The following is a 50,300-nucleotide window of genomic DNA, read 5'->3' on the forward strand; positions in this document are numbered from 1 at the left end:
GCCGGACGGCCGCCGCCCCGGCGGGCGAGGGCGCCCCGGACTCCGCGTGGGCCGCCCGCCTCGCCGGGCACCCGGAGCCCGAACGGCAGCGCCTGGTCCTCGACCTCGTCCGCACCGAGGCGGCCGCCGCGCTCGGCTACGCGGGCGCCGAGGCCGTCGAACCCGCCCGCGCCTTCCGCGAGCTGGGCTTCGACTCGCTCACCGCGGTCGAGCTGCGCAACCGGCTCACCGCCGCCACCGACGTCCCGCTGCCCGCGACGGCCGTCTTCGACCACCCCTCGCCCGAGGCCCTCGCCCGCCACCTGCTGGCGGAGGCCACCGGCGCCCCGGCCGCGACGGCCGCCCCGGCCCCGGCGGCGGCCCCCGCCGACGTCGCCGACGACCCCGTCGCCATCGTCTCCATGAGCTGCCGCTTCCCCGGCGGCGCCGCCACCCCCGAAGCACTGTGGCAGCTCCTGGCCGACGGCACCGACGCCGTGTCCGTCTTCCCCACCGACCGCGGCTGGGACCTCGACGGCGCCGCCCGCTACCAGCCCGAGGGCGGCTTCGTCCACGACGCCACCCGCTTCGACGCCGGCCTCTTCGGCATCTCCCCGCGCGAGGCCCTCGCCATGGACCCGCAGCAGCGGCTCCTCCTGGAGACCTCCTGGGAGCTGTTCGAACGCATCGGCATCGCCCCCAAGTCCCTGCGGTCCACGTCGACCGGCGTGTTCATCGGCTCCGGCTACCAGGGGTACGCCTCCGGGCTCGACAGCGTGCCCGACGGCGTCGAGGGACACCTGATGACCGGCACGTCCGGCAGCGTCATCTCCGGCCGCCTCGCCTACTCCTTCGGCCTGGAGGGCCCGGCGGTCACCGTCGACACGGCCTGCTCGTCGTCCCTGGTGGCCCTGCACCTGGCCGCGCAGGCGCTGCGCCAGGGCGAGTGCGACCTGGCCCTCGCGGGCGGTGTCACCGTGATGGCGACCGCGGGCGCCTTCGACGAGTTCAGCCGCCAGGGCGGCCTCGCGGGCGACGGCCGCTGCAAGCCGTACGCGGACGCCGCCGACGGCACCGGCTGGGGCGAGGGCGCGGGGCTGCTGCTCCTTGAGCGCCTGTCGGACGCCCGCCGCAACGGCCACGAAGTCCTGGCCGTGATCCGAGGCTCCGCCGTCAACCAGGACGGCGCCAGCAACGGCCTGACCGCCCCCAACGGGCCTTCCCAGCAGCGCGTGATCACCCAGGCCCTCGCCAACGCGCGCCTCGCCCCCGAGCAGATCGACGCCGTCGAGGGCCACGGCACCGGGACCGCGCTCGGCGACCCCATCGAGGCCCAGGCCCTCCTCGCCACCTACGGCCAGGACCGGCCCGCCGACCGGCCGCTGCTGCTCGGCTCGGTCAAGTCCAACATCGGCCACACCCAGGCCGCCGCCGGTGTCGCCGGGGTCATCAAGATGGTCCTCGCCATGCGCCACGGCGTCCTGCCCAAGACCCTGCACATCGACCGGCCCAGCACCCACGTGGACTGGTCCGCCGGGGCCGTCGAACTGCTCACCGAGACCCGCGCGTGGCCCGACCGGGACGGCGCGCCGCGCCGCGCCGGCGTCTCCTCCTTCGGCGTCAGCGGCACCAACGCGCACGTCGTCGTGGAACAGGCCCCGCGCCGCACCAAGGCCACCGCCCCCGCCGAGGAGGCGGCCGGCCCCGGGGCCGCCCCGGCGGCCGCCGTGGCGTGGCAGGTGTGCGCCCGCGGCGCCGACGCCCTGCACGCCCAGGCCGCCCGGCTGCGCGAGCGGCTGCTCGCCGACCCCGCCCTGGCCGCCGACGCCGCCGGTCTCGCCGACGTGGGCTGGTCCCTGGCCACCGGCCGCTCGCTCCTGGAACACCGGGCCGTCGTCCTCGGCCGCGACCGCGAGGCCTTCCTCGCCGGGCTCGACGCGGTCGCGTCCGGCGGCCCGGGCGCGGTGACCGGCACGGTCGTCGAGGGCCGCCTCGCCGCCGTGTTCACCGGCCAGGGCAGCCAGCGCCCCGGCATGGGCCGCGAACTGTACGAGGCGTTCCCCGTGTTCGCGGACGCGCTGGACGAGGTCTGCGCCCATGTCGACGGGTGGATGGAACGTTCGCTCCAGAGCGTGATGTTCGGTACGGACGCCGAGCTGCTCGCCCAGACCTCGTACGCGCAGCCTGCCCTGTTCGCCATGGAAGTCGCGCTGTTCCGCCTCGCGGAGTCCTTCGGCGTCCGGCCCGAGATCGTCGGCGGGCACTCCGTCGGTGAGCTGACCGCCGCGTACGTGGCCGGGCTGTGGTCCCTGGAGGACGCGGTCCGACTCGTCGTGGCGCGCGGCCGGCTGATGCAGGCCCTGCCCGAGGGCGGCGCCATGCTCGCCGTGCGGGCCACGGAGGCCGACGTCCTGCCGCTGCTCACCGACCTCGCGGACCGGGTGGACGTCGCCGCCGTCAACGGCCCCGCGCAGGTCGTGCTGTCCGGCGACCGCGCCGCCCTCGAAGGCCTGGAAGCGACGCTGCGCGGCCAGGAGCGCAAGACGCGCCGGCTGAAGGTGTCGCACGCCTTCCACTCGCCGCTCATGGACCCGGTCCTGGACGAGTTCCGCGCGGTCGCGGAGAGCCTGACGTACCAGGAGCCGCTGCTGCCCGTCGTGTCGAACCTGACCGGAGGGCTCGCGGCCCCGGGCGACCTCACCGACCCCGGCTACTGGGTGCGGCACGTCCGTGCGGCCGTCCGCTTCCACGACGGCCTGCGCACCCTCGCCGACCAGGGCGCGTCGACCGTCCTCGAACTGGGCCCCGACGCGGTCCTGACCGCGATGGCACACGACACCCTCACCGACCCCGCAGCGCAGGCCGGGCTGATCGCCGCCGTCCGCAAGGGCCGCCCCGAGCCCGACGCCTTCCTCACCGCCCTCGCCGCGGCCCAGGTGCGGGGCGCCGACGTCGACTGGACGCCGCTGTACGCGCCCGTCGCCGCCCGGCGCCGCGTCGACCTGCCGACGTACGCCTTCCAGCACGAGCACTACTGGCTGGAGGCCGCCGCGGACCAGGCGGGGACGGGCCCCGGCACGGCCGACGAGGTGGAGTCGCGGTTCTGGGAGACCGTGGAGAGCGAGGACCTGGCCGAACTCGCCAAGACCCTGTCCGTGCCCGACGACGCGCCGCTCACCGAGGTGCTGCCCGCGCTCTCGGCCTGGCACAGGCAGCGGCGCGAGAGCTCCGCGCTCGACCGGTGGCTCTACCGCGAGTCGTGGACGCCCCTCGCCGAGACGGACACCGGGGAGCCGTCGGGCACCTGGCTCGTCCTCGTCCCCGAAGGCGAGGACACCCCGTGGAGCACGGCCGTCGCCACGCTCCTCGCCGAGCGCGGCGCGGGCCACGTCACCGTACGGGTACCCGCGCACACCACCGGCCGGGACGCCTTCGCCGACGTGCTGCGCGCGGCGGTGGCCGACACGGCGAACGACATCACCGGAGTCCTCTCCCTGCTCGCCGCCGACGCCCCGGCCCGGACCGGGGACGACGGCACCGCCCCGGTGGACGCCGTCCCGGAGGAGGTCACTCTCACCCTGGCGCTGATCCAGGCCCTGGGCGACACCGGCGTCGACGCGCCCCTGTGGTGCGCCACCCGCGACGCCGTCACCGTCGGCCACGAGGGGCCGGCCGCCCCCGGCCGGACGGCCCTGTGGGGCCTCGGCCGCGTCGCCGCCCTGGAGCACCCCGAGCGCTGGGGCGGCCTCGTCGACCTGCCCGCCGCCGCGGACACGGCGGCCGTCACCCGCCTCGCCCGCCTCCTCGGCGGCGCCTGGACCGGCGAGGACCAGGTCGCCGTCCGCGGCTCCGGCGCCTTCGGACGCCGTGTCGTACGGGCCCCCCTCAACCACGGCGACGACGGCGGCGGCGCCAACGGCGGCGGCGACGGCGCCCTGGCGTGGACGCCGCGCGGCACCGTCCTGGTCACCGGCGGCACCGGCGCCCTCGGCACCCACCTGGCGCGCTGGCTGGCCCGCGAGGGCGCCGAGCACCTGGTGCTCACCAGCCGCCGCGGCCCCGACGCCCCCGGCGCGGCGGAGCTGCGCACCGAACTGGAGGAGTACGGCGTCCGCGTCACCGTGGCGGCCTGCGACGCGGCCGACCGCGACGCCCTGGCGCGCGTCCTCGGCGCGGTCCCCGACGACGCGCCGCTGACCGCGGTGTTCCACGCCGCGGGCGTCCTCGACGACGGCGTCCTCGACGCGCTGACGGCCGACCGGCTCGCCACCGTCTTCCGCGCGAAGGCCCTCGCGGCCCGCAACCTCGACGAGCTGACGGCCGGGCACGAGCTGTCGGCGTTCGTGCTCTTCTCGTCCTTCGCGGGCGTCGCGGGCGGCGCCGGACAGGGCAGCTACGCCGCCGCCAACGCCTACCTCGACGGCCTCGCGCACGCCCGCAGGGCCCGGGGCCTGACCGCCACCTCCGTGGCCTGGGGCCCCTGGGCGGGCAGCGGCATGGCCGCCGAGGGGGCCGCCGCCGAGCGACTGCGCGGCGGCATGCTCCCGCCGCTCGCGCCGGACCAGGCGATCGCCGCCCTCCAGCGGCTCCTCGCCCACGACCGCACCGCCGCCCTCGTCGCCGACATCGACTGGCCGCAGTACGCGCCCGCGTTCACCACGGTCCGCCCGAGCCGCCTGTACGCCGAACTGCCGGAGGTACGGGCCCTGGCCGCCCCCGACGGCGGCCCCGCCGGGGGGCCCGGCACCGGGCAGGGCCCCGCCCTGACCGAGCGGCTCGCGTCCCTGGCGCGGCCCGAGCAGGAGCGGCTGCTGCTCGACCTCGTCCGCGAACAGGTCGCCGCCGTCCTCGGCTACAGCGGCGCGGCGGCCGTCGAACCCGCCCGCGCCTTCCGCGAGCTGGGCTTCGACTCCCTCACCGCGGTCGAACTGCGCAACCGCGTCAATTCCCTCACCGGCCTGGTCCTGCCCGCCACCGTGGTCTTCGACCACCCGACGCCCACGGCCCTCGCCGACTGCCTGCGCACCGAACTCGCCCCCGACGCCGCCGACCCGGCCACGCTGCTGCTCGGCGACCTGGACCGGCTCGAAGGCAGCCTCGCCGCCGCCGGCACGGCCGACGAGATCACCCGTACGAAGGTGGCGGTACGGCTCCAGGCCGCGCTCGACCGCTGGAAGAACGGCGACTCCCGACAGCCCGGAGGCGCCGCACCGGACGGCGACGGCGACACCGGCGACGTCCGCGACCGGCTCGCCGCCGCGGACGACGACGAGATGCTCGCCTTCATCAAGAAGCAGCTCGGCCGGGAGTGAGGGAACAAGAAGTGAGGGAACAAGAAGTGAGGGAACAAGAAATGGACAACTGACATACGTCAGCGGTAATTAATTGACCCGGCAGCCCCTGTCCACCCCTTTTCACACGCACCCGCCCCGGCCGTATTCCACGGAAATCCGGTAGGGGCGGGTAGGGGGAGGGTAGGGGTTGTTGGTCTTATAGCGCCCTCATAGCGTCATCGAGAAAACGGCTGCGGACAGGCCCGTTGTATGCCAGCAGGTGCGGCACACGTCCTGAACAGGTGACATTTGATGGCGAATGAAGAGACGCTGCGCGACTATCTCAAGTGGGTTTCGGCGGACCTGCATCAGACGCAGCAACGTCTGAAGGACGTCGAGGCCGCCGCGCAGGAGCCCATCGCGATCACGGCGATGAGCTGCCGCTTCCCCGGCGGCGTGAGCGGCCCCGAAGACCTGTGGCGGCTGCTCGCGGAGGGCCGCGACGCCATGACGGGGCTCCCCACCGACCGCAACTGGGACCTGGAGTCGCTCTACGACCCCGACGCCGCCGGAAAGCAGGGCACCAGCTCCACGGCCCACGGCGGATTCCTCGACGAGGTCGCCGAATTCGACGCGGCTTTCTTCGGTATCTCCCCCCGTGAGGCCCTGGCGATGGACCCGCAGCAGCGGCTCCTCCTGGAGACCGCCTGGGAGGCCTTCGAACGCGCGGGCATCGACCCCGCGACGGTACGCGGCAGCCGCACCGGCGTGTTCGTCGGCACCAACGGCCAGGACTACGCCCCGCTCCTCTTCGAGGCCGAGGAGGACGTCGAGGGCTACGTCAGCACGGGCAACGCGGCCGCGGTCGAGTCCGGCCGCATCGCCTACACCCTCGGCCTCGAAGGCCCCGCCCTCACCGTCGACACGGCCTGCTCCTCGTCCCTGGTCGCCCTGCACCTCGCCGTGCAGGCGCTGCGCCAGGGCGAGTGCGGCATGGCTCTCGTCGCGGGCGTCACCGTCATCTCCACGCCCGGCGTCTTCACCGAGTTCAGCCGCCAGCAGGGCCTCGCCGCCGACGGCCGCTGCAAGGCCTTCGCCGCCGCCGCGGACGGCACCGGCTGGGGCGAGGGCGTCGGCATGCTCCTCGTGGAGCGCCTGTCCGACGCGCGCCGCAACGGCCACCCGGTCCTCGCGGTGGTCCGCGGCTCGGCCGTCAACCAGGACGGCGCCAGCAACGGCCTGACCGCCCCCAACGGCCCCTCCCAGCAGCGCGTCATCATGCAGGCCCTCGCCAACGCCCGCCTGACCGCCGCCGACGTCGACGCCGTCGAGGCCCACGGCACCGGCACGACCCTCGGCGACCCCATCGAGGCGCAGGCGCTCATCGCCACGTACGGCCAGGAGCGCCCCGAGTCCGGCGAGCCCCTGTGGCTGGGCTCCATCAAGTCCAACATCGGCCACACCCAGGCGGCGGCGGGCGTCGCGGGCCTCATGAAGATGGTCCTCGCGATGCGCCACGGGCTGCTGCCCCGCACGCTGCACGTGGACGAGCCGACGCCCGAGGTCAACTGGTCGGCCGGCGCCGTCGAGCTGCTCACCGAGGCCCGGGAGTGGGCCGAGCGGGACGGCGGCGTGCCGCGCCGCGCGGGCATCTCCTCCTTCGGCGTGAGCGGCACCAACGCCCACGTCATCGTGGAAGAGGCCCCGGCGCCCGAGGAGGCCACCGCCCCCGAGGCCGGCACGGAAGGCCCCGACCGCGTCGTGACGGGCGCGGTCCCGCTGGCCCTCTCGGCCAGGACCCCCGAGGCCCTGCGCGACCAGGCGGACCGCCTCCGGACCCACCTGCTGACCCGCCCCGAGCTGGGCGTCGGCGACGTGGCCTGGTCGCTGGCGGTGGCGCGGTCGCGGTTCGAGCACCGGGGTGTCGTCCTCGGCCGCGACCGGGAGGAGCTTCTCGCGGGTCTTGAGCGGCTGGCCGAGGGCGACGGCGCGGCGGCGGCCGGTGGCGTGGTCACCGGGCGTGCGGTGGGTGGTGCCGGTCGCGCGGTGTTCGTGTTCCCGGGGCAGGGGTCGCAGTGGGCCGGAATGGCGGTTCAACTGCTGGATGCGTCACCGGTGTTCGCGGCTCGTATGCGGGAGTGCGCGGATGCGTTGAGTGCGTTCGTGGACTGGGATCTGTTCGAGGAGTTGAGCGGGGAGCGGTTCGACCGGGTGGATGTGGTCCAGCCGGTGTTGTTCGCGGTGATGGTGTCGTTGGCTGCGGTGTGGCAGGCGGCGGGGGTGAAGCCTGCGGCTGTGGTGGGTCACAGCCAGGGGGAGATCGCTGCCGCATGCGTGGCAGGCGCGCTGTCGCTGGAGGACGCGGCCCGGGTCGTGGCCCTGCGCAGCCTGGCCATCCGGGAGCTGTCGGGTAAGGGCGGCATGGTGTCGGTGCCGCTGCCTGAGGGCGAGGTCCGTGAGCTGGTCTCCGGCTGGGAGGGCCGGATCGAGGTCGCGGCCGTCAACGGCCCGGCCCAGGTGGTCGTGTCCGGTGAGCCGGAGGCGCTGGAGGAGCTGGTGGCGCAGTGCTCCGCCGAGGACATCCGTGCCCGCACGATCCCGGTGGACTACGCCTCGCACTCCTCGTACGTCGAGCAGATCGAGGCGCGGATTCTCGACGCGCTGGCGGAGGTGCGGCCGGGGCAGGCCGAGGTGCCGCTGTACTCGACGCTGACCGGGGCCTGGCTGGACGTGCCGATGGACGCCGGGTACTGGTACCGCAACCTGCGCCGGACGGTGCTGTTCGAGCACGCCACGCGCGGGCTTCTGGCCGAGGGCCACGGGCTTTTCGTGGAGATGAGCCCGCACCCGGTGCTCACCGTCCCGGTGCAGGCCACCATCGACGCCACCGACAGCCCCGCTGCCACCCTGGGCTCGCTGCGGCGCGACGAGGGCGGCGCCGACCGGCTGCTCGCCTCGCTCGCGGAAGCCCACGCCCACGGCGCCGAGCTGGACTGGAAGGCCCTCTTCCCCGGCGCCCGTACCACCGTCGACCTGCCCACCTACCCCTTCCAGCGCGAGCGCTACTGGCCGAAGGCCGTGCCCGCGGGCGCCGGGGACGTGGTGTTCGCGGGGCTTCGTGCCGCCGGGCACCCGCTGCTCGGGGCCGCCGTGGCCCTCGCGGACGCGGACGGCTACCTCTTCACCGGGCGGCTCGCGACCCAGACCCACCCCTGGCTCGCCGACCACGCCGTGGACGGCGCGATCCTGCTGCCCGGCACGGCGTACGTCGAACTCGCCCTGCGCGCGGGCGACGAGGTCGGCTGCGGCTTCCTCGAAGAGCTGACCCTGGAGGCCCCGCTCGTCGTCCCCGAGCAGGGCGCCGTCCAGCTCCAGATCTCCGTGAGCGGGCCCGACGGCTCCGGGCGGCGCGAGCTGAGCCTCTTCGCGCGCCCGCAGGACGACACCGACGACACCCCCTGGACGCGGCACTTCACCGGCAGCCTGCTGCCCGCGGACCCGGCCGGGCGGCAGGCAGACACCGGCGCCCTGGCCGCGTGGCCGCCCGCGCGCGCCGAGCGGATCGACGTGTCCGACCTGTACGAGCGCCTCACCGCCAACGGCCACGGCTACGGCCCGCTCTTCCAGGGCCTGCGCGCCGCCTGGCGGCAGGGCGACGACGTCTACGCGGAGATCGAACTCCCGCAGGAGGCGCACGCCGACACGGACGCCTTCGGCCTGCACCCGGCGCTCTTCGACGCCGCGCTCCACGCCATCGGCCTCGGCGGCTTCATCGCCCGCACGGACCGCGCGCACCTGCCGTTCGCCTGGTCCGACGTCACCCTGCACGCCACCGGGGCCACCACGCTCCGGGTCCGTGTCACCGCCGCGGGCCCGGACACCGTCTCGGTGCTGGCCGCCGACGCCGACGGGCAGCCCGTCGTCTCCGTCGGCTCCCTCGCGCTGCGCCCCCTGGCCGAGGAGCACCTGACCGGGGCACCGCGGCTCGACGCGCTGTTCCAGGTGGAGTGGACACCGGTCGACGCCCCGGCGACGACGGACGCGGGCCTCGCCTCCGCGGCGCTCCTCGATGCCGACGCACCCGGCACCCTGGCCCCCGTCCTCGCCTCCGTCCGGCGGACGTACGCGGACCTGGAGGCCCTCACCACCGCGCTGGACGCGGGCGCCGACCTGCCCGCGACCGTGCTCCTGCCGCTCGTGACGCCCGAACCCTCCTCCCCAAGCGCGGCATCGCCCCGGCCGGTCGACCTCGACGCCGTACGGCCGCTGCTGGAGCGGGCCCTGGACGCGGTGCAGGGCTGGCTCGGCGACGAGCGGTTCGAGGCGTCCCGCCTCGCCGTGGTGACGCGCGGCGCGGTCGCGGCAGGCGGCACCACCGCCCCCGACCCGGTGGCCGCCGCTGTCCGTGGCCTGCTGCGCTCGGCGCAGTCCGAGCACCCGGACCGCTTCGTCCTCCTGGACCTGGACCCGGCCGACGCCGACGCCGATGCTGATGCCGAGGTCGCCTCCGCCTCCGGCGAAGCCACCGCCTCCCTGGTCGCCGCCGCCCTCGCCACCGACGAGCCTGAACTCGCCCTCTGCGACGGCGGACTGCGGGCCCCGCGCCTGACCCGCGTACCGCACCCGGCGCCAAACGCCGACGGGACGCCGGACGTCGACGGCACGCCGGACGCCGACGGGACGCCGCACGCTGGAGAGGTGCCCGGCTCCTGGGGTGACGGCACCGTCCTCATCACCGGCGGTACCGGCACCCTCGGCGGCCTGGTGGCCCGCCACCTGGTGGACCGGCACGGCGTCCGGGACCTGCTCCTCGTGTCGCGCCGCGGCGACGCCGCCGCCGGGGCCGCCGGCCTCCGCGCGGACCTGGAGGAGGCGGGTGCCCGCGTACGGCTCGCCGCCTGCGACACCGCCGACCGCACCGCGCTCGCCGCCCTCCTGGACGGCGTCCGCGCCGAACTGTCCGCGGTCGTGCACGTGGCCGGGGCCCTCGACGACGGCGTGGTCACCGCGCTGACCCCCGAGCGCCTGGACACGGTGCTGCGCCCCAAGGCGGACGCCGCGCTCCACCTGCACGAGCTGACGGCGGACCTGGACCTCTCCGCGTTCGTGCTGTTCTCCTCGGCCGCCGGTGTGTTCGGCACCCCCGGCCAGGCCAACTACGCGGCCGCCAACGCCTTCCTCGACGCCCTCGCCGAGCACCGCCGCGCCCAGGGTCTCCCGGCGGCCTCCCTCGCGTGGGGCCTGTGGGCCCAGGCCAGCGAGATGACCGCCCACCTCGGCGCCGGTGACCTCGACCGCCGCGCCCGCGCCGGCGCCGCCCCGCTCACCAGCGACGAGGGCCTGGCCCTCTTCGACGCCGCCCACGCCGCGGGCCGGGCCGTGACCGTGCCGGTCCGCCTCGACCTCGGCGGCCTGCGCGCCCGGGCCGCCACCGACGGCGTCCCGCCGCTGCTGCGCACCCTGGTCCGCGTACCGCAGCGGCGCACCGCTGCCACCGGGGACCGGCAGGAGGGCTCCGCCCTCGCCCGGCGTGTCGCCGCGCTGCCCGAGGAGGACCGCGAGCAGGAGGTCCTCACGCTGGTACGGGGCCACGCCGCCGCCGTCCTCGGCTACCCGTCGGCCGACGCCGTCGCGCCCGACCGGGCCTTCCGCGAGATCGGCTTCGACTCGCTCACCGCCGTCGAACTGCGCAACCGGCTCACCGCCGCGACCGGCCTGCGGCTGCCCGCGACGCTCGCCTTCGACTACCCGGCCGCCACCGTCCTCGCCCGGCACCTCCTCGACGAGCTCCTCGGCACCGACGCGGCCGCCTCGCCGGCGCCCCGGACGACGGCGGGCCCCGGCCCCGAGGACGACGACCCCGTCGTCATCGTGTCGATGAGCTGCCGCTACCCCGGCGGCGTCACCACCCCCGAGGACCTGTGGCGCCTCACCGCCGACGGCGTCGACGCCATCGGCGACCTGCCCGGCGACCGCGGCTGGGACGTCGACGCCCTGTACGACCCCGACCCGGACAGCCCCGGCTCGTTCTACACGCGCGAGGGCGGCTTCCTCTACGACGCCGCCGAGTTCGACCCGGCGTTCTTCGGCATCTCCCCGCGCGAGGGCCTGTCCATCGACCCCCAGCAGCGGCTCCTCCTGGAGACCACCTGGGAGGCGTTCGAGCGGGCGGGCATCGATCCGGCGACCGCGCGTTCCAGCTCCACCGGCGTGTTCGTCGGCATCATGTACAACGACTACGCGACCCACCTCCTGAGCGCCCCCGGCGGCCTCGACGACCTGGAGGGCTACGTCGGCAACGGCAGCGCGGCGAGCGTCGCCTCCGGCCGCATCTCCTACACCTTCGGCCTCGAAGGCCCCGCCGTCACCGTCGACACGGCCTGCTCGTCGTCGCTGGTGGCCCTGCACCTGGCCGCGCAGGCGCTGCGCCAGGGCGAGTGCGACATGGCTCTCGCGGGCGGCGTCGCCGTCATGTCGACCCCTGGTACGTTCATCGAGTTCAGCCGCCAGCGCGGTCTGGCCGCCGACGGCCGCTGCAAGTCCTTCGCGGCCGCCGCGGACGGCACCGGCTGGGGCGAGGGCGTCGGCCTGCTCCTCCTCGAGCGCCTGTCGGACGCCCGTCGCAAGGGCCACCGCGTCCTCGCGGTCCTCCGTGGCTCGGCCGTCAACCAGGACGGCGCCAGCAACGGCCTGACCGCCCCGAACGGCCCCTCCCAGCAGCGCGTCATCCGCGCCGCCCTCGCCAACGCCGGGCTGTCCGCCGCCGAGGTGGACGCCGTCGAGGCCCACGGCACGGGTACGACCTTGGGTGACCCCATCGAGGCGCAGGCGCTCATCGCCACGTACGGCAAGGAGCGCCCGGCCGAGCGACCCCTGTGGCTGGGCTCCCTGAAGTCGAACATCGGCCACACGCAGGCCGCCGCCGGTGTCGCGGGCGTCATCAAGATGGTCATGGCCATGCGCGCGGGTGTCCTGCCGCCGACCCTGCACGTGGACGAGCCGACGCCGCAGGTGGACTGGACCGCGGGCGCGGTCGAACTCCTCACCCAGGCCCGGGAGTGGGCCGAGCGGGAGGACGGCGGGCCGCGCCGCGCGGGCGTCTCGTCCTTCGGTGTCAGCGGCACCAACGCCCACGTCATCGTGGAACAGGCCCCGGCCGACGAGCCCGCGCGCACGGACCGTGCCGCCGACAGCGCCGCGCCGCTCATGCCCGTCGTGCCTTTGGCGCTCTCGGCGAAGACACCCGAGGCCCTGCGCGGCCAGGCGGCCCGGCTCCGCGACGCACTGCGCGCGGACACGGACCTCGGCCTGCGCGACGTGGCCTGGACGCTGGCCGTCGCGCGGTCGCGGTTCGAGCACCGGGGCGTCGCCCTCGGCCGGGACCGGGACGAGCTGGTCGCCGCCCTCGGCCGCCTGGCGGAAGGGGACACGACCGCCACCACCGCGGTCACCGGGCGTGCGGTGAGCGGCGCCGGTCGCGCGGTGTTCGTGTTCCCGGGGCAGGGGTCGCAGTGGGCCGGGATGGCGGTCCGACTGCTGGACGAGTCGCCGGTGTTCGCGGGCCGTATGCGGGAGTGTGCGGATGCGTTGAGTGCGTTCGTGGACTGGGATCTGTTCGAGGAGTTGACCGGGGAGCGGTTCGACCGGGTGGATGTGGTCCAGCCGGTGCTCTTCGCGGTGATGGTGTCCCTTGCCGCTGTGTGGCAGGCGGCGGGTGTGCGGCCTGCAGCGGTCGTCGGTCACAGCCAGGGGGAGATCGCTGCCGCGTGCGTGGCGGGTGTGCTGTCGCTGGAGGACGCGGCCCGGGTCGTGGCCTTGCGCAGCCTCGCGATCCGCGAACTGTCCGGTGAGGGCGGCATGGTCTCCGTGCCGCTGCCCGAGGCGGAGGTCCGTGAGCTGGTCGCCGCTTGGGAGGGCCGGATCGAGGTCGCGGCCGTCAACGGCCCGGCCCAGTTGGTGGTCTCCGGCGAGCCGGAGGCCCTGCAAGAGCTGGTCGCCCAGTGTGTGGCGCAGGACATCCGTGCCCGTACGATCCCCGTCGACTACGCCTCGCACTCGTCGTACGTCGAGCAGATCGAGGCGCGGATCCTGGACGCCCTGGCGGACGTGTCGCCGCAGCAGGCCGAGGTACCGCTGTACTCGACCCTCACGGGCACCTGGCTGGACGTTCCGATGGACGCCCGGTACTGGTACCGCAACCTCCGCCGGACCGTCCTGTTCGAGCACGCCACGCGCGGGCTTCTGGCCGAGAGCCACGGCCTGTTCGTGGAGATGAGCCCGCACCCGGTGCTCACCGTCCCGGTGCAGGCCACCATCGACGCCACCGACAGCCCCGCCGCCGCCCTGGGCTCCCTGCGCCGCGACGAGGGCGGCGCCGACCGGCTCGCGGCGTCGCTCGCCGAGGCCCACGCCCACGGGGTCGAACTGGACTGGAAGGCGTTGTTCCCCGGCGCCCGTGTGGTCGCTGACCTGCCCACGTACGCCTTCCAGCGTCAGCACTACTGGCCCGACTTCGCGGCCCCGGAAGACGCGGCGCCGCTCGGCGCGGACGAGGTGGAGTCGCGGTTCTGGGAGGCCGTGGAGCGCGAGGACCTGGAGCAGTTGTCCGCCACGCTCGTGGACGTCGACGAGAGCACGCTGGAAGCGGTCCTGCCGGGTCTCGCGTCCTGGAGGCGACAGCGGCGCGAGCAGTCGGCCCTCGACGGCTGGCGCTACCAGGTGTCCTGGAAGCCGCTGCCGACCAACGCCCTTCCGACGACCGGCCTCACCGGCCGGTGGCTGGTGGTGGTGCCGGAGGGCGCGGGGGAGCACCCGTGGGCTTCCGGTGTCGTGGAGTCCTTGGCCCGTGCGGGCGCTGAGGGCGTTGAACTCGCCGTAGCAACGGCCGACTTGACGCGGGAGGCGTTGGCGGTCCGGCTGCGGGAGGCGCTCGGCGGTGCGGGTGCGGTCTCCGGTGTGGTGTCGCTGCTCGGGTTCGAGGAGTCGGCGCACGCGGAGTTCGCGGGTGTGCCCGTGGCCGTCGCGGGGACCGTGGCGCTGGTGCAGGCCCTGGGTGACACGGGGATCGGCGCGCGGCTGTGGGTGGTGACGCGGGGCGCTGTCTCGACGGGGCGCAGCGACCGGGTGGAGAGCCCGGTGCAGGCGCAGCTCTGGGGCCTGGGGCGCGTCGCCGCGCTGGAGTTCCCCGACCGGTGGGGCGGCCTCATCGACCTCCCGTCGTCGTACGACACCCGTACGGGCGCGCGCTTCACGGCCGCCCTCGCGGGCGTCGCGGACGAGGACCAGCTCGCCGTGCGCGGCTCCGGTGTCGTCGTGCGCCGCCTCGTACGATCCGCGGTGCCCGGCCGGGCCGCACGGTGGACGCCGCGGGGTACGGCGCTGGTCACCGGTGGTACGGGTGCCATCGGCGGGCACGTGGCGCGCTGGCTGGCGCGGGAAGGTGCCGAGCACCTGGTGCTGACCAGCCGGCGTGGCCTGGACGCGCCGGGCGCCGTGGAGCTCACGGCCGAGCTGGAGGAGTTGGGCGCCGAGGTCACCGTGGCCGCCTGTGACGTGGCCGACCGGGACGCGGTCGTCCGCCTTCTCGACGGGCTGCGGGCGGACGGGCACACCCTGCGAGCCGTCTTCCACGCGGCGGGCGTCGGACAGACGCAGCCGCTGGATGGGATGTCCGTGGCCGACATCGCCCAGGTGTACGGCGCCAAGACGGCCGGTGCCGCGCATCTCGACGCGCTCCTCGACAGCGAGGAGCTGGACGCCTTCGTGCTCTTCTCGTCGAACTCCGGTGTGTGGGGCGGCGGTGGTCAAGGCGCCTACGCGGCCGCCAACGCCTATCTCGACGCGCTCGCCGAGCACCGCCGCGCCCGCGGCCTCACGGCGACCTCCGTCGCCTGGGGCCTGTGGGACGGCGGCGGCATGGCCGGGGACGAGGGCACGGAACACCTGCGGCGCCGCGGTCTCGCGGCGATGGCCCCGGAGCGCGCGGTCGCCGCCCTGGCCCAGGCGGTGGCGCACGACGAGACGTTCGTGGCCGTCGCCGACGTGGACTGGGAGCGGTTCGCACCCGCCTTCACGTCGGTGCGGCCCAGCGCTCTCCTCGGGGACCTGCCCGAGGTGCGGCGCGCCCTCGCGGACGGCGAAGAGACCGGCACCGGGAAGCAGACTGCCCCTGGCTCCGCGTGGGCCGAGCGGCTCGCGGGCCTCCCGGCGGCCGAGCAGGAGCGGCAGTTCCTGGAGCTGGTGCGCGGGCAGGCCGCAGCGGTCCTCGGCTACGCGGGCGCGGAGGCCGTGGAGCCGACGCGCGCCTTCCGCGAGCTGGGCTTCGACTCGCTGACCGCCGTCGAGGTCCGCAACCGCCTGGCCACCGCCACCGGCCTGAAGCTGCCCACCACCCTCGTCTTCGACTACCCCACCTCCGCCGTGCTCGCGGGTCACCTGCGGGCGCAGTTGGTGGGCGACGGCGGGCACGCGACGGCGGCGGGCGAGGCGGCGGCTCCGGTCCGCGCCACGGGCCGGGCCGACGACGACCCCATCGCCATCGTGTCGATGAGCTGCCGCTACCCCGGCGGCGCCACCAGCCCCGAAGCCCTGTGGCGGCTCCTCGCCGAGGGCGCGGACGCCATGTCCGCGTTCCCGGGCGGCCGCGGCTGGGACCTCGACGCCCTCTACGACGCGGACCCCGAACAGCGCGGCACCAGCTACGCCCGCCAGGGCGGCTTCCTCTACGACGCCGACCAGTTCGACCCCGTCTTCTTCGGCATCTCGCCGCGCGAGGCCCTGGCCATGGACCCGCAGCAGCGGCTGCTCCTGGAGACCTCCTGGGAGCTGTTCGAGCGCGCGGGCATCGACCCGGCGACCCTGCACGGCAGCCAGGCCGGCGTGTTCGTGGGCGCGTCGTCGCAGGGCTACGGCTCCGGCCTGCGGGAGACCCCCGAGGGCGTCGAGGGCTATCTGCTGGCGGGCGGCGCGACCAGCGTCATCTCCGGTCGCCTCGCCTACTCCTTCGGCCTCGAAGGCCCGGCGGTGACGGTGGACACGGCCTGCTCGTCGTCCCTGGTCGCCCTGCACCTGGCGGCGCAGGCGCTGCGCCAGGGCGAGTGCGACCTGGCCCTCGCGGGCGGCGTCACCGTCATGTCCAACCCCGGCGCCTTCATCGAGTTCAGCCGCCAGCGCGGGCTGGCCGCCGACGGCCGCTGCAAGGCGTTCGCCGAGGCGGCGGACGGCACGGGCTGGGGCGAGGGCGTCGGTCTGCTGCTCCTTGAGCGCCTGTCGGACGCGCGCCGCAACGGGCACGAAGTCCTCGCGGTCGTCCGGGGCTCGGCCGTCAACCAGGACGGTGCCAGCAACGGTCTCACCGCCCCCAACGGCCCCTCCCAGCAGCGCGTCATCCGCGCCGCCCTCGCCGGCGCGCGCCTGACGGCCGCCGAGGTGGACGCGGTGGAGGCCCACGGCACGGGCACCACGCTCGGCGACCCCATCGAGGCCCAGGCGCTGCTCGCCACGTACGGCCAGGAACGCCCGGCCGACCAGCCGCTGTGGCTCGGCTCCGTCAAGTCCAACATCGGCCACACCCAGTCCGCCGCCGGCGTCGCCGGAGTCATCAAGATGGTCATGGCCATGCGTGCGGGCATGCTGCCGCGGACGCTGCACGTGGACCGGCCCAGCACGCACGTGGACTGGTCCGCCGGGGCCGTCGAGCTGCTGACCGAGGCCAGGCAGTGGCCGCAGCGGCAGGACGGCGCACCGCGCCGCGCGGGTGTCTCCTCCTTCGGCGTGAGCGGCACCAACGCCCACGTCATCGTGGAGCAGGCCCCGGCGGCCGACCCCTCGGACGCGGTCACCCCCGTCACTCCGGCGACGGCGGTGCCGTGGCTGGTGTCGGCCCGCAGCGCCGACGCCCTGCAGGACCAGATCGACCGCCTGCGCGAGCACGTGACGGGCGCCGAGCACCTGGACGCCGTCGACGTGGGCTGGTCCCTGCTGACCGGCCGGGCGCGCCACGAGCACCGGGCCGTGGTACTCGGCCGGGACCGGGAGGAGTTCCTGGCGGGGCTCGCGACTCCGTTGAGCGGTTCGGTGGTCGAGGGCCGTCTGGGGGTGGTCTTCACCGGGCAGGGCAGCCAGCGGCTGGGGATGGGCCGGGAGTTGTACGAGGCCTTCCCGGTGTTCGCGGATGCGCTGGACGAGGTGTGTGTCCACTTCGACGGGTGGATAGAACGTTCGCTCCAGAGCGTGATGTTCGGTACGGATGCGGACCTCCTTGAGCAGACCGCCTACGCTCAGCCCGCGTTGTTCGCCTTCGAGGTGGCCCTGTTCCGGCTGGCGGAGTCGTTCGGCGTATGCCCGGAGGTTGTCGGCGGGCACTCGATTGGTGAGCTGGCCGCCGCGTACGTGGCTGGGCTTTGGTCGCTGGAGGATGCGACGCGGCTGGTGGCCGCGCGGGGACGGTTGATGCAGGCGTTGCCCGAGGGTGGCGCGATGCTCGCGGTCCAGGCGGCGGAGGACGAGGTGCTGCCGCTGCTCAGCGACCTGGCCGACCGGGTGGGAGTCGCAGCGGTCAACGGGCCCTCGCAGGTGGTCCTTTCCGGCGAGCGTGCCGCTCTCGAAGGCCTGGAGCAGGTGCTGCGCGAGCAGGGCCGCAAGGTGCGCTGGCTGAAGGTGTCGCACGCCTTCCACTCGCCGCTGATGGAGCCCGCGCTGGAGGAGTTCCGGCGCGTGGCACGGCAGTTGACGTACCAGGAGCCGACACTTCCGGTCGTCTCCAACGTCACGGGCGCCCTGGCCCAGCCCGGCGAGCTGATGGACCCCGAGTACTGGGTGCGCCACATCCGCGAGGCCGTGCGCTTCCACGAGGGCCTGGGCGCGCTGGCCGGCTTCGGTGTCACGACGCTGCTGGAGCTGGGCCCGGACGCGGTCCTGACGGCCATGGCCCACGAGGCGCTCACCGAGCCTTCGGCGCAGGCCGGGCTGGTGGCCGCCGTACGCAAGGACCGTCCCGAGACGGACGCCTTCCTCGCCGCCCTCGGACTCCTGCACGTACGCGGCATCGACGTCGACTGGGCGCCGCTGTACGCGCCCGTCGAGACCCGGCGCCGCGTGGACCTGCCCACGTACGCCTTCCAGCACCAGAGCTACTGGCTCAAGCAGACCGGCGGTGCCGCCGACGTCGAGTCGGCCGGGCTCGTCCCGGCGGGGCATCCGCTGCTCGGCGCGGGGACGCCGCTTGCGGACGCGGACGGCTACCTGTTCACGGGGCGGCTGTCCCTGGCCACGCACCCGTGGCTCGCCGACCACGCCGTGGCCGGGCGGGTGCTGCTGCCGGGTACGGCCTTCGTGGAGCTTGCGGTCCACGCGGGCGGGCAGATCGGGTACGGCGTCCTGGACGAGCTGACCCTGGGCGCGCCGCTCGTGCTGCCCGAACGCGGCAGCATCCAGGTGCAGTTGCGCGTCGAGGCCCCGGACGCCTCGGGGCGCCGCCCCCTCAGCCTGCACTCGCGCCCCGAACCGGGCGACGGTGCCGAGGGCCTGTCGGCCGACGCCTGGACCAGGAACGCCACCGGCACCCTGACCGAGTCCCCGGTGGAGGCGCCCGCCGCCTCCGCCGACCTCACCGCCTGGCCGCCGCGCGACGCGGAGCCGCTCGCGGTCGACGGACTCTACGACGAGCTGTCCGCGGCGGGCTTCGACTACGGCCCCGTGTTCCAGGGGCTGCGGGCCGCCTGGCGGCGCGGCGACGAGGTGTTCGCCGAGGTCGCCCTGGACCAGGACGAGCACACGGACGCCGGTGCCTTCGGCCTGCACCCGGCGCTCCTCGACGCCGCCCTGCACGCCCGTGCCCTCGCCTCCGCCACGCAGGCGGCAACGAGCGCCGAACCCGCGTCCGGAGGACTGCCCTTCGCCTGGACCGGCGTCACGCTGCACGCCGAGGGCGCCGCGGCGGTCCGCGTCCGGCTGGTGCCGCACGGCACCGACGGCGTCACCCTGGAGGTCGCCGACACCACCGGAGCGCCGGTGGCCTCGGTGGACGCGCTCGTCTTCCGGCCCATGTCCAAGGACCTCATCGAGCAGGCGAGCGGTGCGCACCCGCACGCCGACTCCCTCTTCCACGTCGAGTGGCGGGAGCAGTCGGGGGTGTTGGGAGATCCGGTGCCGTGGGTGTCGTTCGAGGAGCGGGGCGCTGGGGATGGGTCTCCGGCGGTTGTGGTGTGGCAGGCGGCTGGTGGTGTCGATGGTGTGGTCGGTCCGGAGGTGGTTGCGGAGCGGGTGGCTCAGGCGCTGGGTGTGGTGCAGGAGTGGCTGGCCGATGAGCGCTTTGCGGACTCTCGTCTGGTGGTGGTGACGCGGGGTGCGGTGGCGGCTGGTGGGGTGGTGCCGGATCCGGTGGGGGCTGCGGTGTGGGGTCTGGTGCGTTCGGCGCGCTCGGAGCACCCGGGCCGTTTCGTCCTCGTCGACGCCGACGCCGACGCTGACACGGCTCTTGATGGTGGGGTGCTGGGTGTTGTGGTCGGCTCGGGTGAGCCGGAGGTGGCACTGCGGGGTGGTGCGGTGTGGGTGCCGCGTCTGGCACGTGTGACTGCTGAGGCCGCTCCGGACACTGCTGCCCCCTGGGGTGAGGGTTCCGTACTGGTGACGGGTGCCTTCGGCGGTCTGGGCCGGGTGGTCGTACGGCATCTGGTCGAGCGGCACGGCGTACGGGATCTGCTGCTGGTCTCCCGGCGTGGCCTGGAGGCTGAGGGTGCGGCCGAACTCCGAACACAGCTCGCGGCTGTGGGTGCCCAGGTGTCGGTGGCCGCGTGTGACGTGGCCGACCGCGAGGCGGTGGCCGCGCTCCTGGACGAGCACGGCGCAGGCCTGTCGGCGGTGGTGCACGTGGCGGGCGTACTGGATGACGGCGTGGTGACTTCGCTGACGCCGGAGCGGCTTGCGACGGTGTTGCGGCCGAAGGTGGATGCGGCGTGGCATCTGCATGAGCTGACGGCGGGTCTGGGTCTGTCGGCGTTCGTGTTGTTCTCCTCGGCGTCGGGTGTCTTCGGTGGTCCGGGTCAGGCGAACTACGCGGCGGCCAACGGCTTCCTGGATGCGTTGGCGCTGGCTCGTCGGGCGCAGGGTCTGTCGGCGACCTCGCTGGCGTGGGGTCTGTGGGCCCAGGCCAGCGACATGACCGGGGACCTCGCCGAGGCCGACCTTCAGCGCATGGCTCGCGGTGGCGTCCTCGCGCTCGACACCGAAGAGGCACTGGCCCTGTTCGACCTCGCCCCGGCGAGCGCGCATCCGGCCCTCGTGCCCCTGCGCATCGACACCGCCGCGCTGCGCACCCAGCAGCCGGAGGCCGTGCCCGCGCTGCTCCGCGGCCTGGTCAGGCCGACCGTCCGGCGGGCGCGGAGCGGCGGCGCGGACACCGCTGCCGCACCCGCCGAGACGCCGGCGGAGCGCCTGGCGGGACTCCGCGGTGCCGACCGCGACCGGGCCCTGCTCGACCTCGTCCGTACGCACGTCGCGGGCGTGCTCGGCTACACGTCGCCGAACGCCGTCGAGCTGGGCCGCGGCTTCCTGGAGCTCGGCTTCGACTCCCTGACGGCCGTCGAACTCCGCAACCGCCTCACCGCGGAGACCGGGCTGCGGCTGCCCAGCACGCTGATCTTCGACTACCCGAACCCGGCGGCGCTGGCCGAGTACCTCTCCGAGGAACTGCCCACCCCGGCCGCCGTACCACTCGGCGGACCGGTCGACCCAGGTGACGTGGACGCCGAGCTCGACCGCCTGGAGAGCGTCCTCAAGGCCGTGGGCGACGACGCCGACGGCACCGAGCGGGACCGCGTCGCGGACAGGCTGCGCTCCCTGCTCACCGCCTGGGACACCCCGCGCGGCACCGCGACGGACACCGCCGCGGACCGGCACACGGAGCTGGAAGACCTCGAGGATGCCACCGCCGACGAACTCTTCGACCTGCTCGACAGCGAGCTCCGCACACCGTCGGACCCCCACATGAACACCCGCTCGGACACCGGTACGCACACCGGCACAGGCAACGGCACACACACCCGCACAGACCCGGGCTCGGACACGGACCGGCCCGACCGCTTCGAGGAGGCGCTGTAAATGGCGGACGAGGGGAAGTACCTCGATTACCTGAAGCGGGCGACGGCTGATCTGCGCGACGCCCGCCGCCGGGTGCGCGAACTGGAGGAGAACCGGCAGGAGCCCGTCGCGATCGTCGGCATGAGCTGCCGCTACCCGGGCGGCGTCAGCACGCCCGAGGACCTGTGGCGGCTCGTGGCCGACGGCACGGACGCCATCTCCGCGTTCCCCACCGACCGCGGCTGGGACACGGACGAGCTGTTCGACCCGGACCCGGACAAGCAGGGCACCAGCTACACCGCCGAGGGCGGCTTCCTCTACGACGCTCCCCAGTTCGACGCCTCCTTCTTCGGCGTCTCGCCGCGCGAGGCCCTGGCGATGGACCCGCAGCAGCGGCTCCTCCTGGAGACCGCCTGGGAGGCGATCGAACGGGCGGGCATCGACCCCGTCTCCCTGCGCCGCAGCCGCACCGGTGTCTTCGCGGGCGTCATGTACTACGACTACGCGACCCGGCTGCGCGCCCTGCCGGAGGGCGTCGAGGGCTACATCGGCACCGGCAACGCGGGCTCGGTCGTCTCCGGCCGCGTCGCCTACACGCTCGGCCTCGAAGGCCCCGCCGTCACCGTCGACACGGCCTGCTCCTCGTCCCTGGTCGCGCTGCACCTGGCGGCGCAGGCCCTGCGTCAGGGCGAGTGCACCCTCGCCCTCGCGGGCGGCGTGACCGTCATGCCCACGGCGGGCACTTTCATCGACTTCAGCCGCCAGCGCGGCCTGTCGACCGACGGCCGCTGCAAGTCCTTCGCGGCGTCGGCGGACGGCACCGGCTGGGGCGAGGGCGCGGGCCTGCTGCTCCTGGAGCGGCTGTCCGACGCCCGCCGCAACGGCCACAAGGTCCTCGCCGTGGTCCGGGGCTCGGCCGTCAACCAGGACGGCGCCAGCAGCGGCCTGACCGCCCCCAACGGCCCGTCCCAGCAGCGCGTCATCCGCGACGCGCTGGCCGGGGCCGGCCTCAAGCCGGGCGACGTCGACGCCGTGGAGGCCCACGGCACGGGTACGACCCTGGGCGACCCCATCGAGGCGCAGGCGCTCATCGCCACGTACGGCAAGGAGCACTCCGGCGACCGCCCGCTGTGGCTGGGCTCCCTGAAGTCGAACATCGGCCACACCCAGGCCGCTGCCGGTGTCGCGGGCGTCATCAAGATGGTCATGGCGATGTGCGCGGGCGTCCTGCCCCGCACGCTGCACGTGGACGAGCCGACGCCCCAGGTGGACTGGTCGGCCGGAACCGTCGAACTCCTCACCGAGGCCCGGGAGTGGGCCGAGCGGGAGGACGGCGGGCCGCGCCGCGCGGGCGTCTCGTCCTTCGGCGTCAGCGGTACCAACGCCCACGTCATCGTGGAGCAGGCCCCGGCGGCCGACGAGTCCGCCCACGGGGACGACGGCGACGGCGCTCAGGAGCCCGAGTCGTCGGTGCTCGCGGGGGTGACCCCGTTCATCCTCTCGGGGCGGACCCCCGAGGCTCTGCGGGCCCAGGCGGACCGGCTGCGCGAACACCTCGCCGCACGCGCCGAGTTGAGCGTCGGTGATGTGGCCTGGTCGCTGGCGGTGGCGAGGTCGCGGTTCGAGCACCGGGGCGTCGCCCTCGGGCGGAACCGGGAGGAGCTTCTCGCCGCCCTGGGCCGCCTGGCCGAAGGAGACACGGCAGCCGGTGGTGTGGTCGTCGGCCGCGCGGTGAGTGGTGCCGGGCGTCCGGTGTTCGTGTTCCCGGGGCAGGGGTCGCAGTGGGCCGGGATGGCACGCGAACTCATTGACGCCTCGCCGGTGTTCGCGGCTCGTATGCGGGAGTGCGCGGATGCGTTGAGTGCGTTCGTGGACTGGGACCTGTTCGAGGAGCTGGGCGGGGAGCGGTTCGACCGGGTGGACGTGGTCCAGCCGGCGCTGTTCGCGGTGATGGTGTCGTTGGCTGCGGTGTGGCAGGCGGCGGGAGTGAAGCCTGCGGCTGTGGTGGGTCACAGCCAGGGGGAGATCGCTGCCGCGTGCGTGGCCGGTGTCCTGTCGCTGGAGGACGCGGCCCGGGTCGTGGCCTTGCGCAGCCTCGCGATCCGCGAACTGTCTGGTAAGGGCGGCATGGTGTCCGTGCCGCTGCCGGAAAGCGGCGTACGTGAGCTGATCACTGGTTGGGAGGGCCGGATCGAGGTCGCGGCCGTCAACGGCCCGGCTCAAGTGGTGGTCTCCGGTGAGCCGGAGGCCCTGGAGGAACTGGTCGCGCAGTGTGTGGCGCAGGACGTCCGTGCCCGCACGATTCCGGTGGACTATGCCTCGCACTCCTCGTACGTCGAGCAGATCGAGGCACAGATTCTCGATGCCCTGGCGGACGTGTCGCCGCAGCAGCCCGAGGTGCCGCTGTACTCGACCCTCACGGGCACCTGGCTGGACATCCCGATGGACGCCGGGTACTGGTACCGCAACCTCCGCCAGACGGTGTTGTTCGAGCACGCCACCCGCGGCCTGCTCGCCGAAGGCCACGGCCTGTTCCTGGAGATGAGCCCGCACCCCGTCCTCACGGTCCCGGTCCAGGCCACCATCGACGCCACCGACAGCCCCGCCGCCACCCTCGGGTCCCTGCGGCGCGACGAAGGCGGCGCCGACCGGCTGCTCGCCTCGCTCGCCGAGGCCTACGCCCACGGTGCCGAGCTGGACTGGAAGGCGTTGTTCCCTGGCGCCCGTACCACCGTCGACCTGCCCACGTACGCCTTCCAGCGCGACCACTACTGGATGCTCGCCCCGGACCAGGACGCGGACGGCGGTGCCGCGCCGACCGGGGACGAGGTGGAGTCGCGGTTCTGGGAGGCCGTGGAGCGCGAGGACCTGGAGCAGTTGTCCGCCACGCTCGTGGACGTCGACGAGAGCACGCTGGGAGCGGTCCTGCCGGGTCTCGCGTCCTGGCGGCGGCAGCGGCGTGAGCGGTCCACCATCGACGGCTGGCGCTACCGCGTGGCGTGGAAGCCGCTGGCGGGCGGTCTGCCCGTACCGGCTCTGTCGGGCCGGTGGCTGGTGGTGGTGCCGGAGGGCGCGGGGGAGCACCCGTGGGCCGCCGGTGTGGTGGAGTCCTTGACCCGTGCGGGTGCTGAGGGCGTTGAAGTTCGGGTGACGGCGGACGAGTTGACGCGGGAGGCGTTGGCCGTTCGGTTGCGGGAGGCGGTCGGCGGTGCGGGTGTGGTCTCCGGTGTGGTGTCGCTGCTCGGGTTCGAGGAGTCGGCGCACGCGGAGTTCGCGGGTGTGCCCGTGGCCGTCGCGGGGACCGTGGCGCTGGTGCAGGCCCTGGGTGACGCCGGGCTCGGCGCGCGGCTGTGGGCGCTGAGCCGGGGCGCTGTCTCGACGGGGCGCAGCGACCGGGTGGAGAGCCCGGTGCAGGCGCAGCTCTGGGGCCTGGGGCGCGTGGCCGCGCTGGAGCACCCGGACCGGTGGGGCGGCCTCATCGACCTGCCGGCCACGTACGACTCCCGGGCCGCGTCCCGGTTCACCGCGATCCTGACCGGCCTCGGCGACGAGGACCAGCTCGCGGTGCGGGACACCGGCGTCTTCGTCCGCCGCTTCGCGCACGCCCCGCTGGAGTCGGCGGGCCAGGGGCCCGCCAGGCAGTGGACGCCGCGCGGTACGGCGCTGGTCACCGGGGGTACGGGTGCCATCGGCGGGCACGTGGCACGCTGGCTGGCGCGGGAAGGTGCCGAGCACCTGGTGCTGACCAGCCGGCGCGGTCTGGACGCGCCGGGCGCCGCGGAGCTCAAGGCCGAGCTGGAGGAGTTGGGCGCCGAGGTCACCGTGGCCGCCTGCGACGTGGCCGACCGGGACGCGGTCGTACGCCTCCTCGACGGGCTGCGGACGGACGGGCACACCGTCCGGTCCGTGTTCCACGCCGCCGGAGTCAGCCCCTCGTACCCGATCGCCGACCTGTCCGTGGCCGCGATCGCCGAGGTGTACGGGGCCAAGACGGCCGGTGCCGCGCATCTCGACGCGCTCCTCGACAGTGAGGACGTGGACGCCTTCGTCCTCTTCTCGTCGAACTCCGGTGTGTGGGGCGGTGGCGGCCAGGGCGCCTACGCGGCCGCCAACGCCTACCTCGACGCGCTCGCCGAGCAGCGCCGCGCCCGCGGCCTGCCCGCGACCTCCGTCGCCTGGGGGGCCTGGGGCGGCAGCGGTATGGCGGCGGCCGAGGAGGCCGAGAGGCACCTGCGGCGCCGTGGTGTGACGGCGATGGCGCCGGAGCGCGCGGTCGCCGCGCTGGCTCAGGCGGTGGCGTACGACGAGACGTTCGTGGCCGTGGCGGACGTGGACTGGGAGCGGTTCGCGCCCGCGTTCACGTCGGTGCGGCCGAGCCCGTTCCTCGGGGACCTGCCCGAGGTGCGGCGTGCGCTCGCCGAGCCCGAGGCCGCCCCGGGCGGCGCCGGGGCCCGGAGCTCCGGTTCCGGTTCCGGCTCCGCGTGGGCCGAGCGGCTGGCGGGGCTCGCCGAGCGCGAGCAGGAGCGGCAGCTTCTGGAGCTGGTGCGCGGGCAGGCCGCAGCGGTCCTCGGCTACGCGGGCGCGGAGGCCGTGGAGCCGACGCGCGCCTTCCGCGAGCTGGGCTTCGACTCGCTGACGGCCGTCGAGGTCCGCAACCGCCTGGCCACCGCCACCGGCCTGAAGCTGCCCACCACCCTCGTCTTCGACTACCCGACCTCGGCGGCCCTCGCGGCCCACCTGCGGACGCGGCTGCTGGGCGACACCGAGCCCGCCACGGCCCCCGCCGGGGCCACCACCCCGGCCCGGCGGGCGGCGGACGTCGAGGACGACCCGATCGCGATCGTGTCCATGAGCTGCCGCTACCCCGGCGGCGCCACCAGCCCCGAAGCCCTGTGGCGGCTGGTCGCCGACGGCACCGACGCCATCTCGGTCTTCCCCACCGACCGCGGCTGGGGCCCCGACGGGCTGTTCCAGCCGGAGCGCACCGGCTCCGCCGACGCGAGCTTCGCCGCGCAGGGCGGATTCCTGTACGACGTGTCCGAGTTCGACGCCGGGCTCTTCGGCATCTCGCCGCGCGAGGCCCTGGCCATGGACCCGCAGCAGCGGCTGCTCCTGGAGACCTCCTGGGAGCTGTTCGAGCGCGCGGGCATCGCACCCTCGGCCCTGCACGGCAGCAGCACCGGCGTGTTCGTCGGCGCCTGCTCGCAAGGGTGGTCGGCGGGGTTGGCCCACGCCCCGGAGGGCGTCGAGGGCTACCTCATGACCGGTGACGCGACGAGCGTGATCTCCGGCCGCCTCTCGTACAGCTTCGGCCTGGAGGGCCCGGCGGTCACCGTCGACACCGCCTGCTCGTCGTCCCTCGTAGCCCTGCACCTGGCCGCGCAGGCGCTGCGCCAGGGCGAGTGCGACCTGGCCCTCGCGGGCGGCGTGACCGTCATGGTCAGCCCCGCCGCCTTCCTGGAGTTCAGCCGCCAGCGCGGTCTGGCCGCCGACGGCCGCTGCAAGCCCTTCGCGGAGGCCGCCGACGGCACGGGCTGGGGCGAGGGCGTCGGCCTGCTCCTCCTGGAGCGCCTGTCGGACGCCCGCCGCAACGGCCACGAAGTCCTCGCGGTCGTACGGGGCTCCGCCGTCAACCAGGACGGCGCCAGCAACGGCCTCACCGCCCCCAACGGCCCCTCCCAGCAGCGCGTCATCCGCGCCGCCCTGGCGAACGCCGGGCTGTCGGCGGCCGAGGTGGACGCGGTGGAGGCCCACGGCACGGGCACCACGCTCGGCGACCCCATCGAGGCCCAGGCGCTGCTCGCCACGTACGGCCAGGAGCGTCCCGAGGACCGGCCGCTCTGGCTCGGCTCCGTCAAGTCCAACATCGGCCACACCCAGTCCGCCGCCGGCGTCGCCGGAGTCATCAAGATGGTCATGGCCATGCGTGAGGGTGTCCTTCCGCAGTCCCTGCACGTGGACCGGCCCAGCACGCACGTGGACTGGTCCGCCGGGGCCGTCGAACTCCTCGCGGAGTCCCAGGAGTGGACCGAGCGCGAGCCCGGCGCACCGCGCCGCGCGGGGGTCTCCTCCTTCGGCGTGAGCGGCACCAACGCCCACGTCATCGTGGAGCAGGCCCCGCTCCCCGAGCCGACGGCCGCCGTCGAGCCCGTCGCCCCCGTTACGGCGGTGCCATGGCTCCTCTCGGGCCGGAGCGCCGACGCGCTGCGCGCCCAGGCGGACCGACTGCGTGAACACGTCCTCACGCACACCTCCCTGGACCCCGTGGACGCTGGCTGGTCCCTCCTGACGGGCCGCTCCCCGCTCGACCACCGGGCCGTCGTGGTCGGCCGCACCCGGGATCAGTTCCTGTCCGGGCTGGAAGCCCTGGCGTCCGGTGGTCCGGGTGTGGTGTCCGGATCGGTGGCCGAGGGCCGTCTGGGTGTGCTGTTCACCGGCCAGGGCAGTCAGCGGCTGGGGATGGGCCGGGAGTTGTACGAAACCTTCCCGGTGTTCGCGGATGCGCTGGACGAGGTGTGTGCGTACTTCGATGGGTGGATAGAACGTTCGCTCCAGAGCGTGATGTTCGGTGCGGATGCCGACCTGTTGGAGCAGACCGGTTACGCGCAGCCTGCGCTGTTCGCCTTTGAGGTGGCGCTGTTCCGCTTGGCCGAGTCCTTGGGCGTGCGCCCGGAGGTTGTCGGCGGGCATTCGATCGGTGAGCTGGCCGCCGCGTACGTGGCTGGGCTTTGGTCGCTGGAGGATGCGACGCGACTGGTGGCCGCGCGGGGCCGGTTGATGCAGGCGCTCCCCGAGGGTGGCGCGATGCTGGCCGTCCAGGCGGCGGAGGACGAGGTGCTGCCGCTGCTGGACAACCTGGCGGACCGGGTGGGAGTCGCAGCGGTCAACGGGCCCTCGCAGGTGGTCCTTTCCGGTGAGCGCGCCGCTCTCGAAGGCCTGGAGCAGACGCTGCGGGGCCAGGGGCGCAAGGTGCGGTGGCTGAAGGTGTCGCACGCCTTCCACTCGCCGTTGATGGAGCCCGCCCTGGACGAGTTCCGGCGCGTGGCACGGCAGTTGACGTACCAGGAGCCGACACTTCCGGTCGTCTCCAATCTGACGGGACAGGTGGCGGATGCCGCCGAATTGATGGACCCCGAGTACTGGGTGCGCCACATCCGTGAAGCGGTCCGTTTCCACGACGGTTTGGGTGCGCTGACCGGCTTCGGTGTCTCCACGCTGCTGGAGCTGGGCCCGGACGCGGTCCTGACGGCCATGGCCCACGACACCCTCACCGAGCCCGCCGCGCAGGCCGGGTTGGTAGCAGCCCTCCGTAAGGACCGTTCCGAGGCGGACACGTTCCTGGCGGCGCTCGCGCAGTTGCACGTACGCGGCATCGACGTCGACTGGGCGCCGCTGTACGCGCCCGTCGAGGCGCGGCGGCGTGTGGATCTGCCGACGTACGCGTTCCAGCGGCGGCGGTACTGGCCGAGCGCGCCTGCCGGTGCTGTCGGTGATGTGTCGGCGACCGGCTTGGTGTCGGCCGGGCATCCGCTGTTGGGGGCCGCCGTGCCGTTGGCGGGTGGGGACGGGTGCGTGTTCACGGGCCGGTTGTCGCTGGCCACGCATCCGTGGCTGGCGGATCACGCGGTGGCGGGTCGGGTGCTGCTGCCGGGTACGGCGTTCGTGGAGCTGGCGGTGCGGGCCGGTGACGAGGTGGGCTGCGGGGTGTTGGAGGAGTTGACGCTCGCGGCGCCGTTGGTGCTGCCCGAGCGTGGCGCCGTACAGCTCCAGGTCGGCATCGGCGCCGAAGGCGACGACGGGCGGCGCGAGGTCGTCCTGCACTCCCGCGAGGAGCGCGACGAGTACGTGGGCGACGGCGGGTGGACCACGCACGCCAGCGGTGTGCTCGCCCAGGGCGGGCAGCGGCAGCCGGAGTTCCGGCTCGCCGAGTGGCCGCCGCGTGACGCCGCCGAGGTCGACGTCGAGGGCCTGTACCGGCACCTGACCGAGCTGGGCTTCTCGTACGGAGAGGCGTTCCAGGGGCTGCGGGCCGCCTGGCGGCGCGGCGACGAGGTGTTCGCCGAGGTCGCCCTGGGGCCGGAACAGGCCGACAGCGCGGAGGCCTTCCGACTGCACCCGGCCCTGCTGGACGCGGCCCTGCACGTCCTCGGCCTCGGCGTGCTCCGCGGCGAGGCCGGGGCGGAGGAGGACGGCGGCGCACGGCTGCCGTTCGCCTGGAGCGGTGTCTCGCTGTACGCGACCGGCGCCTCCGCGCTGCGCGTCAAGCTGGCCCCGGCGGGCGACGACGGCGTGTCGCTCACCGTCGCGGACGGCCTCGGCGACCCGGTGGCCACCGTCGACTCACTGGTCTTCCGGCCGGTGGCGGTGGACCAGCTCGGCGACACGACGGTGGGCGACTCCCTCTTCCATGTCGAGTGGCGGGAGCAGTCGGGGGTGTCGGGTGATCCGGTGTCGTGGGTGTCGTTCGAGGAGCGGGGCGCTGGGGATGGGTCTCCGGCGGTTGTGGTGTGGCGGGCGGCTGGTGGTGTCGATGGTGTGGTCGGTCCGGAGGTGGTCGCGGAGCGGGTGGCTCAGGCGCTGGGTGTGGTGCAGGAGTGGCTGGCCGATGAGCGCTTTGCGGACGCGCGGCTTGCTGTGGTGACGCGGGGTGCGGTGGCGGCTGGTGGGGTGGTGTCGGATCCGGTGGGTGCTGCGGTGTGGGGTCTGGTGCGTTCGGCGCGCTCGGAGCACCCGGGCCGTTTCGTCCTGGTCGACGCCGACGCCGACGCTGACACGGCTCTTGATGGTGGGCTGCTGGGTGCTGTGGTCGGCTCGGGTGAGCCGGAGGTGGCGCTGCGGTCTGGTGCGGTGTGGGTGCCGCGTCTGGTTCGTGTGACTGCTGAGGGCGGTGTGACCACCTCGCCGTGGGGTGAGGGTTCCGTACTGGTGACGGGTGCTTTCGGTGGCCTGGGCCGGGTGGTCGTACGGCATCTGGTCGAGCGGCACGGTGTACGGGATCTGCTGCTGGTCTCCCGGCGTGGCCTGGAGGCTGAGGGTGCCGCCGAACTCCGAACACAGCTCGCGGCTGTGGGTGCCCAGGTGTCGGTGGCCGCGTGTGACGTGGCCGACCGCGAGGCGGTGGCCGCGCTCCTGGACGAGCACGGCGCAGGCCTGTCGGCGGTGGTGCACGTGGCGGGCGTACTGGATGACGGCGTGGTCACCTCACTGACGCCCCAGCGGCTTGCAACGGTGTTGCGGCCGAAGGTGGATGCGGCGTGGCATCTGCATGAGCTGACGGCGGGTCTGGGTCTGTCGGCGTTCGTGTTGTTCTCCTCGGCCTCGGGTGTCTTCGGTGGTCCGGGCCAGGCGAACTACGCGGCGGCCAACAGCTTCCTGGACGCGTTGGCGCTGGCTCGTCGGGCGCAGGGCCTGCCGGCGACCTCGCTGGCGTGGGGCCTGTGGGCCCAGGCCAGCGACATGACCGGGGACCTCGCCGAGGCCGACCTCCAACGCATGACACGCGGCGGTGTGGCCCCGCTGTCCACGGAGGAGGGCTTGGCCCTGCTGGACACCGCCGTCGCCCTGTCCGCCCCGGAGGCCCCCGCGGCCGTCGTCCCCCTCCGCCTGGACACCGCGTCGCTGCGAGCGACCGCGCAGGCGGACGCCGACGCCGTACCGGCGCTGCTGCGCGGCCTGGTCCGCACCCCGGCACGCCGCACCGCGGCAGCGGGCGGGACGGCGTCCGGAGCGAGCGGCGACACCCCTCTGCTCGCCCAACTGGCCGGGCTCGACGCCGCCGAACGCGACAAGGTGCTCACGGAGCTGGTCTGCACGCACGTCGCGGCCGTCCTGGGCTACGAGTCGGCGGCGGCCGTGGAGGCCCACCGGGCCTTCCGCGAACTGGGCTTCGACTCGCTGACCGCCGTCGAACTGCGCAACGCCGTCAACGGCGCGACCGGCCTGCGGCTGCCCGCCACGCTGATCTTCGACTACCCGAACCCGGCCGCCCTGGCGGCCCACCTCGCCACCGCACTGCCGCTGGGCGGCGCCGGTGACGGCGGCCTCTCGGTGCTCGACGAGCTGGACCGGCTGGAGTCGGCCCTGCTGGCCATGGAAGCCGACAGCATCGCCCAGTCGAAGATCACCATCCGGCTCCAGACGCTGCTGTCGCGGTGGAGCGCCCCGCAGGGGCAGACGGCCACGGCCGCCGGCCCGGCGGACGACGACGAGCTGGACCTGGACGCGGTCTCGGACGAGGAACTCTTCCACGCGCTCGACGACGAACTCGGCCTGAGCTGACGGAACCGACGTGAGCGCACGACACCCGAGCCGCCCGGACCACCCGAGCCACCCGGAACACAGAGAACCCCTGGAACGCGCAGTGCCCGACGCAGCACCGACAGGACCCGCAGCACCCGCAGGACCCGACGTACCCGAAGTGAACCGCACGACCACCGCGACCAGCGCGGCCTTCACCAACACCACGAGGAGCGGACGAAAGATGTCGAACGAGGAGAAGCTTCGGGACTACCTCAAGCGGACGACATCCGACTTGCGCCAGGCCCGCCGCCGTCTGCGCGAGGTGGAGGAGCGGGACCAGGAGCCCATCGCGATCGTGTCGATGAGCTGCCGCTACCCCGGCGGCGTCCGCACCCCGGAGGAGCTGTGGCAGCTCGTCGCCCAGGGCACCGACGCCCTGACGCCGTTCCCCGCCAACCGCGGCTGGGACGCCGACGCGCTCTACGACCCGGACCCCGACAGCTCCGGCACCAGCTACGCCCGTGAGGGCGGCTTCCTGCACGACGCCGACCAGTTCGACGCCGCGTTCTTCGGGATCTCCCCGCGCGAGGCGCTGGCCACCGACCCGCAGCAGCGGCTGCTCCTGGAGACGTCCTGGGAGGTGTTCGAGCGCGCGGGCATCGACCCGGCGTCGCTGCGCGGCAGCCGCACCGGCGTCTTCGCGGGCGTCATGTACCACGACTACGCCTCCCGCCTGCACTCGGTGCCCGAGGACGTCGAGGGGTACCTCGGCACCGGGGCGTCCAGCAGCATCGTCTCCGGCCGCGTCGCCTACACCTTCGGCCTGGAGGGGCCCGCCGTCACCATCGACACGGCGTGCTCCTCGTCGCTGGTCGCCCTGCACCTCGCCGTGCAGGCGCTGCGCCAGGGCGAGTGCAGCCTGGCGCTCGCGGGCGGTGTGACGGTGATGTTCACGCCGGGCACCTTCGTCGACTTCAGCAAGCAGCGCGGCCTCGCCCTCGACGGCCGCTGCAAGCCGTACGCGGACGCCGCCGACGGCACCGGCTGGGGCGAGGGCGTCGGCCTGCTGCTCCTGGAGCGCCTGTCGGACGCCCGCCGCAACGGGCACGAAGTCCTCGCGGTCGTACGCGGCTCCGCCGTCAACCAGGACGGCGCCAGCAATGGCCTCACCGCCCCCAACGGGCCCTCACAGCAGCGCGTCATCCTCCAGGCCCTCGCCAACGCCCGCCTCGCCCCCGAGCAGATCGACGCCGTCGAGGGCCACGGCACCGGCACCACCCTGGGCGACCCGATCGAGGCCCAGGCCCTCCTCGCCACGTACGGGCAGGAACGCCCCGAGGACCGGCCCCTGTGGCTGGGCTCCATCAAGTCCAACATCGGCCACACCCAGGCCGCCGCCGGTGTCGCGGGCGTCATGAAGATGGTCATGGCCATGCGCGAGGGCGTCCTGCCGCGGACACTGCACGTGGACCGGCCGAGCACGCACGTGGACTGGTCCGCCGGGGCGGTCGAGCTGCTCACCGACGCGCGTCCGTGGGACGAGCGCGAGGACGGCGTGCCGCGCCGTGCGGGTGTGTCGTCGTTCGGGGTGAGCGGCACCAACGCGCATGTGATCGTGGAGCAGGCGCCGGTCGAGGAGCCCGCCGAGGCGGCCGAGGTGGTGGAGCCGGTCGCTCCGGTGACGGCGGTGCCGTGGCTGGTGTCGGCGCGCAGCCCGGAGGCGCTGCGGGCGCAGGCCGAGCGGTTGCGTGAGCACGTCGCGGGCGACGAGGGCCTGGACGCCGTGGACGTCGGCTGGTCGCTCCTTTCGAGCCGCGCCGTGCACGAGCACCGGGCCGTCGTCCTCGGCCGCCACCGCGAGGACTTCCTCACCGGCCTGCGGGCGCTCGCCGAGGACGGACCGGGCCCCGTCTCCGGCGCCGTCGCCGAGGGCCGCCTGGGTGTCGTCTTCACCGGCCAGGGCAGCCAGCGTCCGGGGATGGGGCGCGAGCTGTACGAGGCGTTCCCCGTGTTCGCCGAGGCGCTGGACGAGGTGTGTGACCACTTCGACGGCTTGATAGAACGTTCGCTCCAGAGCGTGATGTTCGGTACGGACGCCGAGCTGCTCGCCCAGACCTCGTACGCGCAGCCCGCGCTGTTCGCGATGGAGGTGGCGCTGTTCCGGCTTGCGGAGTCCTTCGGCGTCCGGCCCGAGATCGTCGGCGGGCACTCGATCGGCGAGTTGGCCGCCGCGTACGTGGCCGGGTTGTGGTCCCTGGAGGACGCCGTCCAACTGGTGGCCGCACGGGGGCGGTTGATGCAGGCGCTGCCCGAAGGGGGCGGCATGCTCGCGGTCCAGGCGACGGAGGCCGAGGTGCTGCCGCTGCTGGACGGGCTGGCGGACCGCGTCGGCGTGGCCGCGGTCAACGGCCCGGAGCAGATCGTCCTCTCCGGTGACGCAGCAGCTCTCGAAACCATCGAGGCCACTCTGCGCGGCCAGGGGCGCAAGGTGCGGCGTCTGAAGGTGTCGCACGCCTTCCACTCGCCGCTCATGGATCCGATGCTCGACGACTTCCGCCAGGTCGCGCGGGGTCTGACGTACCAGGACCCGAAGCTGCCGGTCGTCTCCCACCTCACGGGCGCCCTCGCCCCCGCGGACGAGCTGAAGGACCCCGAGTACTGGGTCCGCCACATCCGTGAGGCGGTGCGCTTCCACGACGGCCTCGGCGCCCTCACCGGCTTCGGCGTCTCCACGCTCCTCGAACTCGGCCCCGACTCCGTGCTGACCGCCATGGCGCACGAGGCGCTCACCGAGCCCGAGAGTCAGGCCGGGCTCGTCGCGGCCGTCCGCAAGGACCGGCCCGAGCCCGACACGTTCCTGACCGCCCTCGCGCACCTCCACGTGCGCGGCGTGACCGTCGACTGGGCGCCGCTGTACGCGCCTGTCGCGTCCCGCCGCCGCGTGGGGCTGCCGACGTACGCCTTCCAGCGGCAGAGCTACTGGCTGCACGCCCCGGCCCTCACCGGCGACGTGACCTCCGCCGGGCTCGCCGCCGCCGACCACCCGCTGCTCGGCGCGGCCGTGCAGGTCGCCGGGGGCGAGGCACGCCTGTTCACGGGGCTGCTGTCGCTCGACGCGCAGCCCTGGCTGGCCGACCACGTGGTCGCGGGCCGGGCGCTGCTGCCCGGCACGGCCTTCGTCGAGCTGGCCGTGCGGGCCGGTGACGAGGTCGGCTGCGACCTGCTCGACGAACTCGTCCTGGAGGCGCCGCTGGTGCTGCCCGACGACGGCGCCGTCCAGCTCCAGCTCTGGGTGGAGGAGCCCGACGAGTCCGGGCGCCGCACCTTCACGCTGCACTCGCGGCGCCACAACGACCTGCCCGACGAGCCGTGGACCCGGCACGCGGCGGGCGTCCTCGCCGTCGCCGACCCGGCCGCCGCCGCGCGCCCCGCCGACACCGGCCTGGCCCAGTGGCCCCCGGCCGGCGCCACCGCCGTGGACACGGCCGGGCTGTACGCGGGCTTCGCCGCCGCGGGCCTCGGCTACGGCCCGGCCTTCCAGGGCGTACGAGCGGCCTGGCGGCGCGGCGACGAGGTCTTCGCCGAGGTCGCGCTGGCGGCGGGCGAACGCGACGAGGCCGGTGCCTACGGCCTGCACCCGGCGCTCCTCGACGCGAGCCTCCACGGCATCGCCCTGACCACGCTGGGAACCGACAGCGCCGAAGGCACCGGGGCCCGGCTGCCGTTCTCCTGGACCGGGGTGACGCTGTACGCGACCGGTGCCGCCGCCCTGCGCGTCCGCATCGCGCCGACCGCGTCCGGAGCCGTGACGCTGACCGCCGCGGACGAGACGGGCCGGCCCGTCGCCGCCGTGGACGAGCTGTTGCTGCGTGCCCTCGCCACCGACGAGCTGGTGGCCGCGTCCGACGCTCACGACGACGCGCTGTTCCGCGTGGACTGGACCGTGGTGCCCGCCCCTGCCCCGGCGACCGGTGGCGTCCACGCCGTCCTGGGCGCGGACGCGCTCGGGGTGGGGGCCGCGCTGGAGGGTGCCGGTGCGGAGGTGGCGGCGTACGCGGACGTGGCGGCGCTCGCCGCAGCGGTCGGCGACGGCGCTCCCGCCCCCGAAGCCGTGTTCGTCACCGGAACCGGTGGTGAGGGTGACGACACCGCCGCGGCCGTGCGTGCCTCGCTGCACCACGCCCTCGCGACGGTGGGGGAGTGGCTGTCGTACGAGGGCGGCGAGGACGCCCGGCTGGTGGTGGTGACGCGGGGTGCCGTGGGCGTGGGCTCTGGTGACGTGGTCTCGGCCTCCGGTCTGGTCGACGCCCCGGTGTGGGGCCTGATCCGCTCGGCGCAGTCCGAGAACCCGGGGCGCATCGTCCTCGCCGACGTCGACGGCACGGACGCCGCGCTCGCGCTGCTGCCGGGCGTACTGGGCCTCGACGAGCCGCAGGTGGCCGTGCGCGGCGACGTGGTGTGGGTGCCGCGCCTGGCCCGGGCCGGCGGCGGCGCCCTCGACGTCCCGGCCGACGACGTCTGGCAGCTCGGCGTCACCGACCGCGGCACGCTGGAGAACCTGGCCCTGCTGCCGGTCGCCGAGGACGCCCCGGAGTGGGCGGGCAGGCCGCTCGGCGCGGGCGAGGTCCGCGTCGAGATCCGGGCCGCGGGCGTCAACTTCCGCGACGCGCTCATCGCCCTGGGCATGTACCCGGGGGACGCGGTCATGGGCACCGAGGGCGCCGGTGTCGTCGTCGAGATCGGCGCCGACGTGACGGACCTGGCCGTCGGCGACCGCGTCCTCGGCCTCGTCGACGGCGGCTTCGGCCCGCTGGCGGTCGCCGACGCCCGCATGGTCGCGCGCATCCCGGAGGGGTGGTCGTTCGCGCAAGCGGCGTCGGTGCCGACGGTGTTCCTGACGGCGTACTACGCGCTGCGGGACCTGGCGGACCTCCAGGCGGGCGAGTCGGTGCTGGTGCACGCGGCCGCCGGTGGTGTGGGCATGGCCGCGGTGCAGCTCGCCCGGCACTTCGGAGCCGAGGTGTACGGCACCGCCAGCGCCGGGAAGTGGGACGTGCTCCGCGACCTCGGCCTCGACGACACCCGCATCGCCTCCTCGCGCACCCTCGACTTCGAAGCGTCCGTGCTCGCGGCCAGCGACGGCCGGGGCGTGGACGTGGTCCTGAACAGCCTGGCGCGGGAGTTCGTGGACGCGTCGCTGCGGCTGCTGCCGCGCGGCGGACGCTTCGTGGAGATGGGCAAGACCGACCTCCGCGACCCCGCGACCGTGGCCGACGCCCACCCCGGCGTGGCCTACCAAAGCTTCGACCTCGCCGAGATGTCACCCGACCGGATCAAGGACATGCTGGCGGAGGTGCTCTCGCTGTTCGAGCGGGGGGTGCTTGAGCCGCTGCCGGTCAAGGCCTGGGACGTGCGCCGGGCCCCGGAGGCGTTCCGCTACCTGAGCCAGGCCCGGCACGTGGGCAAGGTGGTGCTGACGCTGCCGCCGCGCTTCGACGGCCAGGGCACGGTTCTGGTCACGGGTGCCCTGGGCGGCCTGGGGCGGGTGGTGGCCCGGCACCTGGCCGGTGAGCACGGCGTACGGGACCTGCTGCTGGTCTCGCGCCGGGGCGAGCGGACACCGGGCGCGGAGCAGGTGCGCGCCGAACTGGAGGAGCTGGGCGCCCGGGTGACGATCGCCGCGTGCGACGTCTCCGACCGTGAAGCCGTGGCCGCGCTGATCGACGGCGTACGGACCGACCTGCGTGCCGTGGTGCATGTCGCGGGTGTCGTCGATGACGGCGTCATCACCTCCCTCACCCCCGAACGGCTGGACACGGTGCTGCGGCCGAAGGTCGACGCGGCGGTCCATCTGCACGAGCTGACCGCGGACCTGGACCTGTCGGCGTTCGTGCTGTTCTCCTCGGCCGCCGGTGTGCTGGGCAGCGCGGGGCAGGCCAATTACGCGGCGGCGAATGCCTTCTTGGACGCCCTGGCCCAGCACCGGCGCGCCCAGGGCCTGGCCGCGACCTCGCTGGCGTGGGGGCTGTGGGCCGACCAGGGCGGCATGGCCGGCGCCCTCGCCGACGACGACCTGGAGCGGATGGCCCGCGCCGGTGTCGCCGCGCTCACCGCCGAGGAAGGCCTCGCCCTCCTCGACGCCTCCCTCGCCCGGCCCGACGCGGCCCTGGTGCCGGTGAAGCTCGACACCGACGCCCTGCGCCGGCGGTTCGGCGCCGAGGTGCCGCCGCTGTTCCGCGGCCTCGTCCGCGGCGGGACCCGTACCCGGCGCGTCGTCGAGTCCGGGCCCGCGGCGGCCGGGACCACGCTCGCCGACCAGCTCGCGGCGCTGCCGCCGGAGAACCGCGAACGCGCCCTGGTCGACCTCGTCCGCGCCCAGGTGGCCGCCGTCCTCGGCTACGCCTCGGGGGAGGACGTCACGCCCACCAAGGCGTTCAAGGAGCTGGGCTTCGACTCGCTCACCTCCGTCGAACTGCGCAACCGCCTCAACGCCGCCACCGCCCTGCGGCTGCCCGCGGGCCTCGTCTTCGACTACCCCACGCCCAAGGCCCTCGCCCGGTACCTGGGCGGCGAACTCCTCGGCGACGCGCCGGAGGCCACGGCGCCCGGGACGGCGGCCGCCGTCGCCACCCAGGACGAGCCCATCGCCATCGTCTCGATGAGCTGCCGCTTCCCCGGCGGCGTCGCCGGCCCCGAGGACCTGTGGCGCCTCCTCACCGACGGCGAGGAGGCCATCACCGAGTTCCCGGAGGGCCGCGGCTGGGACACCGCGTCCCTCTACGACCCCGACCCCGACCGCGTCGGCACCAGCTACGCCCGCGAGGGCGGCTTCCTGCACGACGCGGGCGACTTCGACGCGGCGTTCTTCGGCATCTCGCCGCGCGAGGCCCTCGCCATGGACCCGCAGCAGCGGCTCCTCCTCGAAACCTCCTGGGAGGCGTTCGAGCGCGCCGGGATCGACCCGGCCACGCTGCACGGCAGCGCCACGGGCGTCTTCGCCGGCCTCATCTACCACGAGTACGGCTCCCAGCTCGGCAGCGTCCCCGAGGACCTCGGCGGCTACCTCGGCACCGGCAGCTCGGGCGCCATCGCCTCCGGCCGCATCTCGTACTCCTTCGGCCTCGAAGGCCCGGCCGTCACCGTCGACACGGCCTGCTCGTCGTCGCTGGTCGCGCTGCACCTGGCCGCGCAGGCGCTGCGACAGGGCGAGTGCACCATGGCCCTCGCGGGCGGCGTGACGGTCATGCCCACCGCGGGGACGTTCCTGGAGTTCAGCCGCCAGCGCGGCCTGGCCCCCGACGGCCGCTGCAAGCCGTTCGCGGCCGCCGCCGACGGCACGAGCTGGGGCGAGGGCGTCGGCATGCTCGTCCTGGAGCGCCTGTCCGACGCCCGCCGCAACGGCCACCCCGTCCTCGCCGTCGTGCGCGGCTCGGCCGTCAACCAGGACGGTGCCAGCAACGGCCTCACCGCCCCCAACGGCCCCTCCCAGCAGCGCGTCATCACCCAGGCCCTCGCCAACGCCCGCCTGACGCCCGCCGACGTCGACGCGGTCGAGGCCCACGGCACCGGCACGCCGCTCGGCGACCCCATCGAGGCACAGGCCCTCATCGCCACGTACGGCAAGCAGCGCCCGGCCGACCGGCCACTGCTGCTCGGCTCGGTGAAGTCCAACATCGGGCACACCCAGGCCGCCGCCGGTGTCGCCGGAGTCATCAAGATGGTCATGGCCATGCGCCACGGCCTGCTGCCGCAGACCCTGAACCTGGACGCGCCCACCCCCGAGGTGGACTGGTCGGCCGGGACCGTCGAGCTCCTCGCCGAGGCCCGTACGTGGCCCGAGCGGGACGGGGCGACGCCGCGCCGCGCCGGTGTGTCGTCGTTCGGCGTCAGCGGCACCAACGCCCACGTGATCATCGAGGAGGCGCGGGAGGCCGAGCGGCCCGCCCCCGCCGCGGCCCCCGAGCCGCCGGTGGTCTCCGGCGTGGTCCCGCTCGCCCTGTCGGCGAAGACGCCCGAGGCGCTGCGGGCCCAGGCGGGCCGCCTGCGGGAGCACCTGCTGGCGCACACCGGGCTCGGGCTCGGCGACGTCGGCTGGTCCCTCGCGGTGGCGCGGTCGCGGTTCGAGCACCGGGGTGTCGTCCTCGGCCGGGACCGCGACGAACTCCTCGCCGGACTCCAGCGGCTCGTGCAGGACGACGCGACCACCCAGGGCGTGGTCGTGGGCCGCGCCCAGGGGGACCCGGCGCGCCCGGTGTTCGTGTTCCCGGGGCAGGGGTCGCAGTGGGCCGGGATGGCGGTCGATCTGCTCGACGCCTCGCCGGTGTTCGCCGCCCGGATGCGGGACTGCGCGGACGCGCTGTCGGAGTTCGTCGACTGGGACCTGTTCGAGGAGCTGCACGGGGCCCACTTCGACCGGGTCGACGTGGTGCAGCCGGTGCTGTTCGCGGTGATGGTGTCGCTGGCCGCCGTGTGGCAGGCGGCGGGTGTGCAGCCCGCGGCCGTCGTCGGGCACAGCCAGGGGGAGATCGCCGCCGCGTGCGTGGCCGGTGCCCTGTCGTTGCGGGACGCGGCCCGGGTCGTGGCCCTGCGCAGCCTGGCCATCCGGGAACTGTCCGGCAAGGGCGGCATGGTGTCGGTGCCGCTGCCCGAGGCCGAGGTGCGCGAGCTGATCACCGCGTGGGGCGAGCGGGTCTCGGTCGCGGCCGTCAACGGCCCCGCCCAGGTGGTCGTCTCCGGCGAGCCGGGCGCGCTGGAGGAGCTGGTGGCCCGGTGCGTCGCCCGTGACGTCCGCGCCCGCACCGTCCCCGTCGACTACGCCTCGCACTCCGCCCAGGTGGAGGCGATCGAGTCCCACCTCGCGGAGGCCCTGGCCCCCGTGACCCCGCGCGCCGCCGACGTACCGCTGTACTCGACCCTCACGGGCACCTGGCTGGACGCTCCGATGGACGCCGGATACTGGTACCGCAACCTGCGCCGGACGGTGCTGTTCGAGCACGCGACCCGAGGGCTCCTCGCCGAGGGGCACGACCTGTTCCTGGAGATGAGCCCGCACCCGGTGCTCACCGTCCCCGTCCAGGCCACCATCGAGGCCGCCGGGCGCGAGGGGGCGACGACCGCCCTCGGGTCGCTGCGGCGGGACGAGGGCGGCGCCGAGCGGCTGCTCGCCTCGCTCGCCGAGGCCCACGTCCACGGCGCCGAGCCGGACTGGACGGCCCTGTTCCCCGGTGCCACCACCGTCGACCTGCCCACGTACGCCTTCCAGCACCAGCACTACTGGCTGCTCCCGCCGGAGGACGAGCCCGGCGCCGAGCCCGCCGCCGTGGACGAGGTCGAGGCCCGCTTCTGGGAGGCCGTGGAGCGCGAGGACCTGGAGCAGCTCGCCGCCGAACTCGACGTGGCCGAAGGACCCGCCGCCGAGCTGGGGGCCGTCCTGCCCGTCCTGTCGTCCTGGCGGCGGCAGCGGCGCGAGCGGTCCACCGTCGACGGCTGGCGCTACCGCGTCACCTGGAAGCCCCTCAAGGGCGGCCTGCCCGGGCCGGTCCTCACCGGCCGGTGGCTGGTCGTCGTCCCCGAGGAGGCCGCGGAGCACCCGTGGACGTCCGGCCTCACGCGGGCGCTGACGTCCGCCGGGGCGGAAGCCGTCGAACTGCGCGTCGACGAGGCCGAGTTGAGCCGGGAGGGGCTGGCCGGGCGGCTGCGCGCGCACGGGCCGGGCGACCTCGCCGGTGTCGTCTCCCTGCTCGCCCTCGCCGAACGGCCCCACCCGGAGCACCCCGTCCTGCCCGCCGGGCTCGCCGGCACCGTCGCGCTGGTGCAGGCCCTCGGCGACACCGGCGTCGACGCGCGCCTGTGGGCGCTCTCCAGCGGAGCCGTCTCCACCGGGCGCGACGACCGCGTCACCAGCCCCGCCCAGGCACAGACCTGGGGCCTCGGCCGTGTCGTGGCCCTGGAGCACCCCGACCGCTGGGGCGGCCTGATCGACCTGCCCGCGACCGCCGACAGCCGTACGGGCGCCCGCCTCGCGGGCATCCTCGCGGGCGCCGGCGACGAGGACCAGCTCGCCGTGCGCGGCTCCGCGGTCCTCGTACGCCGCCTCGTCCGGGCCGAGCCCGCCTCCGCGAAGGACACCGGGGGAGCCGGGGGCGCGTGGACGCCGCGCGGCACCGTCCTGGTGACCGGCGGCACCGGAGCCCTCGGCCCGCACATCGCCCGCCGCCTGGCGAGCGAGGGCGCCGAGCACCTGGTGCTCACCAGCCGCCGCGGCCCCGCCGCGCCCGGAGCCGACGAGCTGCGCGCCGAACTGGAGGGCATGGGCGTCCAGGTGACGATCGCCGCCTGCGACGTCGCCGACCGCGACGCCGTCGCCGCGCTCCTCGACCGGCTCGCCGCCGACGGGCACACCCTGCGCGCCGTCGTCCACGCCGCCGCGCTCATCGAGCTGGCGCCCATCGCCACCACCACGCTCGGCGCGTTCGCCGACATCGTCGCGGCCAAGGTCGCGGGCGCGGCCGTCCTGGACCAGCTCCTGGACGGCGAACGGGCCGAACAGCTCGACGCGTTCGTCCTCTTCTCCTCCATCGCGGGCGTCTGGGGCAGCGGTGACCACGCCGCGTACGCCGCTGCCAACGCCTACCTCGACGCCCTCGCCGAACACCGCCGCGCCCGCGGCCTGACCGCCACCTCCCTCGCCTGGGGCGTGTGGAACGTCGTCAACCCCCACGAGAGCGGCAGCGCGCCCGTCGACGTCGACCCCGAGCAACTGCGCCGCCAGGGCCTGCCGTTCCTCGACCCGGGCCTCGCCTTCACGGGCATGCGCCAGGCCCTCGACGCCGACGAGACGTTCCTGGCGCTCGCCGACGTGGACTGGGACCAGTTCGTGCCCGTGTTCACCTCCCGGCGCGCCCGCCCGCTCCTCGCGGACCTGCCCGACGCCCAGCGCGTCCTCGCCGCCCAGGAAGGCACGGACGGCGACGCGGCCGCCGGGGAGACCGCCACCAAGGCGTCGGCGCTGCGCGAGCGCCTGACCGGCCTCACCGCGCCCGAACAGGACCGCGCCCTGGTCGACCTCGTGCTCACCCACGCCGCCGCCGTCCTCGGCTACGAGTCCGCGGCGGCCCTCGACCCCGAGCGCGCCTTCCGCGAGTTCGGCTTCGACTCGCTCACCGCCGTCGACCTGCGCAACCGCCTCGGCGCCGCCACCGGTCTGAAGCTGCCCACCACGGTCGTCTTCGACCACCCCAACGGCACCGCCCTGGCCGCCTACCTGCGCGCCCAGGTCCTCGGCGCCGGCACGGCGGCGGCGCCCGCCCCGGCCGCGCCGGTCGCGGCCGCCACCGACGAGCCCATCGCGATCGTCGCCATGAGCTGCCGCTACCCGGGCGGCATCAGCAGCCCCGAGCAGATGTGGCAGGTCCTCCAGGACCGCGCCGACGTCGTCGGCGGCTACCCGGCCGGCCGCGGCTGGGACACCGCCCACCTGTACGACCCGGACCCGGAGACCCCCGGCACCACCACGACCCGCGGCGGCGGCTTCCTGCACGACGCGGGCGCCTTCGACCCGGCCTTCTTCGGCATCTCGCCGCGCGAGGCCGTGGCCATGGACCCGCAGCAGCGGCTCCTGCTCGAAACCTCCTGGGAGGCCTTCGAACGCGCCGGGATCGACCCCAAGGCCGTCCGCGGCGAGGCCGCCGGAGTGTTCGTCGGCACCAACTACCAGGACTACGGCACCGCCCCCGGCCAGCTCTCCGCGGGCGCCGAGGGGCACATCCTCACCGGCAGCGCGCCCAGCGTCGTCTCCGGCCGCATCGCCTACACCTTCGGCCTCGAAGGCCCGGCGGTCACCGTCGACACGGCCTGCTCGTCGTCGCTCGTCGCGATGCACCTGGCCGCGCAGGCGCTGCGCCAGGGCGAGTGCTCGCTGGCCCTCGCGGGCGGCGTCGCCGTGATGTCGTCACCGGGCGCCCTGATCGCCTTCAGCCAGCAGCGCGGCCTCGCCGCCGACGGCCGCTGCAAGGCGTTCGCCGCCTCCGCCGACGGCATGGGCATGGCCGAAGGCGTCGGCATGGTGCTCCTGGAGCGCCTCTCCGACGCCCGCCGCAACGGCCACCAGGTCCTCGCCGTGGTCCGCGGCTCGGCCGTCAACCAGGACGGCGCCAGCAACGGCCTCACCGCCCCCAACGGCCCCTCCCAGCAGCGCGTCATCCGCGCCGCCCTCGCCAACGCCCGCCTCACGCCCGCCGACGTGGACGCGGTCGAGGCCCACGGCACCGGCACGACGCTGGGCGACCCGATCGAGGCCCAGGCGCTGCTGGCCACGTACGGCCAGGAGCGGCCCGAGTCCGGCGAGCCCCTGTGGCTGGGCTCCATCAAGTCCAACATCGGCCACAGCCAGGCCGCCTCCGGTGTCGCGGGCGTGATGAAGATGGTCCTCGCCATGCGGCACGGCGTCCTGCCGCAGACGCTGCACATCGACGAGCCGACCCCCGAGGTCGACTGGACCGAGGGCGCCGTCGAGCTGCTGACCGAGCCCCGCGACTGGCCCGAGCGCGAGCCCGGCGCACCCCGCCGCGCGGGCGTCTCCTCCTTCGGCATGAGCGGCACCAACGCCCACGTCATCCTGGAGCAGGCCCCGCCCGCCGGGGACTCGGCCCCCGAGGCCGACACCGAGGCGCCCGCGCCGGTCGTGGCGGGTGTGCTGCCGCTGGCCCTGTCCGCCAAGAGCGAGGGCGCCCTGCGGGACCAGGCCGCCCGGCTGCGCGAGCGCCTGCTCGCCGACCCCGGCCTCGCCCTCGCCGACGTCGGCTGGTCGCTGGCCGCGACCCGCTCCCGCTTCGAGCACCGGGGCGTCGCCCTCGGCCGCGACCGGGACGGCCTCCTCACCGCCCTGGACCACCTGGCGCGGGACACCGCGGCCCCGGGCGTGGTGACCGGGCGTGCGGTGGGTGGCGCCGGTCGTGCGGTGTTCGTGTTCCCGGGGCAGGGGTCGCAGTGGGCTGGAATGGCGGTCCGACTGCTGGACGAGTCGCCGGTGTTCGCGGCCCGTATGCGGGAGTGTGCGGAGGCCTTGTCGGCGTTCGTGGACTGGGACCTGTTCGAGGAGCTGGGCGGGGCCGACTTCGACCGGGTGGATGTGGTCCAGCCGGTGTTGTTCGCGGTGATGGTGTCGTTGGCTGCGGTGTGGCAGGCGGCGGGTGTGCGGCCTGCGGCTGTGGTGGGTCACAGTCAGGGTGAGATTGCCGCGGCTTGCGTCGCGGGCACGCTGTCGTTGCAGGACGCGGCGCGGGTGGTGGCTCTGCGGAGCCTGGCCATTCGCGAGCTGTCGGGCAAGGGCGGCATGGTGTCCGTGCCGCTGCCGGAAAGTGACGTGCGTGAGCTGGTCTCCGGCTGGGAGGGCCGCATCGAGGTCGCGGCCGTCAACGGCCCGGCTCAGGTGGTGGTCTCCGGTGAGCCGGAGGCCCTGCAAGAGCTGGTCGCGCAGTGTGTGGCGCAGGACGTCCGTGCCCGCACGATTCCGGTGGACTACGCCTCGCACTCCTCGTACGTCGAGCAGATCGAGGCGCGGATTCTCGATGCCCTGGCGGACGTGTCGCCGCAGCAGCCTGAGGTGCCGCTGTACTCGACCCTCACGGGCACCTGGCTGGACGCGGATACGCCTATGGATGCCGGGTACTGGTACCGCAACCTCCGCCAGACCGTCCTGTTCGAACACGCCACCCGCGGCCTGCTCGCCGAAGGCCACGGCCTGTTCGTGGAAATGAGCCCGCACCCCGTCCTCACGGTCCCCGTGCAGGCCACCATCGACGCCACCGACAGCCCCGCCGCCACCCTGGGCTCCCTGCGGCGCGACGAGGGCGGCGCCGACCGGCTGGCCGCCTCGCTCGCCGAGGCCCACGCCCACGGTGCCGAGCTGGACTGGAAGGCTCTCTTCCCCGGCGCCCGTACCATCGTCGACCTGCCCACGTACGCCTTCCAGCGCCAGCACTACTGGCTGCTCGCCCCGCAGGAGGAGCAGGGCGGCGACGTGCCGCTCGCCTCGGACGAGGTCGAGTCGCGGTTCTGGGACGCGGTGGAGCGCGAGGACCTGGAGCGGCTCGCCGCCGAGCTGGAGGTGGAGGACGGCTCCGCCGCCGGCCTGGGCGCCGTGCTGCCGGTGCTCTCGTCGTGGCGGCGGCAGCGGCGCGAGCGGTCCACCGTGGACAGTTGGCGCTATCGGGTGGACTGGCAGCCCCTTGAGGGCGGCCTCCCGACGGCCGCGCTCACCGGCCGCTGGCTGGTCGTCGTTCCCGAGGCCGTGGCGGAGGCCGCTGCCGCGGGCGTCTCCGGCACGGTGTCGGCCGCCGACGTCGTGGCCGCCCTGGCGCGAGCGGGCGCGCGGGTCGATGAAGTACGCGTGACGGCAGCGGAGTCGACGCGCGAGGGCCTGGCCGCGCGGCTGCGGGAGTACGGGGAGCACGCCGCCGCGCCGGACGGGGAGCCCGCCGGTGTGCTCAGCCTGCTCGCGCTCGACGAGGCCGACCTCGCGGACCACCCGGGCGTCTCCGCCGGGCTCGCCGGCACCGTCGCGCTGGTGCAGGCCCTCGGCGACGCGGGCATCGGGGCGAAGCTGTGGGCCGTCACGAGCGGCGCCGTCGCCACCGGGCCCGCCGACGCCCCCGCCCGGCCCGGCCAGGCCGAGGTGTGGGGCCTGGGACGGGTCGCCGCCCTGGAGCACCCGGACCGGTGGGGCGGCCTCGTGGACCTGCCCGGGACCGCCGACGGCCGGGCCGCGGACCGGCTCGCCGCGGTCCTCGCGGGCGCCGGGGACGAGGACCAGCTCGCGGTCCGCGCGGCCGGGGTGCTCGTACGCCGGTTCGTGCGGGCCCCGCTCGACACGGGTGCCCCGCGTACGTGGACGCCGAGCGGCACCGCGCTGATCACCGGCGGCACCGGCGCGCTCGGCGGGCACGTGGCCCGCTGGCTGGCCCGCGAGGGCGCCGAGCACCTGGTGCTCACCGGCCGCCGCGGCCCGGACGCCCCCGGCGCCGCCGCCCTCCAGGCCGAACTGGAGGAGCTGGGCGCCAAGGTGACCGTCGCCGCGTGCGACGTGGCCGACCGCGACGCCGTCGCCGCCCTGCTCGGCCAGCTCGCCGAGGACGGGCACACGCTGCGCTCGGTGTTCCACGCGGCCGGTGTCGGCCAGGGCCTGCCGCTGGCCGAGACGACCCCCGCCGACGTCGCGGGCGTCCTGGACGGGAAGGTCGCGGGCGCCCGGCACCTCGACGACCTCCTGGGCACGGCCGCCCTGGACGCGTTCGTGCTGTTCTCCTCCAACGCGGGCGTGTGGGGCAGCGGCAGCCAGGGCGCGTACGCGGCCGCCAACGCCCACCTGGACGCGCTCGCCGAGCAGCGCCGGGCCCGCGGCCTGACCGCCACGTCCGTGGCGTGGGGCCTGTGGGCCGGGGGCGGCATGGCGGGCGACGACGGCGAGGAGCAGTTCCGGCGCCGCGGCCTGCGGCCGATGGCACCGGACCTCGCGGTCGCCGCGCTCGCCCAGGCGGTGGCGTACGACGAGACCTTCCTCGCCGTCGCCGACCTCGACTGGGAGCGGTTCGCGCCCGCCTTCACCTCGGCCCGGCCCAGCCCCTTCATCGGCACCGTGCCCGAGGCGCGCCGCTACGAGCGGTCCGTGGCCGCGGAGACCGCCGCCTCCGACGACGGGACGGGCGACGACGCGGCGGCCGAGCTGCGCCGCCGCCTCACCCCGCTCACCGAGCCCGAGCGCGAGGTGATCCTGCTCGACCTGGTGCGCACCCACGCGGCCGCCGTGCTCGGCTACACCGGCGCGGAGTCCGTGGACGCCCACCTGGCCTTCCGCGAGCTCGGCTTCGACTCGCTGACGGCCGTGGAGGTCCGCAACCGCCTGAACAAGGCCACGGGGCTGCGGCTGCCCGCCACCCTCGTGTTCGACCACCCGACGTCCGCCGTCCTGGCCCGGTACCTGCGGGCGCAACTGATCCAGGACGACGCCGACGGGGTCGACTCCACGCTGCGCGAGCTGGACCGCCTGGAGGCGGGTCTCGGCGCCATCGCGCCCGACGACGGCGCCCGGATGCGCATCACGATGCGCCTGGAGGCGCTGATGGCGAAGTGGAAGGGCGCGGACGCCGAGGTGCCGCCCGCCGGCGAGACGGTGTCCTCGCAGCTCGAGTCGGCCTCCGCCGACGAGGTCTTCGACTTCATCGACAAAGAGCTCGGCATCTGAGCCGGCCGGGTGCACCCCCGGCCACACCCGCCGGTCACACCCCCGACCGGGCCGGTCACCGGCCCGGTCGGCCCCGGCCGACCGGTGCGGTCTTCCCGTTACGACGCGATTTTTCTGTGACTACGCGAACAGGTGAGTTTCCGATGGCGGACCAGCAAAAGCTCCTCGACTACCTCAAGCGGGTGACCGCCGACCTCCACGAGACGCGCCGGCGGCTGCGCGAGGCGGAGGCGGAGGAGCCCGAGCCCGTCGCCGTCGTCGGGATGAGCTGCCGCTACCCGGGCGACGTCCGCGGCCCCGAGGACCTGTGGCGGCTCGTGGCCGACGGCACGGACGCGCTCTCCGCCTTCCCCGCCGACCGCGGCTGGGACGTCGACGCGCTCGCCGGACGCACCGAGGGCACGCCGGACGCCACGGCCCGCGGCCCACAGGACGGCACGGGCCGCAAGGAGCGCGGCGGCGGCTTCGTGTACGACGCGGGCGACTTCGACGCCGCGTTCTTCGGCATCTCCCCGCGCGAGGCGCTGGCCATGGACCCGCAGCAGCGGCTCCTCCTGGAAGCCACCTGGGAGACCTTCGAGCGGGCCGGGATACCGCCGGCCTCGCTGCGCGGAAGCCGTACCGGCGTGTTCGTCGGCGCCACCGCCCAGGGCTACGGCCCCGCGCTCATGGCGTCGCCGGACAGCGTCGACGGCTACCTGCTCACCGGCGACGTCTCCAGCGTCATCTCCGGCCGCGTGTCGTACGTGTTCGGCCTGGAGGGCCCGGCGGTCACCGTCGACACGGCCTGCTCGTCGTCGCTCGTCGCCCTGCACCTGGCGGCGCAGGCGCTGCGGCAGGGCGAGTGCGACCTCGCGGTCGCCGGCGGTGTCGCCGTCATGGTCACCTCGGGCGCGTTCGCGGAGTTCAGCCGCCAGGGCGGCCTCGCGGGCGACGGCCGCTGCAAGCCGTACGCCGACGCCGCCGACGGCACCGGCTGGGGCGAGGGCGTCGGCGTCCTCGCCCTGGAGCGCCTGTCGGACGCCCGCCGCAACGGCCACGAGGTCCTGGCCGTGATCCGGGGCTCGGCCGTCAACCAGGACGGTGCCAGCAACGGCCTCACCGCCCCCAACGGGCCCTCCCAGCAGCGCGTCATCCGCCAGGCCCTCGCCAACGCCCGCCTCGGCACCAGCGACATCGACGCCGTCGAGGGCCACGGCACCGGCACGGTCCTCGGCGACCCCATCGAGGCCCAGGCCCTCCTCGCCACCTACGGCCAGGACCGGCCCGCCGACCGGCCGCTGCTGCTCGGCTCGGTCAAGTCCAACATCGGCCACACCCAGGCCGCCTCGGGCGTCGCGGGCGTCATCAAGATGATCATGGCCATGCGCCACGGCGTCCTGCCCGAGAACCTGCACACCGACCGGCCCAGCACCCACGTCGACTGGTCCGCCGGAGCCGTCGAGCTGCTCACCGAGGCCCGCCCGTGGCCCCAGCGCGAGGACGGCGCGCCGCGCCGCGCGGGTGTGTCGTCGTTCGGGGTGAGCGGCACCAACGCGCATGTGATCGTGGAGCAGGCGCCGGTCGAGGAGCCCGCCGAGGCGGCCGAGGTGGCGGAGCCGGTCGCTCCGGTGACGGCGGTGCCGTGGCTGGTGTCGGGCCGCAGCCCGGAGGCGCTGCGGGCGCAGGCCGAGCGGCTGCGCGAGCACGTCGCGGGCGACGAGGGCCTGGACGCCGTGGACGTCGGCTGGTCCCTGCTGGCCGGCCGCTCGCCGCTGGAGCACCGGGCGGTGCTGTTCGGACGCGACCGTACGGACCTCCTGACGGGCCTCGACGCCGTCGCCTCCGGCACCGACCGCCCGGACCTGGTGACCGGCACGGTGGCCGAGGGCCGCCTGGGTGTCGTCTTCACCGGCCAGGGCAGCCAGCGTCCGGGGATGGGCCGCGAGCTGTACGAGACCTTCCCCGTGTTCGCCGAGGCGCTGGACGAGGTGTGTGACCACTTCGACGGCTTGATAGAACGTTCGCTCCAGAGCGTGATGTTCGGTACGGACGCCGACCTGCTCGCCCAGACCTCGTACGCGCAGCCCGCGCTGTTCGCGATGGAGGTGGCGCTGTACCGGCTTGCGGAGTCCTTCGGCGTCCGGCCCGAGATCGTCGGCGGGCACTCGATCGGCGAGTTGGCCGCCGCGTACGTGGCCGGGTTGTGGTCCCTGGAGGACGCGGTCCAACTGGTCGCGGCGAGAGGCCGGTTGATGCAGGCGCTGCCCGAAGGTGGCGGCATGCTCGCGGTCCAGGCGACGGAGGCCGAGGTGCTGCCGCTGCTCGACGGTCTCGCGGACCGGGTCGGCGTGGCGGCGGTCAATGGGCCCGCGCAGGTGGTGCTGTCCGGCGATCGCACCGTCCTGGACGACCTGGAAGCGACCCTGCGCGGTGAGGGGCGCAAGGTGCGGCGTCTGAAGGTGTCGCACGCCTTCCACTCGCCGCTCATGGATCCGATGCTCGACGACTTC

The 50,300-nt window shown here is 75.0% G+C and carries 5 protein-coding genes; all 5 read left to right on the top strand.

Translation table 11 applies throughout. From position 1 onward, the window contains the following. The coding region (locus tag IE330_RS18560) for a type I polyketide synthase (protein ID WP_190137164.1) at nt 1-5,291 on the top strand (5,291 nt) is incomplete at its 5' end. 273 nt (nt 5,292-5,564) lie between these two features. Beyond that, entirely contained in the window at nt 5,565-21,350 is a 15,786-nt protein-coding gene (locus tag IE330_RS18565) for a type I polyketide synthase (RefSeq protein WP_190137165.1), read from the top strand. Next, nucleotides 21,351-31,607: a type I polyketide synthase gene (locus tag IE330_RS18570; protein ID WP_190137166.1), complete on the top strand. Its 10,257-nt coding sequence runs from the start codon at nt 21,351-21,353 to the stop codon at nt 31,605-31,607. Between the two features lie 202 nt (nt 31,608-31,809). Beyond that, on the top strand, nt 31,810-47,808 hold the full coding sequence (locus IE330_RS39030; RefSeq protein WP_229925755.1) for a type I polyketide synthase: 15,999 nt from the start codon (nt 31,810-31,812) through the stop codon (nt 47,806-47,808). A 143-nt stretch (nt 47,809-47,951) separates the two neighbouring features. Beyond that, on the top strand, nt 47,952-50,300 hold a 2,349-nt coding region (locus IE330_RS18595; RefSeq protein WP_190137167.1), incomplete at its 3' end, for a type I polyketide synthase.

The organism is Streptomyces longispororuber (assembly GCF_014656095.1).
GTDB classification, from domain to species: domain Bacteria; phylum Actinomycetota; class Actinomycetes; order Streptomycetales; family Streptomycetaceae; genus Streptomyces; species Streptomyces longispororuber.

Coding starts and splice junctions, on each gene's coding strand:
- IE330_RS18565 (WP_190137165.1), top strand. CDS start 5,565: ATGGCGAATGAAGAGACGCTGCGCGACTATCTCAAGTGGGTTTCGGCG.
- IE330_RS39030 (WP_229925755.1), top strand. CDS start 31,810: ATGTCGAACGAGGAGAAGCTTCGGGACTACCTCAAGCGGACGACATCC.
- IE330_RS18570 (WP_190137166.1), top strand. CDS start 21,351: ATGGCGGACGAGGGGAAGTACCTCGATTACCTGAAGCGGGCGACGGCT.